Raw genomic sequence first — 57671 nt, forward strand, 5'->3', positions numbered from 1 at the left:
CTTCTGAACATGATGCACGGCAAAAGGAACTTCATCTTACTGAATCTGGGCACCAGAAGTTTAGCGAGCTTGTCGACCGGATGGCGCTTGAGGTCCACAAGCGATTGGATGGGGCAGATGCAGGGCGCGTCGCCCGGGCTTTGGAGCAGGCGGTGAGATCATTTGACCTGCCGGGTCCAGTCGAATTTCGCGATTTAACCCCAGGCGACGCCGGATGGGTCGTCAATCGGCACGCCGAGACCTATTACACAGATTATAAATTTGATTACCGCATGGAGATGCTCGTCATGCAAATCCTGGCGGCTTTTTTGCCGATCCAAGGCATTGATGGAAACCGCGCCTTTATTGCTCATAGCGGCGAGACGCGGCTTGGATCAATTTTTTGCATGAGTACAGAAGAACCCGGCGTCGCGAAACTGCGATTATTCTTTCTGGAACCCGAGGCCCGCGGAATGGGCTTGGGCAAGCGTTTAATGACGATCTGTCTGAATCACGCGCGTGCATCAGGGTTCAAACGCATGACGTTAATGACCCACGAGACACAGGTAGTCGCACGCGCGCTCTACGCTAGATTCGGATTTACTTTGACAGAGCGCATTTCCGGGTATCACTTTGGCAGTGAGAGCGTGCAAGAAACCTGGGACCTCACACTTTGATCTCACAACTGGGCTTTGCGCTAAGTGCGGCCGCGCATAGACAACCAGACATTCGCTGCACGGCGTCGCTTGAGCAAAATGGGCTCGTTCCAGACCTCGAATGCGGCGCAGCATCCTGTGATATGTTGCCTCGGTCAACGTCGGGTTGTCGTTGTGGGAGGGCATGGCGGATCGGAGGATCAGTCATGGAAACACCAAACTTACCTGCCATTCGTGCGCTTCGTCCCGCCTGGAACAAAGGACGTATTGTTGGTCAAAAGCGCCCCCTGAAGCCAAAACACGTCTGGGCGATCCGGGTTAGGCTCGAACTCGCTGAGAACCATCGCGATCTGGCACTGTTCAATATGGCGATCGACAGCAAGCTCCGCGGTTGCGACCTGGTGAAGATGAAAGTCGTTGATGTTATGGCGACAGGTCAGATCAAGGAACGGGCGTCGGTCTTACAGAGCAAAACACAGAAACCTGTGCGATTTGAGATATCCGAAGGGACTCGCGCCTCGGTCGAGAAGTGGATGGAAGACGAGGTGATGATCGGCTCCGAGTACCTTTGGCCGGGCCGCTTCCATGAGCGGCTGCACATCTCGACCCGTCAGTATGCTCGAATCGTCCGCGACTGGGTCACGTCGATTGGTCTGGAGGCAAGCGCCTATGGCACGCATTCGATGCGTAGAACCAAGGTCACTCAGATCTACAAGAAGACCGGAAACCTTCGCGCGGTTCAGCTCCTTCTGGGCCACACGAAGATGGACAGTACGGTCCGATACCTCGGTGTCGAACTCGAGGATGCCTTGGCCATCGCTGAAGCCATTGAAATCTAGTGCAGTTGGGTCGCCTACGCGGGCGGCCCAAACTGGTCATTCATCGCCTCTGGCCACGCTGCGGTGCAGCTTCAACGAACCGGCCATTCGCTTAATCTGCGAGATCGACGAGTTGTCCGACGTCTGCCTTGCGGGCAAAGTGAGCAGCGAAGTGACGCACATGATCCGCAAAGGTCAGCTTACGCCCGGAATCTGTCCGTTTCGCCAAGTTGCGGCATTGGCGGCACAAGCAGAGGGTTCGGTACCAACTCTTCGTTCAGTAAGAAACTTTGCAATAGATCCTAGGACACTGGGTAACGAAGATCGAAGAACACTGCGTGTAGTATCACGTCCCTTGGGAAATGAGCGCCTTTGAATGAAATTGTTACTGTCTGCCTCGATCAAAGTCCGAAACGCCATTAACACCAAGACTTCCTGGCCAAAAGTTCGCGACAAAGCCCTCATCATTTCCGCATTGACAAACCATTGTGAAACAGATGCACTTTGCTCGGGTCCGCATTCAATTTGACAGCTTTCCCACGTCGGTTTCGTTCAACGCCAGGAAACTTGGCGACAATATTCTCAGCCCCCGGCTTGCTGGCAAAATACAGCAAGGTCACTTCACCCAGGGCTTCGACAAAATCGACAATGCCGTCCAGAAACCCAGCGGCGTCGTCGGCAACAAAATCCTCGGGCCGTACCCCGATTTTGACCTTCAAACCCATTTGTTCGGGCGTGGTCGAAATGGATGAAACGGCTTTTCCGCCCGCATCGAGTGTGACTTCGGTCAGATCTCCGGTTTTGGAAATTTTGCCAGACAGCAGATTCATAGAGGGTGATCCGATGAACTGCGCCACAAACTCGTTATCCGGCGTTTCGTACAGCTCCAGTGGCGTACCAACCTGCGCGATGCCTTTGTTGGCGAGAACGACTATCCGGCTGGCCAGCGTCATCGCCTCAACCTGATCGTGGGTCACGTAGATCATTGTGCTTTCGGGCATCGCCTCTTTCAGGCGCGCAATCTCGATCCGGGTTGCAACGCGCAGCGCAGCATCGAGGTTCGAAAGCGGTTCGTCGAACAAATAGACCTTGGGGTCTCGCACGATGGCGCGCCCGATAGCGACGCGCTGGCGTTGCCCTCCGGACAGAGCCTTGGGCAGACGATCCAAGAGCGGATCCAGTTGAAGGGTCTGGGCCGCGCGTTCAACGGCGGCATCGATCTCGGCAGCAGGCATCTTGGCGATCTTCAGTGCAAATGCCATGTTCTCGCGCACGGTCAAATGTGGGTAGAGCGCATAGGACTGAAACACCATGGCAATGCCCCTTTGGGCGGGCGGCACATCATTCATGACCTGCCCTTCGATCTCCAAGGTGCCGCCGGTGATCTTTTCCAGCCCGGCAATCATTCGCAACAAGGTTGATTTTCCGCAACCCGATGGACCGACAAAGACGATCAACTCGCCCTTTTCGATGTCCAGATCGATATGCTTCAGAACTTCGATTGGGCCATAGGATTTCGCGACATCCGTAAGTTTGAGTTCTGACATGGTTTACCCCTTGACCTTAGCCATCAGACAAAACTGAGCGGGGTGCAGCGTAACGCTTCCTGCACCGTCGCTACCGCCGAGTTCCCGCCCGATGACCCGCCAATCACCCAAGGGCAAGTCGACCCGCTGAGCTTCCGTTCCAAGGTTGAAAGCACAAAACACCGCTTCAGACGCATCCTCACGCTGGAAAGTCAGCACAGGTCCAACCTGTTTCATGTTGGACTGTGCACCCGTAGTTAGTGCTGGGTGGACGCGGCGCAAGGCGATTGCGCGGCGATAATGGTGCAGCATCGATTGGTCGTTCGCCTCGAGCCGGTCAACGGCTCTTTCCGTTTGGGCCATACTAACAGGCAACCACGGCTCACCGGTGCTAAAGCCTGAATGTTCGTCCTGCGTCGCCCAAACCATTGGCGTGCGACATCCGTCGCGACCCTTGAACTCGGGCCAGAACTCGATGCCATAGGGGTCTTGCAGTTTCTCGAACGGAACATCTGCCTCGAGCAAGCCCAGTTCCTCTCCCTGATACAAACAGGCAGAGCCGCGCAGACACATCATCAGAACCGCGTGCTGGCGAATGGCCGCATCGTTTAGGTCCCAGCGCGAGGCATGACGTTCAACATCATGGTTCGAGAACGCCCAGCATGGCCATGCGTCGCCTGCCTTTTCCTCGAGCTGATCAAAGACCTGCTTTGCATAAGGCGCGGTCAACGCACGCTTTTCCAGAAACTCGAAGGCATAGCACATATGCATTCGTTGATCGCCCGAGGTGTACTGACCAATGATTTCCAGCCCGCGCTGTGCATCACCGACTTCACCCAAACAGGCACGGCCTTCATATTCGTCGGTCAGCGCGCGCAACCTTTCGAGGAAGGCGATATTCTCGGGCTGACTTTTGGAATAAAGGTGATCCTGGTGGTTATAGGGGTTCACCGCAGGCGCAATTGATGCATTACGTTCTTCGACCGGAAGGGCCGGATTGTCCCGCAAATGTTTGTCGTGGAAATAAAAGTTGATCGTGTCCAGGCGAAAACCATCCACGCCCATGTCCAGCCAGAACCGAGCCACATCCAGCAGTGCGTTTTGAACTTCGTTACAGTGAAAGTTCAGGTCTGGCTGCGAACTCAGAAAGTTATGCAGAAAATATTGCAGGCGACGAGGCTCCCACTGCCACGCTGAACCGCCAAAGATAGACAACCAGTTATTGGGCGGTGTGCCGTCCGGTTTAGGGTCGGCCCAAACATACCAGTCGGATTTCGGGTTGTCCCAATCGGCGCGGCTCTCACCGAACCAAGGGTGCTGATCAGATGTGTGTGACAGCACCAAATCGATCATCACTTTCAGACCCTTGTCATGGGCCTGATCGAGTAACTCGCGGAAATCTTCCAACGAGCCGAACATAGGATCCACATCGCGATAATCGCTGACGTCGTAGCCGAAATCCTTCATCGGAGATTTGAAGAAGGGCGAGATCCAGATCGCATCGACCCCCAGATCCGCAATGTAATCCAGACGTTGGGTGATCCCTTTCAAGTCACCGATCCCATCACCATTGCTGTCCTGAAAGCTGCGCGGATAGATCTGATAGATCACGCCACCGCGCCACCACTCTGACTTTGCTTTGGTTGATTTGGAAAGTTCTACAGTGTTCTGCACGTTCATCAGACGCCTCTATTTGACGGATCCGGCCAGCAGGCCACGGACCAGGTATTTTTGCATTGCGAAGAAAACAATCAGTGGAACAATGATCGAAACAAACGCAGCGGTGGCGAGGATTTCCCAGTTGCCCCCTCTTGTACCCAGCAGTTCGACAATTCGATTGGTCATGACGGTGGTTTGACCTGATGCATCAATCAGGAAGACTTTGGCCACCAGAAGGTCGTTCCAGGTCCACAGGAACTGCAGGATCGCGAAAGACGCCAGCGCCGGGAAGCTGAGTGGAAGGATCAGTTTCGTAAAGATCTGGAACTCAGACGCCCCGTCGACCCGCGCGTTCTCGATCAAATCACGTGGCAGACCGGCCATGTAGCTGCGAAGAAGGTAAATCGCCAGCGGCATTCCAAAGCCAGTGTGGGCCATCCAGACACCCAGATACCCTTTGCCGATCCCAATATTAAGATGGAATTTCAGCAAAGGGATCAGTGCGAGCTGAAGCGGAACAACCAAAAGCCCGACAATAGCTGCGATCAGCAACGCGCGGCCCGGGAACTCCATCCACGCCAACGCATAAGCGGCGAACGCCGCAACCAGGATAGGGATGATCGTGGCAGGAATGGTCACTGTGAGAGTATTAAAGAACGCCCGACCCATACTGTCGGTGCTGTTCTCGGCCAAGAGAACCTTGTGGTAATTGTCCAACGTGAACTCGGGTGGAAGTTCTGCACTTACGAAAACACGCGGGCCGCGGCTGCCAGTAAACTCCTCTTCATTTTCCGCTTTGTAGTTCCCGTTTGCATCGACCGTGATAGTCCCGCCACGACGCAATTCCGCTGTCTGACCGGGTTCATACGCATCCACCGCGCGGGAGCTGACACCCCACTTTGAGATCGTAGCTTTCTGCCCTTCGTCGAACAGGTTCCCTTCAATCACATACGTCCCGTTTTTCAGAATTTGCGTATTGGGCACGGCCGTGCGTAGCGTCAGGTTTTGTTCGGACGGGAACAGGGATTTCCACCAGCCACTGGTCGCGATCTGGTCAGCCGTGCGAAAGGATGAGATCAACAATCCCAGTGTCGGTATTACCCAAAGCACCACGAGAAAGAGGACCGAGGCCTGGACGATCCATCTAAGGGCGGGTTTGGTTCCTGCAATATCGCTCATCCCCTACTCCATTTCCCGGCGTGCGTTGCGGATGTTCCAGACCAAGATCGGCGTCACCAGCAACATGATCACCATGGCCGATGCCGAACCCACGCCCCAATCATTGGCGCGGAACATCTTGTCGTACATGTAGTTGGCCAGAACCTGTGTCTCCCACTGGCCATTGGTCATCGCGAAAACGATGTCGAAGACCTTCAGGACCAGAATGGTGATGGTTGTCCAAACAACCAGAATTGTGTTCCAGATTTGAGGCACCTTGATTTTAAAGAATATCTGGAAGGGATTGGCCCCATCCAAAACCGCCGCCTCGACGGTTTCTTCGGGGATGCCGCGCAAAGCGGCGGACAGTATCACCATGGCAAAGCCTGTCTGAATCCAGATCAGGATCCCCATGAGGAAGAAATTGTTCCAGAACGGAATGGTTAGCCAGGTTTGCGGCTCGGCCCCACCAAAGAACAGATAAAGCGCATTCAGAATCCCGATCTGGTCTTGCTCGGCCGGACGCGCATCGTAGATCAGTTTCCAAATGACCGAAGCCCCGACGAAAGAGATCGCCATCGGCATGAAAATCAGGGCTTTTGCGATGTTACCCCAGCGGATCCGATCAGTTAGCTGAGCTGCCAACAGACCAAATGCAGTCGACATTGCAGGGACCACGATCAGCCAGAACAAATTGTTGCGCATGGCTTCCCAGAATTTCGGTTCTGCCACCATCTGGACGTAGTTATCGAGACCAACCCACTTATACCCACCACCGGCGATGCGATCCGTGAGCGACAGGCGCAACGTCTCAACTACCGGATAGGCCAGATATAGGCCAATCGCTACAAGCGCCGGAAGCAAAAACAGCCAAGGCCGGATCATATTCGCGCGGTTGATGTTGCGGCCGGCATTCGGCCCGCGCGCAGGGAACAGAACCTTGTCCAGAAACTGGTTGGACAGAAAGAAATAGCCCACACAGCCCGATACGCCTATGGCGATGGTCAGCAGGCCCTGAATTGCCGGATGCATCATGCTCTCCGTTGCGAAGGGGAAAAGGGGTGGCCTGACGCGCAGACCGCCCGGGTTTTAACGCGCTTAGTCCAGCGAATCCCAGGAAGATTGGATCTCGTCAGCAACTTCCTGAGCGGGCTTTCCACCAGCATAGTCAACCATACCGGTCCAAAATGTGCCGGCCCCTACGCCGCCCGGCATCAGGTCCGAACCATCAAACCGGAAGGTGGTCGCGCCCAGAAGAATGTCGTTCATCTTCTTGAGCGTCGGATCCGAGAACACGGAGGTATCAACGCCTTTGTGCGGCGTCAGGAAGCCGGTCAGGGCCATCCATGTCTCATGTGCTTCGGGGGTCTGCAGATAGGCGATCAGATCATGTGCAGCCGGGCTGTCATTGGTGATTGCCCATAGCGTGCCGGCACCAAGAACCGGGCTACCCAGATCCTTGCTTTCATATGCGGGGAAGTAGAAGAAATCAACATCTTCACCGACAACCGTGCCTTCAGGAAAGAATGCCGGGATGAACGACGCCTGACGGTGCATGTAACATTGTGGTGGCGAACTGAACATGCCCTTTGGACTGTCACGGAAATCGGTCGTTGCGACCGTACCTGCCCCGCCCGCAACATAGTCATCATTGCGTGCAAACGCGCCGAACTCTTCGATGGCAGCGACCACTTTCGGGTCATTGAACTTCATTTCATTGGACACCCAGGCGTCATAGTCCTCGGGCGATTGAGTGCGCAGCATCATGTCTTCGACCCAATCGGTCGCTGGCCAACCGGTCGCACCACCTGAACCCAAACCGATGCACCACGGCGTCTCTCCGTCTGCGACGATCTGATCGGTCAAAGCCTTCAGTTCCTCCATCGTGGTCGGAACTTCGTAACCGGCATCCTCGAAATTCTCAGGCACGTACCAAACAAGGGATTTCACATCTACCTTGTAAAAAAGCCCATAAAGGTGATCCTGCCCTTCGGGCCCCGGAAAAGTGCCCAGATCTACCCAGGATTGTCCAGCTGCGTAATTGTCACGAACCCAATCAGCGGTGCCATCGCCCAACGGTGTCAGAAAACCCGACTTGGCCATATCCGCCGCCAGACCAGGCTGCGGGAAAACGGCTATATTCGGCGCCGAGCCTGCCTCTGCATCAATCCTGATCTGCTGCTCGAAACTATCTGAACCAACATACGCGTAGTCGTGGCCTGTCGCGGCTGCAAAGCCATCCAGAACCGCTTCGACGTTTTCCTGGTCCGGGCCCAACCATGGCCCGAACACGGTAACCTTATCAGCCTGAGCTGTTCCCGCCATCAGGGCGAATGTGGCCACACCTGCGTAAAGCGCGTGTTTCATGAAATCTCCTCCCAGTAATATCTGCGCATTGCAAGATTTTCAAAGCGCTTTGGATGTTGCACTTTATCTGCTGGCAATCAGATTCTGTCAACATATCGTTTTCTACCCCTCAATTATTGCCGCTATTGACCTCTTTGCCAAAACGGGTTGACGGAAGCAAAAAATCACAACAAAACAAGTGAGCATCCATTTGAAGGCGCTTTGAACATATGAACCTAAAGCAGCTCTCTGAGATTCTCGGTCTTTCGCAGACAACGGTCAGTCGCGCGCTGAACGGCTATCCAGAGGTGAACGAGGCGACTCGTGTGCGCGTGCAGGCCGCTGCAGACAAGCATGGCTATCGGCCAAACAGTCGCGCCAAAGGTCTGGCGACTGGCAAGTCCATGGTGATCGGGCACGTCATCCCCAGTTCGTCCCAGCACGAGATGGTGAACCCGATCTTCGGCGACTTTGTCGCCGGCGCTGCGCGGACATACTCTGCGAACGGCTACGACATGATGTTCACCACCGCGGATGACACTTCGATCGAAGGGGCCTATCGCAGCTTGTTTCAGCGCGGGGCCGTGGATGGCGTCGTTTTGCAAGGCCCCAAGGTCAACGAGCGTCGCATCGATCTGCTAAACCGGATGGCGGTACCATTTATCGTACACGGTCGTTCGACCGGGATAGATGCAGAGTATGACTGGATCGATGTGAACAACAAAAGCTCCTTTCGGCGCGCAACACAGTTCCTGATCGACTTGGGTCACCGCCGGATTGCCCTGATTAACGGGCTTGAGGATATGGACTTCGCACAGCGCCGTCGTGCCGGATACCTACAAGCGCTGGAACAGGCGGACTTGATCCCGGACCCACAATTAATGCGCAGCGCCGAAATGACCGAGGTCTACGGCCATCATGAAACCCGCGATATGCTGCAACTGGACGATCCACCAACCGCCATTCTGGCATCCTCGATGATTTCAGCGATTGGTGTGAGGCGGGCGCTGGACGAGGCAGGGCTGCGAATTGGCCGGGATGTCTCGGTCATCGCACATGATGATGACCTCTCTTATCTCAAAAACGGACAGGATGTGCCCATCTTTACAGCAACGCGGTCCTCAGTGCGGCATGCAGGAGAACTGGCCGCCGAGATGTTGATTGAGAGGATCAAATCGCCTGACGATCCGGTCAAGACCAGATTGCTTGAGGCGGAACTGGTTGTTGGCAAATCAACCGGCCCAGCACCCAACAGGATCTGACAATGAAACATACGCGCAGCGATTTCCCCAATGACTTCCATTTCGGAGTCGCCACCTCTGCTTACCAGATCGAAGGTCATGCCCAAGGCGGCGCCGGTTCGACACATTGGGATACGTTTGCAGCGACACCCGGAAATGTAGTGCGGGGAGAAAACGGCGATCTGGCCTGTGATCACCTGAACCGGTTTGAACAGGATCTTGATCTTGTGCGCGACGCGGGATTCGATTGCTATCGCTTCTCAACCAGCTGGGCGCGTGTGATGCCCGAGGGGCGCGGACCTGTTAATCAGGCGGGATTGGATTTTTATGATCGCCTGACCGACGCGCTTTTGGAGCGTGGCATCCGTCCGTGCGCGACACTGTATCACTGGGAACTGCCGTCGCCCCTGGCCGACTTGGGCGGTTGGCGCAACCGGGATATTGCCGGTTGGTTTTCCGATTTCACTGAGGTCATCATGGGACGGATTGGCGACCGCATGTACAGCGTCGCCCCCATCAATGAACCGTGGTGTGTCAGTTGGTTGAGCCATTTCGAAGGGCACCACGCTCCCGGGCTGCGCGATATTCGAGCCACGGCGCGCGCTATGCATCACGTTCTGCTGGCCCATGGTCAGGCCATTCAGACGATGCGTGGGTTGGGCATGTCTAACCTGGGCGGCGTATTCAATCTGGAATGGGCCGAACCCGCCGATGACAGCGCCGAGGCACAACAGGCCGCCGCTCTGTATGACGGAATATACAACCGGTTCTTTCTGGGCGGCGTGTTCAACAAGGCCTATCCCGAGAATGTTCTGGAGGGGCTGGAGCCCCACCTTCCGTCGGGCTGGCAAGATGATTTCGATAACATCGGAGCACCCGTAGACTGGTGCGGACTGAACTACTACACCCGTAAACTTATCGCGCCCGCAGAAACAGCGTGGCCAAGTCTCGCTGAGGTTCCCGGCCCTCTGCCGAAGACCCAAATGGGTTGGGAAATCGACCCCACCGCGCTGAGCAGGTTCCTGATCCGAGCAGCACGTGAATACACCGGCGACCTGCCGATCTTCGTGACTGAAAACGGTATGGCCAGCCCCGAGCGTCAACAAGACGATGACCGTATCGACTATCTGGATCAACACTTGTCGGCAGTCCAGGTCGCCTTGGGCGAAGGGGTTCCGGTTAAGGGGTACTTTGTCTGGTCCCTATTGGACAATTACGAATGGGCCTTGGGGTATGAAAAACGCTTTGGCCTGGTTGATGTAGATTTCAGTTCAATGAAGCGAACTCCGAAAGCGTCTTACTTCGCATGGAAGGACATGCTTGCTGCACGGATCTGTTGCAGAGTTTCTTACTGAACGAAGAGTTGGTACCGAACCCTCTGCTTATGCCGCCAATTCCGCAAATTGACGAAACGGACAGATTCCCGGCCCATTCCTGCCGTTCACCAACCGGTCAAGATGCTGCGATCGCAACCCGCATAGCAGACATTGATAAACCAGTGTCGGGTCAAACGCGATCCTCTCCTGCCCCTGGACGTGCTGGCCATAGATCTCCTGTCAATTGACAATTCTAGAAAGGAGGTTCGGGCAGTCGCCGCATCTATTGAAACGTAATAAACCACTTGTTTAATTAACTAACTAGTATAATAATACCCTATGACCAAAGATGACCGACTAGACGCCGCGTTTTCCGCCCTTGCGCATCCGGCCCGCCGGGCAATTCTGGCACAGCTTGCGCAAGGATCAGCCAGCGTGAACGCCTTGGCAGAGCCGTTTGATATGACCTTGCCTGCCGTGTCGAAACACATTCGGGTGCTGGAACGCGCCGGCCTGATTTCGCGACAGAAGGACGCCCAGTTTCGGCTATGCAAACTCGAAACGGCGCCAATTCAGGAAATCGCAAGTTGGACCGAGAGGTATCGGTCGATTTGGGAGGCACGCTTTGACACGTTGGACACTCTTTTGGCGGACATGAAGGAAAACGAAACATGAGCGAAGAGAACACCTGGGTTCGGATCGAGAGGGTATTTGATGCGCCAATCGATCTTGTGTGGAAACTGTGGACCGATCCGGTCTTGTTCAAACAATGGTACGGCCCAAACGGCATGTCGGTCCCGACAGCCGAGATGGATGTCAGAGTAGGCGGAACCCGCAAAGTCGGCATGGCGATGCAAACACCAGAGCGATCAATGGAAATGTGGTTCACCGGCGTCTACAAAGAGGTCAGCGCGCCTGGTCGCCTCGTCTATACAGAAAGTATGTGCGACGCCGACGGCACCATTATTTCACCGCAGTCGATGGGGATGCCGGAGTCCTTCCCGGACATCACTGAGGTTATCGTCGAGCTCAGTGAGGTGGACGGCAAAACGCGCATGGTCATGGTCCATGTGGGTGTTGGCGAAGGCACCGCTGGCGCTGGAGGTTGGAACCAGGCCTTCGACAAGCTGGCAGCCTTTGCGCAGTCGCTGGGCGATGAGCGGTCATAACATGCGCGAACTTGCGGTTATCACCTTTGTGACTCTGGACGGGGTGATGCAGTCGCCCAGCATGCCCGAGGAAGACCCCTCTGGCGGCTTTACGCAAGGCGGATGGGCAGCCCCCTATTGGGAAGGTGTGATGCCGCATGTTGAACGCGTCGCCATGTCGGAACCTTACGACATCCTTTTTGGGCGCAAGACCTATGACATCTTTGCCGGACACTGGCCAAATGCGCCGCGTTCTGATCTTGGCGATCGGTTAAATGCGGCGCGAAAGTATGTGGCCACCTCGCAGACGCTACCATTGAGTTGGGAAAACTCACACTCGTTGAGCGGCGACGTGGCTGAAGCTGTGCAAGAGTTGAAGGACCAAGACGGGCCGCTGCTTCAAGTCCATGGCAGTTCTGCGTTAATCCAAACACTGCAAGCCCATGATCTGATCGACGAGTTTCGGATCTGGACGTTTCCCGTTGTCGTCGGCACGGGAAAGCGGCTGTTCGAAGGCACCGCTTTGCCACGCGCCTACGCTATGATACGGACTGAATCTCTTGGAGACGGGGTAACTCATCAGTGTCTCAGGCGGACGTGACTGTTGTTCGCCCTGCCCCGCGAAAAATCAAGCCCAGGGCCAGTGCGAACAGGCCGAACTGCAAACACAGATAGAGTGTCTCCATCAAGATGAACGTACCTGCTTGCGGCACGTTTTGCTTGGCCACCAGCGCCAGCACATGGCTTGTCCAGAAAAATAGCCCCAGCAAGGCTGCGAATGTGACTGCCCGCCTTAGACCGCTGCGACCGAACCGAAACATAGGGTAAATGGCTGCCAACACGGCACCCTGGATACCCATCGACGCCAGACCGACAGCGATGTTCGGCTCGCCTTCGAAATATCCGAAGCTCATGTACCTGTCTTTGAACAGGACCAAATGCCAAATGATGGCCAGGGGAAAAACGATCAGAGGATAGGCAGCGGCAGCCAGGATCTGTTGCTTCAACATGTCGGGTCTCATGCCCCCTCGCCCCGCTTCCAAAGAGCCATTGGGCTGCCGCCGGGATCGCGGATGAAACTTGCATCCCCTGCTGGGCCTTTGACGTTTTCGGCAATGATACTGGCACCGCTTTCGCGCGCGCGACCTGTCGCGGCCTCCAGATCATCAACCTCAAAGTAAGGCACCCAGCCGGTGATCCCGTCCATCTCATTGCAAGTGGCGGCGAAGGGCATGTCGCCCCCTTGCTCGGTCAGAAATGTCATCGAGCCGATATCTTTGGGCTGCCATCCAAACATCGATTGCAGGAACACGGTCGTTTCTAGCGGCTTGTTCGTCATGTTGTCGTACCAAACGAAGGGTGCAGGCATTTTTCTCTCCACTTGCATTTTGCAAGTAATTTAATACTTCGGCCACTTGCATATTGCAAGTACATTTCGGTCGCCTATATCTGCATCATGAACTCGAACGAAAAACCTCAATGGAACGGATGCCCCACCCGCTATGCCGCTGGCATCGTCGGCGACAAGTGGTGCTTTCTTTTGCTGAGGGATGTCCTGCTGCACGGCAAGCGCACTTACCGCGAGTTCCTTGCCTCGCCCGAAGGCATCTCGACCAACATCCTTGCGAACCGACTATCCAAGCTTGAAACGCTGGGCATGCTGACCCGCGAAGCCGACCCTCGCAAAGCCAGCAGCGTTTGCTATTTTCCGACACAAAAATCCAAGGATTTTCTACCCGCCTTGGTGTCGATGATGGTTTGGGCGACGCAGTATGACGAGGTCACCGAAGCGCCCGCCTCATTCGCGGAAAGCTTTTCCAACGATCCTGCCGGAACGATCGCTTGGTACGAAGCAGAAATTGACCGCGTCGATCAGGCGTTACGATCCAGCTGACCGATTGACCCACCAGTCGTGCATCGATGTGAACACCGGGGCCAGCGCCAGTCCATCTGCGCTGGCAGAGTATTCAACCCGGGGCGGCACCTCGGCATAGACTTTTCTGGTGACCAGCCCGTCAGCTTCCAACGCGCGAAGCTGGTTGGTCAGCATCGTCTGAGTGATGCCGTCGATGGATTTGCGCAATTCGCCAAAACGCTTGGTGCCCTGAAAGATCAGAATCTGCAGAATAAGCAGCTTCCATTTGCCGCCGATCATCCCGATCACCCGTGGCGCGGGGCATGTGCTTTGGTCGGGAACAGCCGGTTGAACGGCATCAGCAAGGGCCTCGGACATCTTGTTTTCCTCAATAGTATCATTTTCGATAGTATAGCAAAAAATTCTGCCTACTTTTCAGATCATACCGTGGTGGCTATGTCTCTGCAAACACCCACCCACGGAGGAATGTGAGTATGTCCTTGGAAATCTGGACCGTAAGCGGTGCCCCCAGCCCCTGGCGTGCGACCCTTGGAATGGCCTTCAAGGGCCTCGATTATGACGTCCACCTGCTGTCCGCCGCACAAAAAGAGCACAAGTCAGACGCCTACCTTGCCATCAATCCACGCGGCACCGTACCGACCGTGAAAAACGGCGACACGACCCTAAGCCAATCCGTTGCGATCCTGGCTTGGCTGGATCGGGAATACCCGGCCAAACCCTTGTTTGGGGAAACACCGCTGGACGCAGCGATGATCTGGCAGCGCACCATGGAGATTTTCGACTATCTGCCAGATGCCACAAGCGGTGTGCTGTCGCCCATCTTTTTCCAAGGCGCGGATCAAGCGACCGACGACCTGAAAATCGCCAGCGAAAGGCTTCGGTCCGAACTTGCGAACCTAGCCGACATCTTGGCCGAAACCCCATTTCTGTCCGGTGAACGCCCGGGGGCGGCTGACGCTGTGGCCTTTCCCCATGTGCGACTGATCCAACGGGCCATGGAGACGAAGCCAATGATCATGCAAGCGCTTGACTTGCCGGACCTGGCGACCGTGTCGCCTGATATCGCGGATTGGGTTGGGCGGATCGAAACCCTTCCAAATGTCGCCGCAACCTTTCCGCCCCATTGGGCCGAAGCTGCTTAAGGACAACCAAGATGACCGCACCAAGCTATACAAAGTCCATAGACGTCAAGGCATCCGCCTCCACTGCATTCGACGCGGTAACCAGGGGTGTCGCACATTGGTGGACCCGACCCGATCAGCCGCTGAACAACATCGGGGACCGCGCTAAATTCACCTTCCCACCCGGCGTGTCCTATTGGACGTTCGAGTTGACCAGCACTGACCAACCAACACATGTCGAATGGACCTGCGTCGATGCCCTGCACATCCACGAGGGCCAACCCAAAGAGATTGAAACCGAGTGGCTCAACACCAAGGTGCTGTGGCAAATCACCGAACAAGAAGGTGGCTCTAGAATTGAGATGCGGCACCAAGGGCTCACCCCCGACTTGCTATGCTATGATGTTTGTGAGGCGGGCTGGGATATGTTTTTTCTGGGCAGCCTCAAACAATACCTCGACACAGGGCAAGGCAAGCCTCACCAAGGATAATCCGGGCGTGAATTGGAAAGGACTAAGTTTGGCCGCCTCAGATCGCCGCAGAAGCATGAAAGTCCAATTGAAGGCCGCTATTTTTCTGGGCCTTTATGCCGCCGGATGGCTTGCCATTGCGCTGTCGTCGCCGCTCGCAGCCGATGCAGTATATGTCGAGCTCAATGTAACTGCCGGAGGCGGCGAGATTGAAAGCACGACGATTGTGATCAAACGCCTGTCTGATGGCCAGCTTTGGGTCGCAAATCCTGTCCGCGCCCAACAGCAATTTTCGCCAGCCTCCACGTCCAAGATCCCACACAGCTTGATTGCGCTGGAAAATGGATTGGCGACGCCCGAAACTGTGTTTCAGTGGGACAGTGTTCCACGAAGTAACCGCGCATGGAACCACGACCATTCACTCGAATCCGCGTTCCAATACTCGGTGGTTTGGGTCTATCAGGAGATTGCCCGAGCCGGGGGACAGGCTGTGATGGCGCACGGGTTGAAGAGCTTCCAGTACGGAAATGCAGATGTCGGCACCATCGACCAGCTCACCACCTATTGGCTGGACGGAACACTTTCAATCTCGGCGCAGGAACAAGTTGCGTTCCTGTCGAAACTTGCCCTGGAACGGTTGCCACTGTCTAAAACCACCTATGCGGCGGCCAGGAGCATCATGGTAAGCGATTTCCATCCAGATTGGACCATGCGTTCCAAGACCGGTTGGTGGTACAGCAAAACGGATATGGACATCGGATGGTTCGTCGGCTGGCTGGAATGCGCGAGCGATAATTATGTCTTTGCTCTGAACATGGATATGCCAGACACAACATATCTCTCAAAGCGAAAGGCAGTCACGTACCGTGTTCTCCAAGACATCGGGGCCTTTGACTGCGAATAAAGCGGCCCAGAGCGGATGAGGTGGGTGGCTCCTGCTCCACCGGCATCGAATGTGCCAAAGTGCAGTTGTGATTGACTGCTAGGAAAGGAGCCACCCAATGACAGTAAAGACCGTAGGTCTCGATCTGGCCAAGGATGTTTTTCAAGTTCACGGCATTTCGGAGAACGGCCGTGTGATCTTCAATAAAGCCATCAAACGCGCGAAGCTGCTGGCCTTCTTTGAGACACTTCCGCCCTGTGTCGTGGGCATGGAGGCCTGTGGATCGTCCCATCACTGGGACCGCCAGCTGCGCAAACTCGGGCACGATGTAAAGCTGATGCCTGCTGGCTACGTCAAACCCTACGTGAAGCGCGGCAAGAATGACGCCGTCGATGCGGAAGCGATCTGCGAAGCCGTTCGTCGCCCGACCATGCGGTTTGTCGAGATCAAGACGGAGGAGCAGCAAGCCATTCTGTCGATCCACCGCACGCGGGATCTGGCAGTCCGGCAACGTACACAGATGGCCAACATGATCCGCAGCCTGCTGCGCGAGTTTGGGCACATTTTGCCGATTGGGATCGAAGCAGTGACCGCTTTTGCAAAGCGTCACCTGAATGGCGACCACCCGGACATGCCTGAGATTGCGAACGGCATGCTCGGTATCCAGTGCTATCAGTTCATCGGCCTGAACGAGCGCATCGAAGGTTATTCCAAGATGATCGAGCAACACGCAATGCTGAGCGCAGATGCGCGCAGGCTGATGCGCATGCCGGGGATCGGGCCAATCACAGCCTCTGCGATTGTTGCGACAATCGGTGACGCCCATCAGTTCCGAACAGGAAGAGATCTCGCCGCTTGGCTGGGGCTCACCCCGCTCAACAAATCCAGCGGCGGCAAAGAGAAGCTGGGCAAGATCACCGAGAAAGGCGACCGCTACATTCGCAAGCTGTTGGTCGTCAGCATGACATCACGTGCAGTCATGGCGAAGCGCGCGCCGGAGAAGGTCGATCTTTGGACGGCGAAGATCATCGCGGACAAGCCGTTCCGGCTGGCAACCACCGCCATGGCCAACAAGGCCGCCAGGATCATTTGGGCCATGCTCACGAAGAAACAGGAATATCGGCAGCCCGCGTTTTGAACCGCTAACTGCCCACGAGATGCAAGACGTTGAAGTGATGATGCGGAAGTAAGTCAACCAAGAGCAAGGACACTCCGGGAAGGTCAGCGGCCTCTTCAAAGGTCGATAAGCCGATTGGAACCTCGCTCGCGGAATTCATCAAGGCCAGCGGAACACCTCCGCAAAAACAGGCCGGACAGACGACGGTACTGACGAAAACAACCGCAGAAATCGACAGAAAACTCTTGCAATGCAGGAGCCACCCACAGATGCCCTTGGCCATCAGATCAAAATGCTGCACTCGCGCCCGCATAGCGGACATTGCCCCAAAAGCGCAGCATTTCGGCATGCTGGATGACTGCAACGCGGGACAGAGCCGCCTTTTGCTGGCGCTGCCAATGCTGGCGCAGAATACCCTCGCACTTGCTGCATGATATGTTCTGCGATACAGCTTATGTCGCCGAACCGGCCATTGATCGTCGTCGTCAAGGCCCAAATTCAGACCGTCTTTTCACGGCGGTCTGTCTTAACAATCGAGACGCGGGACTTTGGCGCCGTTCTCCTTGCAGTTATTGCTGATGCAGAAAACCCTAACTTCCGCAGCGCGAATTTTTCGACAGCTCGGTGGTATTCGCCAAACCGGCCGTTCACAGGCGACAAACTCGCCGAAATTCGAGCTACTCTTTCGCTGCAGTCATCGACAAGTATCAAGGAACAGGACAAAGCCGTCACCCCCCGTCGCCGGGGGCAATGACGGCAAGCAACCCAATCGCGACATTGTTATCAGGGGCAGTGACGCTCAATTGGGAGTGCAAAGCAATTGGGCCGTTCCACCGAATGCAGCCATCCAGCAGGTGGTGACGGCTCCGGCCAAAGTTGCGTTCCTCGAATAGGGTGGATCAGCGCATGCAACGACAAGCACAAATGTCGCCTTCGAGTTGAAGACGAGTTCGCACCGCAGACAATGCGATCGGCAGTTCCAAGTCGTTCCGCCAGGATAGGCCGTTGACGCCGGAGAGTAATTGGGGGCTGCGAAATAGCGGGTGGCCACTTCGAGGTCGTGCCAGGCAACTGATATGCAGCCGAATATAGTAAGGCAGCCATATCCGGCCGCGTGTTTGCCTTCATTTCAGCTGGCGGCGCAGGAGCAAGACAACGCCGGAGGCTACCTTTCTAATGTCATCAGGCCAGCTGGTTTACCCAGGAGACAATCTTGTCAATTTCAGCAATCAGGGAAGCTTGGAAATCCCTGTCGATCATCGAGGCCCTGGAGCCAAGCGGCTCGAACACTGCGAACCTGTAGAATGGCAACTCTCTAACAACACGCGGCTGCCCGCTGTTGTGCTGCTGCCAGTAGTGGGCTGTGAACGCATCCACGATGGGAAGGCCGCCGCAGTGCTGCGACAGGGTGAGCGCGGCCAGCGAGGTTTCTGCGGTCAACGGTGATTGCACATTTGCTCCGATGTTGCGCAGCGCCAGCTCGTCTGCAACTTGTCCCAGCAATCCGATGATCGGATAAGGGCGCAGGCTGCGCAGCGGCAGCGATCCTTTCTCTTCTGACAGAGAATGCCCTTCGGGAACAAAGCACATATGCGGAACGGTGCTTTCGTACAGAACCTGCATCCCGGATGGCATGTGCAGGACATTGGCGAATCCGGTTCTGAGCGTGCCGGAGCGGGCAAAATCCAGCACCCATTTGGAGGATTTCACCTGCCAGGAGACTTTGATCTGCTTCTCCCTGACTTGCATCCGTTCCAGTGCCCGAGGCACAATTTCCAGCGAGGCGGCAGTGATGGTGGCTATTGAGAGCGTACCGCGCTCTTTGCGCGCGATCTGGGCTGCTGCCTCCTCAAGGTTTGTCAGCACCAGGTAGTTCCGCTCCACTTCCTCGAGAAAGGCCTCCGCCTCTGGTGTGGGCCTCACGCCTTTGCTCTGGCGCTGAAATAGCGGCACCCCGAATTGCCGCTCAAGATCACCAAGAATCCGGCTGACGCTGGGCTGGGACAGGTTCATCCGCCGTCCCGCCGCCGAGACGGAGCCGGTCTGCATGACTGCCCGGAAGATCTCCAATTGCTTCTGCGTGAACATGATATGCATTTTGCAAATATCATTGGCAAAAGATAGTATTTTTCCGGATTTCGGGGAAGCAATAGGCTTTTGGCAGCGCCAAGCCGGAGATCTGCAATGCCACCCAATGTCATCCTGATCATGACTGACCAGCAGCGGGCGGACAGCCTTGGCTGCACCGGCAACCCGGTTGCGCGGACACCGCATATCGACGCGCTGGCGGCGCGCGGCGCGCTGTTCCGCAATCATTTCACCCCCCATCAGATTTGCTCGCCAAGCCGCTCCACCCTGTTTTCCGGCCTGTTCGCCCGGCACCACGGGCTGACCCGCAACGGTGTGGCCCTGCCCGAGGACCTGCCGCTGATCACGCACGATCTGAAGGATGCAGGTTATCGAACCCACGGAGCTGGGAAATTCCACTTCCAGCCGATCCTGGCCGGGCCGGAACATGAAATGCCAGATTCCAATGCGTTCTGGGAGTTGCCGCAAAGCGAAGGCTGGGCCGGCCCGTTCTACGGATTTGACAAAGTAGACATTCTGATCGGCGAGTCGGTAAGCGCGACCGAAGGCGGTCATTATGCCAATTGGCTCCGGGAAACTGCGCCGGACGCAGCGTCGCTTTACCTGCCGGAAAATGCGTTAGAGCCCGGGCCGGAAGATCTGGACGAAGTCTGGAAGTCCGCAATCCCGCCAGAGCTTCACTACAACACTTGGATCACCGACCGGGCCTGCGGCTTTCTTGAGGAGCAGGATGGGGAGCAGCCCTTCTTCCTGTTCGTGTCCTATCCCGACCCGCACCATCCGTTTTCGCCACCCGCCCCTTGGTGCGATATGTACGACCCGCAGGAGGTTCCGGCCCCGGCTCTGACAGCGGATGAACTGGCAGCGATGCCGTCCTACATCCTGGACGGCGATCGAGAGGAAGCCGGCAAGAGCTATGTCGATTTCCTGCGCAATCCCGGGCCGCCGCGCGAGCAGGGTTTCATGCAGACCACACAGCGGTTTTCGGAGGCCTCGCTGCGACAGGCCATTGCCCACACATATGGCATGGTTTCGATGATTGACAACTGCATCGGCCGCTTGCTGGCGAAGCTGGAGGCGCAGGGCCTGGCTGAAGACACCCTGATTATCTTCACGTCGGACCACGGCGAGCTGCTGGGTGACCACGGGCTGATCCGCAAGGGGCCGAGTCCCTACCGTCCGCTGCTGCATGTGCCGCTGGTCATCGCCGGCCCCGGTGTGGCGCCCGGCACGCGTGCGGGTATCACCAGTCACTTGGATCTGCGCGCAACGCTTCAGGATCACTTGGGGTTGGAACGCCGCGAAAACGACGGGCAGTCCTTTCAGCCTATGCTGGACGCTACTGCCGCTGAAGGTCGCAGTTGCCTTTATGCAGAATATCATCCTCGGACCCGCAAAGAGACCTACAACCAAACACTTATTACCGGGGAGTGGCGGATCACAATCTATCCGGAAAACCCGGAATGGGGCGAGATGTTCCACCTCGCTGAAGACCCGGGAGAACATATGAATCTGTTCTTCCACCCTGACTTTACTGCCCAAAAACAAGCCTTCATCGAGCAGATGAGACGCGAGTTTCCGCCAGCCCCGCAAGCAGGCGGAGTGTCGCTTGCAACCTATTGAAAACGCACTGCCAAAACTACCACAGGGAGATCAAAATGACCCACGATGAGACGAACAGCCTAATTCATCCCGCGGCCCGGATGCACGCAGAGGAAGTGCAGCAAGGAAAGCTCAGCCGCCGCGAATTCCTGGCCCGCGCCACAGCCCTAGGCGTCAGCACAGCCGCCGCCTACGGCTTGCTTGGCAAGGCTGGTCCGGCCCAGGCCCAATCTGCCGCTACGCCTAAACAAGGCGGCACACTGCGCGTCCAGATGAATGTGCAGGGCCTCAAGGAACCGCGCACCTATGACTGGTCTGAGATGGGAAACCTCACGCGCAGCACGCTGGAATACCTGGTCGAGTACAACAACGACGGCAGCTTCCGGGGCATGCTGCTTGAGAGCTGGGAGGTGAACGACACCGCAACCGAATACACGCTCAATGTCCGCAAAGGCGTGAAATGGCACAACGGGGATGATTTCACCGCCGAAGATGTCGCGCGCAATTTGGTGGGCTGGTGTGATAAATCGGTTGACGGCAACTCGATGGCAGGCCGAATGGGCACGCTTGTAGATCCGGAAACTGGCAAGGCGATCGAGGGCGCGATCGAGGTTGTGGACGCACATACCGTTCGGCTGAAACTGCCGCGTCCGGACATCTCGATTGTTCCGGCAATGGCAGACTATCCCGCTGCGATTATTCACGAATCCTACAATGCAGCGGAAGGACACAAGAACATCGGAACCGGCCCGTATCTGATCGAAGAGCTGGAAGTTGGGAACAAAGCTGCACTCGTGCGCAATACCGGGCAAGAATGGTGGGGGTCCGAGGTCTACGGCGGCCCATACCTGGACCGGATTGAATTCATTGACTACGGAACCGATCCGTCCTCCTGGCTGGCGGCGGCCGAGTCGGAAGAGATTGATGTGGTATATGAATCGCTGGGCGATTACATCTCGCTGTTAGACAGCATCGGACTTGAAAGGTCCGAGGTGGTCACCGCATCGACCATTGTCATCCGTCCCAACCAGCAGGCCGAGGTCAACGGCATACGTCCCTACGAGGACGTGCGGGTCCGCCGCGCCCTTGCGATGGCCGTGGACAATAAGGTGTGCTTGGAACTGGGCTACAATAACCAGGGCATTCCTGCGGAAAACCACCATGTTGCCCCGGTGCATCCGGAATACGCTGAGCTTCCTCCGCCGGTCCATGACCCGGAAGCCGCACTTGCACTGATGAAAGAAGCTGGCATGGAAGATTACGAGCACGAGCTTCTGTCCATCGACGATGACTGGCGCCGAAACACCACGGATGCCGTCGCGGCCCAACTGCGTGATGCCGGGATCAAGGTGAAACGCACTGTCCTGCCAGGATCGACGTTCTGGAACGACTGGGCCAAATACCCGTTCTCCTCAACGAACTGGAATCACAGGGCGCTGGCTGTTCAAATTCTGGCGGTCGCCTACCGCTCGGGCGAACCTTGGAACGAATTCGGCTGGGCAAATGCCGAGTTCGACGCCTTACTCGATGAAGCGCTTGCAATTGCCGATGCGGAAAAGCGCCGCGCGGTCATGGCAAAGATCCAGAAACTCATTCAGGATGAGGGCGTGACGATCCAGCCCTACTGGCGCTCGCTCTACCGTCATGTACGCCCTGGTGTTCTTGGAGCTGAAATGCACCTCACCTACGACTTGCATCATTATAAGATGGGGTTTGCAGGCTGACACCGTATGCTTCCGCTGCGTGAATTTGGTCATGCAGCTGAAGGTTCACATGAGAAGGGAGCACTTGGGTGGTGCTCCCTTCCGGCAATGAGGAAAAGCTCCAGATGCAGGAATGGCTATTCGCTTCCGCAGTCCAGATGGCCGCGGCATTGCAGCGCAAGACGATCTCAGCGCGCGAACTGGTGACCTTGCATCTGGAGCACATTTCAGCAGTAAATCCGGCCATCAATGCTGTCGTCACTCTGGCCGCGGAACGCGCGCTCGACGAAGCGCAAAAGACCGATGCGCAAATTGCCCAAGGCCGGTTCTCGGGACCGCTCATGGGGGTTCCGGTCACAATCAAGGACTCGTTTGATACCGAAGGCATTGTCTCCACCTACGGAATGGCCGCTCGGGCTGGTTTTGTGCCCGACCGGGATGCGACCGTTGTGGCGCGCCTACGCAAGGCCGGCGCCATCGTTCTGGGCAAAACCAACACTTCAGAGCTGACTGTTTACCGGGCCGAGCATACCAATCCCCCCCTGCATGGCCGTACCAACAACCCGCATGATCTGGCACGCTCACCCAGTGGCAGCAGCGGCGGTGCGGCGGCAGCGGTGGCAGCTGGATGTGCCGCTTTGGACATCGGCAGTGACACCGGCGGCAGTATCCGTGATCCGGCCCATGTTTGTGGGATAGTTGGTATTAAGCCAACTGCCGGTCTCGTCCCGCGCACCGGCCATTGTGTTTCCTATGGGCTGGGCATGCTTGACCTGCTCACACAGGTCGGACCGATGGCGCGCGACGTCGAAGACGTCGCTCTGGCACTGGCTGTTATCAGCGGTCCTGATGGAAATGATCCGGATGCCAAGTCGGTTTACTCATGCAGTATCGAGGACGTGGATCTGGCGGGCCTGCGGGTGGCTTACTACACCGGCAGCGGAGCCCATCAGGTTTCCGATGATACCACCAAGGCCGTGAGAGGTGCCGCGGCTGCTTTGCAGGATGCAAAAGCTATCCTTTGCCAGGATTTTCCTGCCTGCCTGTCCAACGCGTCCAAATTGTTTGAGGCCTTGGTGTCGGTGGACGGAGGATTGTGGAAGCATGAGCTTGCCAGGTCCGCCATCCGCAGTGGCACTGCCGGGTCAAGGAAACTTATGCCGCAACTATCAGTGTCAGCGCCATACGGCACAGACACCGCATTCGAAAAGCGGATAAAAGCCTTCAATGCCGGTCTGGCGGATTTCATGGAAGAGTATGATGTCTTGCTTGGGCCGGTGGCACCAAGGCCCGCTCGGTTGCACGAAGGCACGCCGCAAAGTTTCAGTTTCTGGAACGAGTTGAGTGCCCATAACCTTAGCGGCTGCCCCGCCGTGACAGTGCCCGCAGCGCGCACTTCAACAGGGTTGCCCATTGGCGTTCAGATCGTATCGGCAGCTGGGCGCGACCATGTTGCGCTGGCAGTGGCTAAAGCCATCCAAACCCGGCTGAATTGCAGCTCCAATCCAAAAGTCTAGACAGCAACAGACTGAACATTTTTTCATTCTAGTAATTACTGCACTCTGAGTAGAGAAGCTTGGTCAAACCGCCAGATGCTGTGCATAGACTAAACTGGTGCGATGTGCGTAAAATGACATTTACCCGACGCTGGTGCATCGCATTGACGTCAACCATAGGGACTTTTGATTTAGAAAGTTTCAGCAGTTGATTTTCCAAGCTTGGCAGTTTCTTGCAATGAGACGGGCTTTAGCGGGGTGCGAATTCGAAAAGATCCAACTTCATCTTTGTGGTGTCCGCTTTCCTGGGCCAACAGCTCAGTTACAGTGAGCCCGCAATTTCGCCCCTGGCAGTTGCCCATACCTACCCGGCTGTAGGCTTTTGCCTGATTGGGACCAGCGCATCCCGCACGCGCGAGATTTCGGATTGTTCCTGCCGTAACATTTTCGCACCGGCAAATGATAACATCATCTCCAGGGCACAAAATGGCCTTTGGCGGAGCGTAAAGGATATCAAGAAAGGATCGAGGCGGTAATTCGCGGGTCAACTCAAGTGTCGGCGCCTTGGCTAGGGCATTAAGCAGTTGATGATCAATTCGGTTGAGTAAATGCAAAATCCGAACTGATGCCAGGCGTCCAAAACATTCCGCCGCTTTGGCACCTGCGATTCCGGCTCCGTCACCTGCAACGAACACCTTTGGATTGCTCGTTTGCCCCCATCTGTCCGTGTTTGGACGAAAACAATGTAGCCTGTCACACCAGCTATGCTCCAATTGCAGGGAGCGGGTGATTTGGGTATTCGGGACTACGCCCTGATGCAGCAGTACGTTTTCACACCCAATCGAACACTGCCGGCTTCCGACACGAAACGCCAAACCGTCAGCCCTGTCGTGTCCTTGCACGCTTAAATCAAACGCGCCAGTGTAGCGCTTCACTCCTGCTTCCTGGATCAACTGCAGGAATTTCAATCCCTTCGACAGAGTTCGCCAGCCAGCAAACACTCCTTTGATATGCCGCAATGCTCGCAAGTACGACGACATGGTTTGCGTTTCAACCAAAGCAATCGGAGGCGTGCCTGCCTTAATTAATTGCGCCGCCAACAGATAGAGCAAAGGACCCGAGCCCGCCAACACGGCGTTCGATGGCAAGAGGCTCGAAGTTTTCATCAAGATTTGCGCGGCACCAGCCGTCATAACACCCGGCAATGTCCACCCTGGAATGGGAACGGGACGTTCCAGCGCACCCGTTGCCACCAAGACGTACCGGCCTCTGACCTGATGCGGTTCCGCGGCCTTGGAGAATGTGACAACCCCGGTATTGTCGATGCCCCAGACCGTTGAAGAAGGATGATAAGTGACAGGAGCCGACAGCAGTTCGGTAACGAGAGCCAAACCCTCCGAATAATCGCTCCCCAAGATTTGCCTTTGACGGGGGCTGGAGCCGGAGAGGTTTCGAAACACCTGCCCGCCGGGGGAAGATTGCTCATCGATCAAAGTGACAGACGCCCCATGTTCCGCAGCGGTCACTGCGGCCGCCATTCCAGCGGGGCCGGCCCCGATTACAACAAGGTCCTGATCTGTCATGTGCCTTCTCCCAGGGCTTCCAGGGAACGCACAGCCATCCCGTCGGTCACCAGAATCTGGCAAGCCTGAATAGTTTCACCGTCGAGTACAACCAGGCACTCGTAACAACTTCCCATCATGCAGTAGGGCCCGCGAGCGCGGTCGGCATACTGTGCATTGCGGAAAACCCGCTCGTTGCAGGATAATAAAGCAGCAGCCAAAGTATCGCCTTCTTGGGCCTGCAGCGTCTTGCCATTGAATGAGAAGAGGATCGTCTCGCCATCCTGGTTAATTCGCTGAAACATCGAACCGGTCCATGTTGAAGGCTGTCAAATCGGGCGCGTCGCTTTCACCGGCTATCCAGCGTGTCAAATGTTCCGAGTGAGCGGCAGCAAGTGTAATTCCGCTATGGCAAGTGATTAAAAATGCACCGGGATGATCCGTTGACTGCGCATAGATTGGAAATCCATCAGGTGATACAATCCGGAGTGCCGCCCAACTGCGCAGCAATTTGGCTCGTGCAAGTATCGGGAACATTTCAACTGCGTGACGGGCCAAGGCGGCAATCGTGGGGATGTCTTCACGATCTTCCATCCCAACCTCGGCCTTGGTCGCCCCAATTTGCACGCCGCCTTCGTTCACCTGCCGGATTTCAACGTTTGGGCGGTTCATGAGCTTTGGTAGTTTCTCTGTGATCAAAAGTTGCCCCTGCTGCGGGCGGATCGGCACTTCAAATCCAAGTTGACGGCCCAATTCCCTGGCTCCAAGCCCGGCTGCAAGCACGATTTTTTGCGCACGGCAAGTTATCCGGTTTTCCGCCTCAACGAAAAAATCATTCGCGCCCGGCGTAATGCTTCTGACCCTGGCCTGCTTTTTGATCGTTCCCTTCAGAGAACGTATTCCAAATGACAAAGCCATGATCAGACCAAATGGGTTCAGATGCCCATCTTCAGGCGAATAAATGGCACCCGCAACGGTCGTGCCGATGTTGGGCTCTTCCCGTTTTAATGCTGTGTGACCCATGACTTCGAAAGGATATACCCCCTCCAGTTGTCTTTTGAGGGTTTCATACTTTTTTGTATCCCGTTCCATGTCCTGCTCGTTCAAGTAAATGGAATATCCGCCATCCTGCACCAATGAAACACACTGGCCCGAGCGTTCCTCCAGTTCATTGACAAAGGCAGGAAAGTGTGCAGCCGAGCGCTGGCTCCATTTGGCATATTCAGGGTATGATAGCCCTTTTCCCTGAACCCAGACCAAGCCGAAATTTCCGTGAGATGCGCGGTAGGCAACATCCCCTTCATCGAAAACACAAATCGTCTTGCCGTGCTTCAAAAGGCCATAGGCAATCGACAGCCCGACAATGCCTCCGCCGACAATTACGTATTCCGCATCCAATGATGCACTCCCCCGCGTTTGGTCTGTTTCGAACCCTTAACTGATACACTTCCTTGAGAAACGACCGGTCCACGCCGTCCTTGATTTTTGATATTCGCAGGCTTGCGTCTGATTGTCTCGTCAACATCGCCGCAGCTCGCGTGATAGCCGTCATCCGATAATCAAACCCATCGGAACGGGAGTTCAACTCCAATGGAACCTGAGCGCCTGAAACCAGAAAAGCTGGTCGCGCGTTGCCGTGTAATTTCCGAGCCTTACACGCCTATTTGAGTGGCGAGATATGTGTCAAAAGGTCTGGCGAACAGTCTAGACCGGTGGCATTTTTTAGCTGCTTCTGCGTGGCCAAGGTGTTTGGTGTTGCAATAGATGTTGGTTGAAGCCAGCAAATTCAGCCTTTCCAAACAGAAGTGCTGCCCATGGACGGAACCGTATCGGAATTCGCTCTGACAACCGATGTGCAAGGCATTTTTTAAGCACTGATGAGCCTCCTCCTATTTCAAGACGATTTGTGTGGCGCTGCATGTCGTATCTGCCGAAGGTATTCTTTATAAAGCAAACGCGTAAATCGACCGGGTTCGCCTGTCCCGATTTTTTGTCCATCGATCTGAACTACTGCCTGGATGTAGCTTGATGATCCGGTCAATATCGCTTCATCCGCGGCGAGGGCTTCCTCTAACTGAAATTTGCGCACCACATATTCGAGCCCCATTTCATCTGCTACACGAAGCATCGCCCGACGTGTTATGCCATGCAAAATGTTGTTGTCCGCAGGCCGCGCAAAGAGCTGGTCACCTTTGACAATAAAGAAACTGGACGCTCCGCCTTCAGTTACGAACCCCTCGTCGTCAATCAGAAGGGCTTCATAATCACCTGCAGCATGAGCGTTCGCTTTTGCAATCACCTGGCCCAACAAATTCGTGGTTTTGATATCGCGGCGCTTCCATCGTAGATCGATATGGCTCCGCATCGTGACTGACAGAGGATCCTTATCAGGTCCATCCGACCCGTGTGGCTGAATGAACGCCAGAACATTCGGGTTGACATCAAGCCCATAGACAAAATTGCGATCCGCTTCTCCCCGTGTAATCTGCAGGTAGATGAAACCACGCTGCACTTGATTTCTGGAAATAAGCTGCTCAAAAATCTCGGCGTATTCCGCATCCGAATGCGGATTATTGAAATTCAGCTTTTGAAAAGAGCTTTTCAACCGATCAAGATGCATTTCTTGGTCGAACGCACGGCCGTCCAAGACACCAAGACCTTCATAAACTGAATCTGCAAACAGAAACCCGCGATCGAATACAGAAATCCGTGCGTCCTTCCCTTTCAAGTAAGTGCCATTGAGATAAACAATCCTCTCTAAGTAGTTCGCCACAGCTTCCCTCCGGAGATCGATGTACTAGGTTTGGCGCGCCGGCAGTTCACGGTCGGGCGGCACCGATTTTGTTTCTTCATACCCGCAAATCTGCGTTTGATTGGCGCTTCCACGTCGCCGCAGCCAACGTGATAGCCAGTATCCGTTTATCAGGCCCGTCGGAGCGGGAGTTCAGCACCACCGGAACCTGAGCGCCTAGGAGCAGAGAGGCGGTTTGCGCGTTGCCGTGCAGCTTCCAAGCCTTAACTATTGAATTTGCCGAGGTGATATTTGGAAACAAAAGGACGTCGGCATTTCCGGCAACTTCAGAGGCGCCCAGGTTTTTGATTAGTGCTGCCTTTTTGCTGACGGCAACGTCATATCCAAACGGGCCGTCAAAAGACAAACCGGCCGAACAGTTCGCACGGTAGCTTTCTGCCATCTGAGCAAAATCAATCGATCCGGCGACAGATGAGCTTGGCTTTTCACTTGCAGAGACCGCGGCAACGCGAACGGTATGGTAGCCAAGATGTTCAAATAGACCAACGGCATTAGCGACGATGGCCCTTTTTTGATCCAGGTCAGGTTCGGGAATGATCCCGTTATCTGTCGCGGCAAGCAATTTAGGGTACGAAGACATTTCTGCAACCGTCACATTTGAAAGGGTGCCAGTGCCGCGAATGCCATCCTGCTTGTCTACGATGGCTTTCAGGTAGGTACGGCTGTCGACATGCCCTTTTACCAAAATCTGGGCCTCGCCGGTTCTGACCGAGCGGACTGCAAGCTGAGCGCACATCTGATCGTCATCCGCTGAAACAAGCGTCATTTTCCCTCTGCACGCATTGTTCGCGGCATGCACATAGGCACTGGCGTGTTTGACGGTGACAATCGCATAACAAACCAGTCCGCTCTCGATCGCCTTAACGATGGTGGTACAGACAGTTTCACTATCGCCACCAGCCACGGCGATCCGTACAGGACCATGTTTTTCTGCGATCTCTCGGATCTGAGTGAATGAGGTTAGCGCCATATCAGGCCCTTTCCACCGGCCAAGACATTGCTGTTTCGCTGCCGGAAAGAATACGTACCGCCCCCTGTGCCAAGGCCAAGCATTCGTCGCTGCCGGGGTAAATGTAACAGGGCGCGAGCTTGGCGGTCTTCTTCCTTAAGTAACCTGTGACAGTCCGGCTATTTGCCATTCCGCCCGTGATAACGATCCCATCCAGATCAAAATCTGCAACCGCCGCCATGACACCGATTGCCTTGCTGATCTGATAAAGCATTGCATCGTAGATCAATCTTGCGCGCTCGTCGCCTTGCGCCACCATTTCCTCGACCTTGCGCACATCTTTGGTTCCCAGGTATCCGTAAAGCCCACCTTGACCGTAGAGCTTGCCCAAAAGTTCCGCCTTCTCGTATTTTCCCGAGTAGCAAAGCTCGATCAGCGGAAGAGGGGGCAACCCGCCCGAACGCTCTGGAGAGAAGGGCGAACACTCCATCCGGTTGGAGGAGTCGACGATCCTGCCATCCATTAGCATGGCCACAGAAATTCCGGCTCCGAGATGCGCGACTACTGCACGAAGCTCCTCAAAAGGTTTTCCTATTTCACTCGCCAGACGCCTGCCGCAGGCTCTAACATTTAACGCATGCACAAAACTAAACCGCGATATGTCTGCAAAACCTGAAATACGAGCAACGGGGGGCAGTTCATCGACGCTGACCGGGTCTACAACAAACGCTTTTACCCTGTGTTTTTGGGCGATTTCCCGAGCCAAAGGAGCACCCAGATTGCTGGCGTGTTGATAAACAGGATGATTGAAGCAGAAATCGACCAGTTCCTCATTTACTTCGATCACGCCTGACGGGACCGGCGTCAGCATTCCGCCACGGCCCACGCAAGCCAGGATTGGGTCATCCTGCAAGTGGTCGTTCAGGAATGTCAGGACCGATTTCATTCTGAATGAAAACTGATCGGGAATGCAACGGAAGGCACCCATGACTGTTTCGTCATGATCCATAGTCTTCGCCGCTTTGAGAAGCACTCCCCGCGAATCAAGGGTGTAAAGCGCACACCGGGTGGTCGTTGATCCCGGGTTGATGGCGAGTATGCAGCCATTTGACATGAGCTTTCCCTTTTGCGGCAGGCTGGAAAATTAGCAGGCTTGGGCCGTGTTTGACGCTGGAGTTAGGCCCGCGAGGAACTTGCAAATACGGCCGAGACCTTGCCTTAGTTCGTTTTCTTCCAAGGCGAAGGTGACCCGAACCATATCCTTGAGCTCTGGGCCGAACAGTTCAGCATTCAGCACCGATACGCCAGTTTCCGCATATAGTTTGCGGACAAATTGGTCTCCGCTCAGACCGGTCTGCGCAACGGGCAGCAATATGAACATACCGGATTCCGGCGCCAGCACACTGGCATTTCCCTGACCGGAGAGGATTTCAACAGCAATGTCGCGCAGATGCCGGTAGTGATCCTTCAAAACGCTGGGATTCATCCCAATAGCCTTGACGCCTGCCAGCTGGATGAAGCCGGGAAGGCCGTAGGTCATGGCCAGCGACAGAGCTGACGCGCTGTTGCTGAAGGTCTCCGGCCCGCACGCCCAACCGATGCGCCAGCCTGACATCGAATGCGACTTGGAAAGGCTACCGATTGTAATGCAACGTTCGACCATTCCAGGCAGCGACATCATCGGCACAGGATCCTCGTCATAGGCAAGCAGGCGGTACACCTCGTCGGCGACAACCCACAGATCGTGCCTAATGGCGACGTCGGCTATCGCTTCTAGAACTTCACAGGAAAACACGGTGCCGGTTGGATTAACCGGGGAAGCAAAGAAGATTGCCTTGGTTTTTTTTGTAACAAGCGCATCTAGTTGCCCCACATCGGGTTGAAATCCCAGCTCTGCCGGGCAGGGCAGACGAACGATCCGGGCGCCAAAGGCGCCTAGCGTCGCCCCATAGGTGACATACATCGGATCGGCCACGATTACTTCGTCACCGACCTCAAGCAAAAGAGCGCTGGCCATGAACAATGCATTCTGCGTGCCGGCGGTGATCGTGACGCTATTGGCTGTGCATGCAACACCTGACGCGTTTGAAAGATGCTCCGCCACGGCCTTCCTAAGAGGAAAAATTCCCCGTGGTTCGACGTAATGCGTGGCCCCGCTTTGCATTGCCGAGCAGGCTGTTTCTACAACTGCCGGATCGGTGTCGATGTCATTGTCGCCAACGCTCATGACAATCACGTCTTCGCCGCTTGCCTTCGCGTGTTTGGCCTGCATGTGGATATCCCAAGCCGCTGCCCCCTGATCCGCGATACGGTCCGCAAGTTTTGTCAATTTCATGCTCCGGTTCTCCCGGTGTCTGACAGGGCTTCGAAATAAACCGTTTCGGGGATTTCGATCAGAGCAGGGCCATCTGCGTTCAGTGCATCTCGAAGGGCATCCGGCACTTCCGAAGCATGTTTAACGCGCTCAGAGGTCCACCCGAAGGATTTGGCAAGCGTCACGAAATCAGGCGGCGTGGCCTCTACGCCGACTGGACGCACATTAGCGCCGGTCATGTCATCGCGGATTTGCCCCAGTGCCGCGTTGTTCCAGATAATGTATACGATAGGCAGATTTTCCTGAACCGCCGTCGCCATTTCCTGAATTGTGAACATCGCCCCGTAGTCGCCGGCAATGGCGACAATGGGGCGATCCGGGTCAGCGACGCGAGCGCCAAGGGCCGCGGGTAACGCATACCCAAGCGTGCCGTAGCCCGTTGGCTGCAAAAAGCACCCAGGACGGTCGAACGGCAAGTAACGGTTGGCGGTATAAACAACCTGCGCCATGTCTCCGGCAACGATGGTGTCTGCGGGCAGGGTATCGCGCAGGTGTTTCAGAAACGCCATATGTGCGCTTTGTTTGACCGTCAGGCTGTCCATCTGTTCTTGCAGACAGGAGGCGACTCGCGACGTCACTTCAAACTTCAATGCTCCGGAAGAGTGGTCGCTTAGGGCGCCCGCCAGATGGGCTGCCACCTGCCCGGCATCACCATGGAGTGCAATGTCCGCGCCATAGTTGTCCTCTAGTTCCTGTCGATCAATATCCGCCCGGATCAATAGACCTTTGAACGCGAAATCATCACTCCAAATATCCGTTTGTGCCAGGTCACTGCCAAGAACCAGGATCACGTCGCACTCATTCAGCAATTCCTGCGTATGGGGGACCGATAATGTCGCGCCGAGATTGAGCGGGTAGGCGTGAGGGACCGCCCCTTTGGCAGCGATGGTTGTGACGACAGGCGCAGACAAAGTTTCTGACAGCCGTAGTACGTCGCTACCGGCGGCTTTCGCACCGCCCCCAACGATGATGGCAGGGCGCTTGGCTTCCTTGAGGCATACGGCCGCCTTGTCCATATCTGCGCGGTTTGCCGTGGCGGGTGCAACCGGCGCACGGGCACACCAGCGCTCGCTTACAGTCTGAGCAAAGACGTCCAGCGGGATTTCGACATGGGCCGGCCGCGGACGCCCCCCCTGAATCATCCCGATTGCATCTGCAATCAGATTTGGAATATCTGAGGGCTTCAACGCCGTTCCGCCTGCCGCAGTAATGGGTCGCGACAACGCTCGCTGATCTGTGGTTTCGTGCAGACGCCCCCATTTTTTACCCAGGGACCAGCTTTCATTCACGGAGCTGACCACCAGCATCGGAACCGAATCCGAATAGGCCTGGGCAATCGCGGTCGAGGCATTTGTCAGGCCGGGTCCCGTGATCAGAAAACATAGGCCCGGCTTGCCGCTGATCCGCGCATACCCATCGGCCATGAAACCCGCCCCCTGTTCGTGGCGGGCAAGGATATGGCGCATCTTGCCGTCCTGCAGGCCGCGATAGAGTTCCACCGCATGGGTGCCGGGAATACCGAACACTGTATCAAAAGCATAATCCGCAAGCAGATCAACCAGCGCTTCACCGCAAGAAAGAGTAGTCGTCATAGGTTGGGCTTTCTGCGTCAGAGAGCGAGGCTGATGCGCATGGCATCCAGCATGGCCGTGTGGATGTCGCGACACGAAACCGCATCGCCGATAGCAAACAGCTGAAACCCTCTTTCGTTGTCTGCGCCTGGCTGCGGGGCTGCCGCAATGGCGCTTTCGATGTGAGTCACACCCCGATTGACCGACTGATCTCTCAATTCTGCAAACAGTTCGTCATTCGGGAATGTACCGTTTTCGATGATCAGATGGTCTGCGCTAAATTCGCAGGTGTCTCCAGCAAGGATATTCTCAAACTGGGCGGTGACGCGATTGCCATCTCGCCTAGCACTGACCAGGCGATGATCTACCGTAATCCGCACATTGTGCTGATAGAGGCGCTCCATGAAATGCGGGCGTTCGACCTTGCCGGTTTCATACGCGGCAGCCGAGTCGGGCGTAACCAAATGGACAGTGACACCACGCGATCCCAGATGATCGGCACAAGATGGTGCATGCTGCCGTCCCAGATTATCAACGATCAACACGGTGCCGGATACTACATCAGGGTTGGCGAGCACATCCCAGGTCGACAGAACCGGCGCTGAGATGTCGGCGTCGCTACCCTGGGGGATACCGCCGGTTGCGACAAAAACGACATCCGGTTCTTCGGCAAGAATGTCATCCGCTTCTGCGAAACTATTCAGACGCTGGTCAACGCCCAGTCTGTCAATCTCGGCAGCCAGCCAGTCTGTGATGCCAATCAGATCCCGCCGCCAGGATGCTTTGGCAGCAAGCTGAACCTGACCGCCCAACCGATCTGCCGCTTCGAACAAGATCACATCATGTCCGCGCTCGGCCGAAACGCGCGCTGCCTCCATCCCACCGGGACCGCCGCCCACAACAACAACCTTTTTCTTGCGCCCGGTGCTTCGCGGAACATCATGCGGCATGAATTTTTCCCGCCCAGTGGAGACGTTGTGGATGCATTGACGATAGGTCGAACAATAGGTGGCCCCGACACAGGGGCGAATGCGGTCTTCTTGACCGGACGCAATCTTTTTGACGATGTTTGGGTCGGCAATATGGCCACGGGTTATCCCAACAAGATCGATCAGGCCATCGCGGATGGCATAGCGAGCGGTGGCAATATCGGTGATCCGGGTCGCATGAAACACCGGCATGTCGACTTCGCGCCGAAACGTTCCTGCCATTTCAAGGAACGGAGCAATGGGACGTGCCATACCGGGCATGTAGTCCGCCAGACCCTTATAGGTGTCCAGGTGCCCGTGAACGACACCGAGGATATCGACCAGCCCGGCATCGCGGTAGAGGCGCGCAATTTCAAGGCATTCATCCTGGGTCAAGCCACCTTCAAAACCCTCTTCCATCGGCATGCGCAGACTGATGACAAAATCGTTCCCTGTGCGCCGGCGCATCTCTTCCAGAACAAGACGGCCGAACCGCGCCCGGTTTATGACCGAGCCACCAAAATCGTCTTCGCGCAAGTTTGTGTGGCGCGACCAGAACTGATCTACAAGATGCCCGGTCGCCAGCAACTCGCACCCATCAAGGCCACCTTCTTTGCAGCGCCATGCCGCGTCGCCAAAAGCATTGACCACACGGTCGATGTCTTCCGTCGTCATTTCCCTGGCGAATGTCCGGCTCATCTCTTCGCGGCTTCGCGACGGCGCAATTGTCGGCAGCCAGTTGCCGCCGAACGACGAAGTGCGCCGACCCATATGGGTGATCTGGCACATGAGCGCCGTCTCATGTGCGTGCAACCGTTCCGCAAAGCGTTGGAAATCCGGAATAATGGCGTCATTCGACAGGTCGAGCTGACCGAACATAGGAGGTGAATCCGGCGCAATGTTCGAAGCACCTCCAAACATCGTCAGCGCCAACCCACCTTTGGCCTTCGCCTCGTGGTACAGTTGATAGCGTTCACCTGGCCGCCCGTTCTCGGCGTACGAAATCGCATGGCTTGTCGAAATGATCCGGTTTTTCAGCGTCAAGTGCCCTAGCTGCATCGGCTTGAGCAAAGGATCGCGAACCATAACATTATCCTGTGTCACGGCATCTATTCCATCGCTTCGGGAATTTGGGTTTTACGGCGGGCGATGAATTCGCAAAGCGCCTCATCCACTTCTAGATCCAAGTGAGGTGCCTCATAGTCATTCAACATGGATTTCCACAATCCATTGGCACGGGTAGCGGCATCTTTTCCGCCTTCATCCGTCCATTGCTCGAACGATTGTGAGTTTGAAATCGACGACTCCAGAAACACATCCTTGTACCGCGCCATCGTGTGGGCCGATCCTAGGAAGTGGTTGCCAATTCCCACTTCGCGAAAGGCGTCCAGACCCAGCTCTTCATCGTCGATCCTGATACCTTCCAACATTCGTTGAAGAATGGCGGCGTTGTCCGCATCCATCACGAATTTCTCATAAGACGTGCATAATCCTCCTTCATAGGAGCCCGCCGCGTGGATGACGAAATTCGAACCGGCCTGCGCTGAGGCCATCAGGAAACTCATGGCCTCCTGCCCGGATTGGGCATCCGGCAGCTTGGAAGTTGAATAAGACCCGCCACCCCGCATAGGAATGCCCAACCTGCGAAACAGCTGTGCTATGCCGACTATGGCCAGCATAGGTTCCGGTCCGCGAGACGGGGCGCCCGAACGCATGTTCATGGCCGATGACAGAAACCCGGCTAGAACTGGTGTGCCGGGGTTGATGAGCTGAGTAAGCGCGGCTCCGGCCATCGATTCTGCCAGCCCCTGCACAAGATTGGCCGCAATCGTGGATGGTCCCGTCGCCCCCGCAATCAGAAAGGGCGTGATTGCAACTGCCTGCCCGGCCCGCGCATAGATCTTCAGCGCCGCCAGCATCGTATCGTCCATGATCAGGGGTGAGTTCACGTTGATGATGCTGGTCAGGTAACATTTGCTTGCGTCAAAATTGTCGCCGTGAAGGATCCTGATCATCTCAAGACTGTCTTCAGCGCGGCTTCCGGCGGTCACTGCCCCCATGAAAGCTTTGTCGGAATACTTTATGTGCGCATAGAGGGTATCAAGATGACGATGAGACACCGGAATGTCGGTCGGTTCACAAATCACGCCCCCCGAATGGTGCAATGACGGGGACATGTAAGCGAGCTTGACGAAATTCTGCAAATCCTTGATCTGTGCGTAGCGCCGCGGTTCGTCCTGGGACATGACGAACGGAGGTCCGTAACAGGGGACAAGGACAGTGTTCTTACCCCCGACCCAGACGGACTTCTCAGGATTTCGGGCATGTTGAACAAATTCTGACGGTGCCGTGGCCTGAACAAGACCACGCAGCATTCCCTTTGGAAATCTAACCCTTTCACCATCAACTTCGGCCCCGGCATTCTTCCAGATCCCCAGGACTTCGGTGTCGTCCCTGAACTCCATGCCAATTTCCCATAAGAGGGTGTCAGCAGCCTCCTCAATCTGGGTGAGCGCTTCGTTGTCCAAAACCTCCCAATAAGGTGTTTTGCGCGCAATATATGCCGCAGCTTTCTGTACCTGAGTTTTCAGGTTGCCGTCTCCGCGTCCTCGACGCGTGTTTCTTTTTCGCCGGGATTGACCGTTCATTTCTCTACTCAGTTTGATAGTTAGTCTGCGATCTCAAGATCTTTGGCGGTTTCCAGGATAGCGCTCCGCTCATCGATCGCGTCTTCCAGCCAACCGGGCCGGAGACGCGGAACAGACGCCATGAGAACCTTGGTGTAGGGGTGCTGCGGATCGTGAAGAATTTCAGCCGTCTTGCCTGCTTCGACGATCTCGCCATGATACATCACGACCACTTCTTCGCAGAGAGCGGCGACTGTCGAAATGTCGTGGGTAACAAACATGAAGGACAAGCCCAAGCGTTCACTCAGTTCACGGATCAGATCAATCACGGCTTCCCGGACGACCGCATCTAGGGCCGAGGTGACCTCGTCGCACAATACAATCTCGGGTTTGGCTGCAAGCGCACGCGCCAGATTTATCCGTTGTTTTTGCCCGCCGGACAGCTCCCCCGGTTTTCTGTTGGCAAACCCAGGCGGCAGTTGGACAAGATCCAGCAGTTCTTCGACGGCCTTACGGTTGGCACTGCCTTTAAGCCCCTGAAAATACGAAATCGGGCGGCCAAGGATCTTGCCGATTGTATGGTTAGGGTTCAGCGAAACATCCGCTGACTGGAACACCATTTGAACCTTGCGCAACTCGTCCAGGCTTCGTTCCCGGACAGTTTTTTTCAAAGACACGCCGTTCAGTTTCATATCGCCCTGTGCCCAGGGAAGCAGGCCAGCCAACGACCGGGCCAACGTGGTTTTTCCCGATCCGCTTTCGCCAATGACGCCGACGACCGAACCTTTGCGGATGTTCAAGTTGATGTTCTTCAGAACCGGAATGGCGGGCAGCCCTTCAGAGTTAATCGGGCCATATCCAGCAAGGACATCCGTGATTTCAACCAGGACTTTGTCTTCTGTTGTGGTGTCTTTAATCTCGGCTTTGTCTCTTCGCTTGTTCAGGGACAGTTCCGGGTCGGCAGCGCTCATCAGCACTTTGGTGTAATCATCTTGCGGGTTCAGCAAAACCTCTGCGACAGGTCCTTGTTCCTGGATTTCTCCGTTCAAAAGAACAACCACGCGGTCGGCGATCTGGGCCACAACGGCAAGATCATGACTGACATAAATCGCTGCAGATCCGCTTTTTCGAATGAGGTTTTTGAAGGACTTCAGAACCTCGATCTGCGTCGTGACGTCAAGCGCCGTGGTTGGCTCATCCAGCAGGATCAGCTCGGGCCCACTGCACATCGCCATCGCCGCCATCAATCGCTGCAATTGCCCTCCGGAAACTTGGTGGGGATATCGTTGGCCTATTGTGTTCGCGTGCGGCAGATTCAACTGCTGATACAGATCAAGCGCGCGCGCTCCGGCCGTGGAAGCGGGCATCTTGTTGTGTTCCAGGACCGGTTCGATAACCTGATCAGTAATTGTCATCGCTGGATTGAAACCGGCAGCTGCACTTTGGGCCACGTAGCACACCCGATCGCCACGCAGTTCCCGAAGGGCCTGGCCTTCGAGGGCTCGAATGTCCGTATCACCCAGAGTCACCGTCCCTTGCGAGATTTTCAGGCCCGGTTTGGTGTATCCCATCGCTGACAAGGAGATTGTCGTCTTGCCCGATCCGGATTCACCGACCAGCGCCACCACCTCGCCCGGCATGATGTCCAGATCAATGTTTTGAACGATCGGTTCCATATTGGGCCGGGCAGGTTTTTCGACTTCGATCTGAAGCCCGCGGATCTTTAGCAATGCGTTCATCAGATCATCCTCTTGGCAAAACCACGTCCGCCACCGGCGGCGTAGTCATCGACGATCAGGTTGAGACCAATGGTCAGCGACGCGATGGCAAGCGCAGGAAACACCGGGGTCCAGCCGCCCGCGTTCAAGGCGCCCATGTTTTCCCGAACCATTCCTCCCCAGTCCGCTAGCGGGGGCTGCACGCCCAGGCCGAGAAAGCTGAGGCCGCTCATGAACAGGATGGCAAATGACAACCGAATGCCGAAATCCACGACCATGGGCACGACGATGCTAGGAAGGATTTCGTGGAACAACAGCCAAGATGTACTTTCACCTCTGGCACGTGCAACTTCTATATAGTCCAGTTGATTGACATCCATCGCCAGCGCCCGAGCGATCCGGTACACGCTGGAGGCATAAATCACACCCGTTGCCCCGATCAGGATTGTGACGGAAGAGCCAAGCGCGGCAATCAGAACCAGACCCATCATAATGGTCGGAAAAGACAGAAGCGCGTCGTTGATCCGGCTGATTATCGCTTCTGTCCAGCCACCTTTGACCACCGCAAACACGCCCAGAGACGTCCCGATAAAGGAGGCCAAAAGCGTTGCGGCAAAGGCCATTCCCAGGGTCAGACGTGTACCATGGATCACCCTTGAAAGCACATCGCGTCCCAGATAGTCGGTACCGAACCAGTATTCAGATGTTGGGTTCAGATAGCTTTCATATGATGGAAAGTCGTTTGGATCATATGGGGCGATAAAGTCGGCGAAAATTGCAACGAATACCCAGAAAACCACGACCGAAGCACCTGCCCAGCCCATGAATGTCAGTTCCAGTCTACGTTTGGGGAGAGCATCTCCACGTGCGGCATTGGCCATGAAACCAACCTCTCAAGTCTTTGGGTTGCGAAGCCGAGGATTCGAAACAATTGCAATAATGTCCGCCAGCAGCATGAAAATGATGTAGGCGGCGCAAAACACCATGGCGCAGGCTTGAACCACCGGGAAATCCCGGGTTGCGACCGCATCGACGATCAGCTTGGCCAACCCCGGATAAGCAAATATTGTCTCGGTTATGACCACACCGCTTATCAAATACGCGAGGTTCAGCGCGACGACGTTGGCAATGGGGCCGATCGCGTTGCGTAGCGAGTGAACAAAAATCATCCGCCAGCGACGCACGCCTTTGAGAAGTGCCATTTCAATGTAGCTGGAGCCAAGGATATTGACGATTGTGGCCCGCGTCATCCGCGTCATCTGAGCGGTAAGAGCTGCGGCCAAGGTCAGAATTGGCAGTGCCATTGTGCTAAAGAAATGGCCAAGTGAATTGAATTCCGTGACATAGGCAACGGCGGGAAACCACTGTAATCTGACCGCGAAGAATATCACCAGAAGCGTACCCAAGAGGAATTCCGGTGTTGCGACAAGAAACAGCGTGCCAACTGAAATGAACCTGTCAAACAGGCTTTCAGGATACATGGCCGCCAACAGCCCGAGGCAAACAGAAATAGGTACAACGATGATCGCCGCCACACCTGCCAGAAGCAAAGTGTTCGACAGTCTTTCGGCAATCAGAAAAGAGATATCTGCGCTGCTGGCGAGCGACGTTCCCATATCACCTGTGACGAAACCGCCAAGCCATTCAAAGTAACGAACATAAGCTGGCCGGTCTAGACCCAGCGCTTCCCGTAGCCCCGCCACTGTTTCCGGCGTGGCGGATTGCCCCAGAATGGCTTGAGCAACGTCACCAGGAAGGATTTCCGTTCCAAGAAAAACAAGAATTGTGACCAGCCAAAGGGTCAGAATTCCCACGCCTACACGCTTTGCAATCATGTCTAGCATTCAGGTTCCCCGATCAAGGAAAAAAAGGGGCCTTCATCTTCCGCGAAGGCCCCAAGTTTCAGGGAGAATTCAGCTTTCCAGCCAGACTGAGTCGGCAAAGTTGAAACCGCCCATGCCGCCGGTTGGCACTGGTGTCAGGCCCTTCAACTTGCTGGAACGCGCATCCAGATAGTCGATGAACATCGGAATTGCGTTGCCACCATCTTCCGAGATGATCTTCTGGACATCGCCGTAGATCTGCTTGCGCTTTGCAGCATCCACCGTCACACGGCCCTCTGCGATCAGACCATCCAATTGCGGATGCTGAACCTTGGTTTCATTCCATTTGGCCGTAGACGTCCAGGCCAGTGACAGGATCATGTCATAGGTCGGACGCGCATTCCATTCTCCGCCATAGAAACCGCGGTTGAGCCAGATATTGCTCCAATAGCCATCGCGCGGTTCACGCTTGAGGTCAATGTTCAGGCCAATCTGCGCCGCTTCACGTTGCAGGAACTGGCCAGTCTCGATCGAGTTAGCCGCCGCGTCGCTGACATGCAGTTCCAGTGTGGCACCATCCATTCCGGCCTCTCTGAGGTGGAATTTCGCCTTATCGTGATCCAGCATGTGCTGTTCGATTTCACCGTTGTACAGCGGGCTGGAGGGCGCGATCGGGTGATCGTTCCCCAATTGGCCATACCCCTGCGCCACCGTTTTCAGCAACCGCTCGCGATCAATCAGATACTTGATCGCCAACCGCAGGTGCTTGTTGTCCATTGGCGAGATGGAGTTGTCCATCACCAGCTGCGAAAAGCGCGGCGCGCCGGTTCGGATGACCTCGACACCCTCTCTGGCATCAATTTCCTTGGCGGCGGTCGCCTTGATCTGGCTGATCATGTGGACATCACCAGTGTAAAGCGCGTTGATCCGCGCGCTGTCGTCCGCGATGCCGAAAAACTCGATCTCGTCAACGTAGGGGCGATTGTCTTTGAAGTAGTTTTCATTGCGCAAGGCAATCGAGCGTACGCCGGGCGTGAACTCTCCCACTGTAAAGGGGCCTGTGCCGATAGCGGTTGCAAATTCTGTGGTGCCATCTGGGATGATCATAAAGTGGAATGTTCCAAGCATGACCGGAAGATCGCTATTCGGGGCATGCAAGCGGACAATCACTTTGTTGGGGCCATCGGCAGCGACTTCGGATATCTGATCCGCCAGCGCTTTGGCGCCTGAACCGACGGCTTCGTCCTTGTGGCGCATGATCGAGAAAATCACGTCATCAGTTGTGACGGTTTTTCCGTTATGGAATGTCAGGCCATCACGAAGCGTAAATATCCATTCGCTGGCATCTTTGCCTGGCTCGAAAGACTCAGCCAGCTCAGGCTGGGCTTCGGCATTTTCATCAATCCGGGTCAACCCGTTGTAAAACATGTGCGCGCGGGCATAGTCTGTGCTCAGATTGACGTGCGCGGGGTTCAATGTGTCCGCGGCGCTGGTCGAATGGCCGGCGACCCGTAGACGCCCACCTTTTTGGGGTGTCATTGCGAGAGCCCGCCCCGCGGTGCTGATCAAAGTGCCCGCAGTTGCCGCAGTGATGCCCATTGCACCGAGCCAGCTCATCGCTGTGCGGCGCGACATCTGGCCCTCCTCAGCCAGAATTTTCTTAACGACAGCTTCTTCCGCTGAGTTGAGCGTTACTTTTTTGGAACCCATTCCATCCTCCCGTTGAATGCAAAGAATCCTGCTAGAAGGCAGAATTTTTAAGTAGAAGAGGCTCAGGCCGCATAAAAAGCAACTCCACAAATGATCGGAATGATGTTACAATAAGTCATGACTGGCTCGTTTAAAAAAATCCCATCAGGAAGCCAGCTGCGCACATTTGCAGCAGCCGCTACTTACGAGAACTTCTCAGAAGCGGCGGAAAGCCTTGGCGTTACACAGGCGGCTGTCAGCCGGCTGGTCAAGAAAACCGAACAACAACTGGCATTTAAGCTGTTCAAACGCTCACCCAAAGGGGTAACGCTCACACAACACGGGCAACACCTGTTCGACGTGGTAAACAAGAGCTTTGACGAAATCACCAAAGCCATTGAAGAAATCCAAAAGGACATGCAGGGCCAACAGGTCGTCCTTTTGTCGGCTTCTTCGGCCTTCGTCACACATTGGCTGATTCCCAGGATCGGTGGCCTGGCGGCAAAGCACCCTGAAATCGAACTCCGATTTCAAATACTGAGCGGAGAACCGGTTGGTGAACTGGGGTCAGCCGATTTAGGCGTGCGCCTTGAGGGGACGTGTAGCGCGGTCCCGGTGATTAACGAGTTTGCAAAGGAAGCAATTTTGCCCGTGTGTTCACCCAAGTACTATGCCAATTTCAATCAACCTGAAGAAAATCTCTTCCAGGGCGGTCATACGCTGATTCATTTTGCAAACCCACGCGTATCCTGGAACGACTTTCTGCAGATGGCGGAGATGAAATTACCGTCGGTCAGCCGGGAAATAACTTTCAGCGACTACTCCGTTGTTTTACAAGCGGCACTTGCCGGTGAAGGTGTGGCATTGGGCTGGGAACACATCGTGCGGCAGCTCGTGGATCATGAACTGCTAGTACCAGCTTTCCCGGCAAAAATTGAAACGGGGAATTTTTATCAGCTCTTTAGAAACAGAAACGCGAACAACAGCGATGCATTGGACAAGGTCATCGGTTGGTTCTCAAACGAGATGCAATGCTAATCTGGGTTTCTGACTGTGATGTTCAAGCGCTACTTCGCTCAGTAGCTTGCTCGATGGTGCTCAGAAAATGGTAATGTCCAAAATTCACGTACCTTCGAACTTCACAAGTGTCGGGCTAAGGAAGGCTAGATCGTCACATCAGCATCACGCGCCCATGCCGCGGGAGCGGCTTAGTCCCAGAGCCCTCATTACCGATGCTGCACATCCTATCGAATGACATGGTGTGTTTGCGGCGGCCGCTCTCCCAGGGCGAACGAGGTCCGATAAGATCGGCCTCAGCAAAAGCCAGCCGTGAAGGAGAACGACCATGTTGCATTATGTTGGTCTGGACGTGTCCGTCAAATCCGTGTCGATCTGCGTTGTCGATGAAGATGTCGAGGTGCTGGCGCGCGGCGAAACCAGTTCGGATCTGGACGAGATTGCATCGTTTATTTCCGAACATTCCGCCAAGCCCGAGCGAGTGGTGCATGAGAGTGGCATCCTGGCCATCTGGCTCACCCGCGAGCTGGAGAAACGCGGCCTTCCGATCATCTGCATTGATGCCCGCCTGACGGACAAGGCGCTGTATGGGCGGTATCAACAAGTCCGATACCGATGATGCCGAAGGGCTGGCGCATCTGGCCCGCACCGGCTGGTTCAGCCGGGTTTACATCAGAAGCGAGGCGTCGGAGCGGGTTCGCGTGCTCATTGGCGCACGGGAGCGTCTGATCAGGATGCGCAAGGACCTTGAAGCGCATGTTCGAGGCGTGCTGAAGGTTTTCGGGGTCTGCATGGGTTCAGTAGGCCGTGCAAACCTGCGGCAGGGCTTCCGCGACCAACTCGCCGGGGCAGGCCAGACCAACCCGGCGCTCGGCGTGATGGCTGACATATTCATTCCGATCCACAGAACCCTGTGTGCGGCCGCGGAAGCGATGGACACCGATCTCAGGCTCTTCGCAAGCTAAAGCGGCCTTGCCCGCCGCCTCATGACCGTCCCGGGGGTTGGGCCTGTCGTCGCGCTCTCCTTTATCGCTACCCTCGACGATGCGGAGCGTTTCCGGAGATCGAGGGACGTCGGCGCCTTTCTCGGCCTCACGCCGCGGCGGCACCAATCCGGAGACATGGACTGGTCCGGCCGGATATCAAGATGCGGAGATCGTGATCTGCGAAGACTGCCCTACTTCGCAGCTACCAGCCTAATCACCCAGGTCAGAAAGCCATCACAGCTGCGCGCTTGGGCCTAGAGGCTGCAAAATCGGAAGGGCTTCAAGAAAGCCGCAGTGGCGGCATCCCGAAAGCTCGCCGTCGTCATGATGTGCATCTGGCGCGACCAGACAGCCTTTGAACCTTAAAAGGAACTTATCACCTGACAACCAACTGAGATCCGGCCCACAAGAGACAGGGCGGGTTCAGCGTCCTTCTGGACGGCGGCGGATCAAGCCAGTCAAAAGCGGCTGAAGGAGCGTGACGCTCACTTCGCGAATGACATTCTGGCTGGTCAGCTCCCGGACGCCATCAGGAAGCGGAAACACCGACTTCGTAGAGAACCAGGACCCCGAACGGCAATAGAACCCGCACTTGACGATCCCCCAACAGAGAACCGCTCCGTCCGGCAACATGTGAATCTGCTGCTTCAAAATTGCCGCGCTGTGGACGAATGGCCGGAAACGACGCTGCGCCGCATCGAGGAAATTTACGCTTGCGCAGAATACTCGATATTGCGAGCGCACGCAGCGAGAATATCCAATTCACAGGTTGGGCTCATAGCTGGCCTCGGGCGCAACGCAGCATCAGGGCAATAGAAACAACTTCCACCGGCGAGAACGGCCCTGAGCCGACCTCGAACCAGGGATCGCGATGCTGCACTGCGGCCCGCCAGAGCCGCCGTTCGCTGCGAGCGCAGAATCTGAAAATGTGCGAACTCACACGTCGCGGGACGAAGCTGCCGTTTGCGAGTTCCCAAGCTATGGCGGTTATCAGCCCGTTCCGGAATTGGGGCTGCTGGCTTTTCCGCATAAGGCGACCTCCGGCGCACGGTCTGCGAACAGGAAAATAGCGTAAGAAGACAAAGTCTGCGACCCGCGCCTTACGTCAAACTCGCAACGTTTCCTTGTCGGAAACTTTGTGCTGATAGGCGACTTTAGAGAGTGTGGAGTTCAAAATCCCTACCTGTTATCATCTTCGTAGGAGGGATCGGCATGGAGCGACGTTTGAGCGCTATTTTTGCCGCCGACATGGTTGGATACAGTCGGCTGATGGAGGCTGATGAAGTCGGGACACTTCGACGCCAAAAGATTCATCGTGCTGAACTCATTGATCCTGGCTTCGACGAGTTTCATGGGCGCATCGTCAAGGAGATGGGCGACGGGGTTCTTGTCGAGTTCCCAAGTGTTGTTCAAGCCGTGCAATGCGCAGTCAATATCCAAAGGGAAATGTCCGACAGGGAAGCCGGTATTTCTCACGACAGACGCATCCAGTACCGGATAGGAATTAATCTTGGCGACATCATCATAGAAGGTGACGATATCTTCGGCGACGGGGTGAACATCGCCGCGCGCCTGGAACAAATGGCTGAACCGGGAGGCATCTGCATCTCGGGCAGCGCCTATGACCAGCTTAAATCCAACCTGGATGTCGGATATGAATCGCTGGGCGACGTTCAGGTCAAGAACATCCACCGTTCAGTACGGACATATCGAGTTCTGACCGATCCTGAACGTGCAGGCCAGGTTCTCGAGAGAAAGCTGTTTGGCAAGACCAACCTTAGAAAGCACGTTGTCATTGCTGCCGGGTTCATCTGTGCGCTGCTGGTCGGCGCGGGATTGTGGTGGTCGCAGAGGTCTGGCGTCGAACCTGTCGATCCGAGCCGAATGGCGTACACGCTTCCGGACAAACCATCAATCGCGATATTGCCGTTCAAGAATCTTTCCAACGACCCTGAGCAGGAGTATTTTGCGGACGGTTTCGTCGAAGATCTGATTACCAATCTCGCACAGTCCAAGGACCTCTTTGTCATCGACGGAAATTCTTCGTTCAGTTACAAGGAGCGCGTGGTCCCCATTGGGCAGGTCGCAGAAGAACTCGGCGTTCGCTATGTTCTCGAAGGATCCGTGCGGCGTATCAATGAGAAAATCCGGATCTCTGCACAGTTGATCGACGCTTCAGCCGGCGCTCACGCCTGGGCCAAACGTTACGACAGGGCAGCCGCCAACCTGTTCGATGTTCAGGACGAGCTGAGCCGGGAAATAGCCGGCACCCTGTTGGTGAACATAAAGATTTCGGATCTTGCGAAAGCGGTGCAGAAACGCCCCGCAGACCTGTCGGCGTATGATTATGTGTTGCGCGCACGCGCCGCGTATGATGCCGGAGGCAGAGAGATGTGGCTGAAAGCTCGTGAACTGGCCGAAAAGGCCATCGCCATCGATGCCAACTACGCGCCCGCTTATTCGATCCTCGGAAACACCTACAATGACGCCTACATTACGCAGAACGAAGGGCCGGCGGCACTCGACCGTGCCGAAGCTGCGGCCACCAAGGCGATAGAATTGGATCCATTGTTGTCGACAGGCCACGAGTTGCTTGGACGCGTCTTGTTGCGCAGAGGTCGGCACAGCGATGCAATTGCCGCTATCCAGAGGTCAATTGAACTCAACCCGAACCATTCACAGCTTTATGCAAGTCTTGCGGATGCGCTGACATTTGCCAATCGCCCGAAAGATGCTGTCCAATTGATGAAAAAGGCCATGCGCCTGAATCCACTCTACCCATCCCGATACAACATGTACCTTGGCAGGGCATATTACTTTGACAGGAACTTTGCTGAAGCCTTGCCCGAGCTTGAAGCCTGTGCTGTCCGGGCACCAAAACGTCGATCCTGCCGCATATATCTGGCTCCAACATACGCGGAGCTCGGGAGACTATCCGACGCAACACAAGCAGTAGCTGATCTGCTCGAGATTGCACCAAATTTTTCCATCAGCAGCTCGGTGGAAAACCAGTTGCCATTCGTGCCGACAGCAATGGATTTTTTGGTTAGAGGCCTTCGCAAGGCAGGTGTTCCTGAATGACCGATCTGGTCCGAAGTTGCTTGCTCCGATGTCTATTTACCCCTTTGCGCTGACATCTTACTTGTCAAGTATCTATGTCACGCCAAGAGCTCTACTCGTTCACTTTATGTTCGGACAGCAATTCATCTTATTGCAGAGCGGTCGGGTAGGTCGAAGTTAGCCGGGTCGCACCGGTCAAGTATAGGCCGAGACCTGCCGCTAGCCGCACTCCGCTTGAAAGACCGCTGTCGCGAAACGCTCCATGCTTTGCAGAGGCCTTTCTGAATGTCTCTGCCATTCGTGGCCGACGCCGCGTTGGTCAAGAAGGGCTCAATGTCGTCGTTCTCGGCTTCGCAGCATTAAATTGGCCATAGTCAAATCCGGCCTTCGCTCCGGCCTATTTTGTTGAAAAACTCTTCCTTGATCGATGGCTGAACTGCTGATTCAATTCTTCCAATGGGCGGGAGGATTGGCGATGATGGGACCGAGGCAGGAAGCGCAATCGTCGCTGTTCTATGAGTTCTCAATGGAGAACCACGTTCCCCAAGATCACTTGCTTCGGTCGATTGATCGCTTTGTTGATCTGAGCAGCATTCGAACGCATCTCGCGGATTTCTACAGCCACACCGGTCGGCCATCCGTCGATCCGGAACTGCTGATCCGGATGCTGCTGGTCGGCTATTGCTTTGGCATCCGCTCCGAGCGACGGCTGTGCGAAGAGGTGCATCTGAACCTGACATATCGATGGTTCTGCCGCCTCGATCTGAATGAGCGTATCCCGGATCACTCGACGTTCTCCAAGAACCGGCATGGATGCTTCCGCGAGAGCGAACTGCTGCGTCATCTGTTTGAAACGACTGTGGCGCGCTGCATCGCGGAAGGACTGGTCAGCGGCCAGCGCATGGCAATCGATGCCAGCTTGATCGAAGCCGATGCAAACAAACAGAACTCAACGCCAAAAGAAGAATGGGACGCATCAACCATCGATCCAGAAGATGCGCCTCGCGCGGTCCGCGAGTATCTCAACACTCTGGATGAGGCGGCTTTTGGAGCTGCTGGCGAGGTGCAGCCCAAGTTCACCTCGCATTCTGACCCTGCGAGCGAATGGACGGCAGCGCGCAAGGGGCCTGCTTTCTTCAGCTATTCTGACAATTACCTGATCGACACCGACCATGGCGTCATCGTTGATGTCGAGGCCACGAGGTCTATCCGACAAGCTGAGGTCGGATCAACGAAGGCGATGTTGAACCGCGTGAAGGCAAATTTCGATCTTAATCCTGAACGGCTGATCGCCGACACGGCTTATGGCACCGGGCCGCTCTTGGGTTGGCTTGTCGGCCGCAAGATCGCACCACATATCCCAGTCTTCAATAAGTCCGGCCGCAACGATGGCACCTGGACCCGCGCCGACTTTGAGTGGGACGCAGAAAACGATCAATATGTCTGTCCCGAAGGTCACGCCCTGAAGCAGTTCCGCCGTAACTACTCAGACCCGAACAGGGGGCCGACTGGCAAGGGCACTGCACGTTATCGCGCCTTGAAAGAGGTCTGTCAGATCTGTCCATCCAAAGCCAAATGCTGTCCAAACACCGAAGCTCGCAAGATCACCCGTGAGGAGAACGAAGACGCCCGTCAGGTCGCACGCGACATCGCCAAGACCAAGCAATACGACATCTCGATGAAACTCAGAAAGAAGGTCGAGATGCTTTTCGCCCACCTCAAACGCATCCTCGGGATGGGACGGCTCCGATTACGTGGCCCATGCGGTGCAAATGACGAATTTCTCCTCGCCGCCACCGCCCAAAACCTCCGCAAACTGGCCTAGATATTCCCTGCACCGCAGCAAATGCGCAAAGCCTGAATGGAAAGGCACTCGCGCTCTGTTCAAAGCACCACTTTCTGCGTCAGCAACACGTTGTTTTTCAACAGAATCAGCCCGTTCCTGCCGTTCGCTGCAAACGCAAAAACGAAGGCCCGTCGTACGCATGGTCGCGGGCGAAACAGACCTTCACCCGGCTCGCCCGCCACTGGTCACCTACAACTGGAACAGACCCAGGGCACTCACAACATCGCGCCTTGTCGCCTCGGTGCGCTCTCGCGCCCGTTCCGTGCCCTCTTTGATTACCTCAAGGACGTATCCCCGGTCCTGGGAGAGCTGTGCCCTACGCTCGCGAATTGGGGCGATGAGCTCCTGAAGGATAGCTTCCAGACGCGCCTTGATCTTGCTATCGCCAAGCCCGCCTCTCTGATACTTGGCCTTGAGCTCGGCAAGCCCGTCCTGGTCCGGATCGAAGGCGTCGAGATAGGTAAAGACGACATTGCCCTCGATGCAGCCGGGGTCTTCGACCCGCAAATGGTTCGGATCGGTAAACATCGCCCTGACAGCATTTCGGATCTCCTCGGACGACGCGGACAGCGCAATGGCGTTGCCACCGGATTTCGACATCTTGGTCTTGCCGTCGATACCGGGCAACCGGCCCGCCCTGGGGATGATCGCCCGCGCCTCGGGCAACACGGCGTGGCCTGAGGTTGCGTTGATGCGCCGCACGATCTCGTTCGTTTGCTCGATCAACGGGGCCTGATCCTCGCCGACCGGCACGACCGTCGCCTTGAAGGCTGTGATGTCCGCCGCCTGTGCCGCCGGATAACACAGAAATCCGGCGGGAATATCCCGTCCGAACCCGCGCACGCGAATTTCGTCCTTGATCGTCGGGTTCCGTTCGAGCCGCGCGACCGTGACGAAGTTCAGGTAGAGCATCGACAGCTCCGCCAACGCCGGAAGATGCGATTGCAGGCAGATGGTGGTGCGACAGGGATCAATGCCCACGGCCAAATAGTCCAGCGCGACCTCCATCACGCTGCGCCGCACCTTCTCCGGGTCATGGGCGTTGTCGGTCAGGGCTTGGGTATCCGCCAGCAGCAGGAATTGTTCATGGCTGTCCTGATAGCGCAGTCGGTTTGCAAGCGAGCCTGCATAGTGTCCGATATGAAGCGGCCCCGTGGTGCGGTCGCCTGTCAGAATGGTTGGTCTGTTCATTTGCATCTTCCCAAGAAACGAGAGGCAGCGCATCGGGAAGCTCGGAAAACAAAAGGCCGCCCATGCGGCGGCCTCGGAATACGATTGGTCATCCAAGCCACCCTGTCAGGAGGCCAGCCACCAAGTCGTTGCGATCATCAAAGTGTTTTCCATGGAACACTGACTATCGGCTGCAAGATTACTGGTCAATCAAATGGTAGAATGAGCTCGAGACTGAAGTCGGATGCGGTGCAGAACGTTCGTGATAGGGGTCGCTATGCGACGCAAGGACGACCCATTGCTGACCTTGGCCGGTTTCACTGACGCTGCAGTGTGGATTCCCTAAAGCCGACACTTGCAAAATTCAATGTCACGCGACATTTGTTCATATCTGATTTTTTGAGGCAGACAGCGTTGTCGAGTGAACCAAAGATAACTGAGACAGCAGACATTGTGCTGAAGATCGCTGCACTGGTTGGCCTTTCCGCAGCTGTGCTGTCTTTTGGATATAATCACTACATTTGCACTAAAGAGTCTTGGCAGGTTGTCTTTTCGGTTCCAGTGTTCCTGCTCGCCTTGCTCATATTCGGTTTGGCGTTGGGACTGTCCGACAAAGCTTTTGGAAGCTTCCGAGAGTTGGAAATCTGGTCAGGACCAATTTCCACACGACTGCTTCGATTTTTCCTCTATTTGATTGGATACTTTTCTGAGGTGTCTTTTGGTGCTGTCGCAATATACACATTCTTAGCCGCTGGAAACGTACCAAATTGCGTTGGTCAGTAACCAGCTTCTCACCGTGCAACTGGTTCGGCCCGATCCGGACCTTCACCGACCAAGCAAGATGCTGCACTCGAAGCCCACCTAGCGGATTTTGGCCGCTCCTGCGCGGTTTTCACGCTGTCAGATGACAGAAGGGCGGGAAAAGCCAGCAGTTCGGCCTTCGCTTACCCATGACTTGTGTTTGCAGCTCGCGACCGGGATGTTTGCGAATATTCGAAAGGGATTGAACGACGCGAACAGCTAGGGCAACCTGAAAGGCATAGCTTGTATCACAGCGGAATTCTGGATGGAGCGGCGCCTAGCAGCCATTCTTGTTGCCGACCTGGTCGATTTTTCGCGCCTCATGCACGAGGACGAGGCTGGCATTCTTGCCCGGCTCGAGGCACTCGACACAGGCATCATCACGCCATTGGTCGAACGCCACGGGGGACGGATCGTTAAGCGGATGGGCGACGGCTATCTGATTGAGTTTGCCAGCGTCGTAGATACGGTGAACTGCGCTTTGGACTGGCAGGACCGGATCAGGCCTCGCGCGGACGAGCCGGACGCCCTGCAATTTCGGATCGGGATAAACCTGGGTGATATCGTTGTCAGGGACAATGATATTTTCGGAGACGGCATCAACGTAGCCGCACGGCTGGAATCCATCGCTGAGCCGGGTTCGGTGCTGGTATCGCGCACGGTCGTCGATCATGCCAGCGGCAAGCTTGAGGCGGCGTTCGGCGATCTGGGCGACAAGACGCTGAAAAACATCCCCGAGCCTGTCCGTGTTTATCGTGCCACAAGACGCACCGAACCAACCGTCGTTCGGCCATCCCGCGGGCGCTACGGTAAAGCAAGCGCGGTCATAGCCGCGCTTTTTGGCCTTCTGGCCATCAGTGCTGGAGCGGCGTACTGGCTTCAATCCCGTCCGGTGAAGGTCGAAGCGGCCTCGATCGAAGCGATGGCATTGCCGTTACCCGACAAGGCCTCGGTTGCGGTTCTGCCGTTTGACAATCTCAGCGGCGAGTCCCAACAGGAACCTCTGGCCGACGGGATAACCGAGGATCTGATCACCGACCTGTCGAAAGTTTCGGGCTTGTTCGTCATCGCGCGCAATTCGACCTTCATTTACAAGCGCAAGTCGGTGAGCATCAAAGACGTCGCCGAAACCCTGGGCGTGCAATACGTGCTCGAAGGCAGCGTGCGGCGCTCGGGCACCACATTGCGCGTCAACGCTCAGTTGATTGACGCCACCACCGGCAACCACGTCTGGGCTGACCGCTTCGACGGCGACGCCTCGGATGTTTTTGCGGCACAGGACGCGTTTGTACTGAAGATCATCAACGCGCTGAAGGTTGAACTGACCGACGACGAACTCGAGGAGGTGAACCGGGCCGATACTAAAGTCGTCGCCGCCCGCGAGGCATTTCAACGTGGCTGGGAGTTGATGTCGAACTTCAACGAACGCGACAATGCCCGAGCTGTGGATCATTTCGAAAGGGCGATTGAAATTGATCCCGACTATGGCCGTGCCCATGCCGCACTGGCGCTGGCCTTTCAACGAGATGGCGTGTTCCGGTGGAACCAGAAAATTCGCGGTAACTCCCGCGCCCACCTCTATACCGTTCTGATCCCCGATCATCTTGAAAAAGCCGGCGACAGAGGCGGGTCGATGGTGCACATTATTCGCGCCATGCGGCAGCTTAACTTCCGTGACCAGAACACTGGCGAAACTGGCGCCGCGCGCTCGGCAAAGGCCATCGAAGAAGCGGCCAGGGCGATCGAGCTTGGCCCAAATGACCCCGAGGCGCATGTCACTATGGCCTGGGCGCTAATCGCTTCGGGCAATCCCGAGCAGGGTCTAGACGAGATTGCGATTGCCAAGCGGCTTGACCCCAGTGTGCCCGCCAATGTCGTTATTGTCGAGGCAGCTGCGTATTATGCGTTAGGGCAGTTGCACAGGGCAGCCGAAATTCTGGACGAGGCGACTGCCAGAACGAAAAAGTCGCTGAACCTGATCATCACCGCGGCGTCGATTCACGCGCAGTTGGGCGACCGCCGGAAAGCCGACGACCTGATGTATGCCTGGGCGCGCGACAAGGATCGGCTGGCGCTTGCCGAAAACTATCTGCTGCCGATGCAGTGGGACGGTGATCACGAGGAACTAAACCGCAAGATGGCCGACGGGTTGAAACTCGCAGCGCTCAGGCCAACCACTACCGTGACATCCCTACTGGAAGACCTCAAGACGCAGGAAGGACCAGCGCAAATCGAAACGCTGCGGATGTTGGGCTGGTTCGGTCCCCAGGCGGCCAGCGCGGTCTCTGATCTGCTCGGTGTTCTTGAAACTGGCGGTAAGCGCGCGCGCCGCGAGGTCGTAATCACGCTCGGAAAGATCGGCGCGCCAGCCAGTGCAGCTTTGCCAGCGCTGGAGGCCGTCACTGAGGAGCCCATAATAGGGCTTCGTGCCAAGAGGGCGATCACGCGCATCTCAGGCGAGTAGAAAGCTGACTCCTAGCCCTGCTGGGAAAGGCATGAACGGTCTGGCTCAGGCCGTCTATCCGCCCGCGATTGTCCGCTTGCCGCACTATTGATCAGTTCGAGCATGCCCCAGAAAATGTCAATGGGGCTCGGAGCCGACTTGCGTTGATGCAGAACTATGCCTGCATGCAGTCCAAATTGAGTGTCAGCTTTTGCTAATGCAGTCCGGTTGGTTCGCGCGTGCGGAGAATGACCGGAATCCGCCCAACTTACAAAATCACCCAGATACTCTGCTAACTTGTAAGTCAGAAAAAAGTATTATATTTTCTGACAAGGAGAAAACTATGATCACTTCATCGATTAGACAACGCATCATCGGAAAAGGCCGGGGCTCAATCTTTGCGCCAACCGACTTTCTGGATATTGGCTCCCGCGCAAGTGTGGATCAGGCATTGTCGCGTTTGGCGGATCAAGGGATGATCCGACGGTTAACGCGTGGGCTTTATGACTATCCGAGAAAGAGCGCCCGATTAGGGCTGTTGTCTCCGTCAGCCGATGACATTGCCAAAGCGATTGCACGCAAAGACAATCAGGTTCTACAGCCCTCCCCTGCCATGGCAGCCAACCAGTTGGGGCTGTCGACCCAAGTGCCGTCCAAGCCGACTTACATGACCGACGGCCCGACCCGCACCAAGACAGTTGGTCGACAAGTCATCCAGTTCCGGAATGCATCATCCAAAACGCTAGTTGGTGCAGGCCAGAAAACCGGCGCCGTATTTCAGGCGTTACGCTATGTTGGCAAAAACCGGGTGGATAGCCGTGTTGTCGACACGCTGGCCCGCAATCTGGATGTTAAGGACCGCGCATTGCTCGCAAGACAAAGTAGATATGTTCCGGCCTGGATGCATCCGGTAGTGCAGCAAATCGTGGCATGGGTCTGATCTTGGACCAGTTTGCCAACGATACTCCAAAGAACCGTGAAGAAGCGTTTCAGGAAACGGCCGCAAAGCTTGGCATTTCCAAGGCAATCGTTGAGAAGGATTTCTGGGTCTGCTGGTCGCTGAAACATCTATTCGCCCTGCCCTCTTTTGGCACTCACATGATCTTCAAGGGTGGGACATCGCTATCCAAGGTCTATGACATCATCCATCGGTTCTCAGAAGACGTGGATCTGTCTCTCGACCGGGCACAGCTCGGTTTCGACGGCACACGTGACCCCGAGCACCCTGCCCTTTCAGGCAAAAAACAAAAGCAACTGCTGCAGGAGCTTCAGGATACGGCCACCAAAGTAGTCTCAGGACCGCTTCTGAAAGAAACCAAGATCAAGTTTGGCGCCGTGCTTGATCAGCACTTTTCCCTCTCGGTCGATCCTAATGATGCACAAACCTTGCTTTTCGCCTATCCATCCGAGACAAGTGCGGCCAGCGGCTACATCCAGCCGGTAGTGCGGTTCGAATTTGGCGCCCGTGGGGTTCACCTTCCAGCCGAGTCCCGCAGGATATCACCTTATGTGCATCAGGCATTTCCAGACCTGTTGGAGGCGAGCGACGTCGATGTGAAGGTCTTGGGTGTTGAACGCACATTCTGGGAGAAAGCCACGATCCTGCATATGCTCTATCATCAGGACATCACCAAACCTCTGGCTGACCGTATGTCGCGCCATTATTACGACATGGCTCAGTTGATCAAACACGAGACCCATTCTCGCGCTATCGAACAGATCGATTTGCTGGATCAGGTTGCACACCATAAGTCCGTCTTCTTCAAAGCGGCTTGGGCTAACTACGAAAATGCCAGGCCCGGATCACTAAGATTGCTACCGAACCCTGAGCTGAAAGCAGCGCTGCGCCGGGACTATGTGGGGATGCAAGAAATGATCATCGGGGATCCCCCCTTGTTCGATGACATTCTGAAAACTATCGGGGTGTTCGAGGCCAAACTCAACGGTTGAAATCAGCAATTTCTGTGGTCTCAAGGCACAGCGTGCGACCATTAATTCTAGATTGTTAGCCGAGCAAACACACTTTCTGAATTCGCCCGAACTCGAGCTGAACCGCTCCAAGTAAAGGTTCCATATGGTGAGATTGAATGTACTGCGCGATGAATTTGCTGGGTGCGCGCAAGGTGATTGTCTGATCTTGCATTTCAACAAATTTGAGATCGCAATACCAACTTTTAAACAATAGTGCTTCAGACTCTGATAGGCGCCGAAGCGCCCTGCCCCACGGATCCTGAAGGTCTTGTCCCTCATGTTCAACAGCTACTGGTTTTTCTTGGCCAAACTGAACATGAACAACCTTTTCGGTCGGTTTTGGGGTTTGTGTCTCCATGCGCGATACAAAATCAGAACCAACATTTTGCCAAACCGGTTCGCTCAGACGGCAAATTTCCGCGTAGTTGAGTCGGTACGCCGCAACGCGGCCTCTAACCCCGGGCCTAAGCTGGAGAAGTATATTAGAATCCGTCAAACGCTTAATTTCTCGCTTGACGGTTCGTTCGTCCACTGACCAGAGGCGGGCCATTTCTTTTTGTCCGACCGTCAGCTCATCAGTGCGCCAGTTGTATCGGGCCGTTATCAACGCGATGAGTCGCATCATCGAACATTGAAAACCGGGTGTGCCATTCAAACCCGCAACAGAGATTGCAGTCAAAAGATCGTACTTCTGAGAACCGGCCTGATATCCTGTAAATCGTTTTATTTCCATTTTGATACTGCCACTGTGCCTCGAGCGGATCGGTTTCGCTGACCGATTCCATCAATTGGGTTCAGTGTGATGAAATCCCGTAGTTTGTCAACGGGCATTGAAAAACAGGATGGTCGACTTTTTCTTCAAAATCAAAAGAAAATTCGGTTAATAGGTTATGGGTGACACTATGCTGTCACCTTATTACGGGTCGAGTGTCACCATATATCTGGTAATCGATCGTCGCCTGTCACCAAAACATAGCTTCGCTGTCGAAATACCTCCCGTTTTTACCGAGTCGGGGGCGAAAAAGCGGAAATTCCATTCTTTACGTTTTGCAGTTTTCCAAAATCGCGTTATTAGAAGACATTCGTGATATAACAAGAGCAGCACTATGCGTGACCACACCGACCTTCAAGCTATGAACGAACGAAGCCTGGCTCAACAGGCTGCCGTCCGCCGCGCTACTTTCTCGCCCGCTGACGAGAAAGTACTTCGACCATTCTCGATCTGGGAAATTAGCCAGTTCATGTTTGATATCCCGGCGGACACCTTGAGAAAAAAGTTGGCTGAAGACCCGTCTCTTCCGCAGGGCTCGACAGAAGATGATGGACGGCAAAGATGGTTTTCTCTGGCTGAGATAAATGAGTTGAGACGGCGCTTGAGATTTAGAGGTAAAAGCCTTCTACCCCAAAGGCCAGCGGGCCGGGCTATGAGAGTGGCGGTTTCGAACTTTAAGGGTGGTGTCGGCAAAACAGTAGTTGCCCAGCACTTGGCTAATGCGGCCGCGCTTGATGGATACCGTGTTCTGGTGGTGGATTTCGATCCCCAGGCCACACTCACGCATTCAATGGGTCTGTCTGAAGTTAGAGAGTGGAATACTGTCTGGGGCATTATGTGTCGTGACCTCTGCCGTGAGGCGAACCGGATCGCAGACGAATATGATGATCCCACAGACTGCCCCTACCCTACTGCTGACGAGTTACCAGAAGACGTTCAGTCGATTGGTGCGCAACGTGTGCAGGACTTCATTCAAAGAACTTCATGGTCGACGATCGACATCATCCCGAGCTGTGCGAACGCCGCCTTCGTGGAATTTGCTTCCGCTCAGTACAGGTCCATTCATAAGGCATGGAGTTTTTTTGGATGCGTCGCAAGGTATCTCGATGAGTTGCCGGACGACCAATATGATTTGATTGTATTCGATTGCCCGCCTGCAATTGGATACCAGTCTTTGAATGCGGCCTTTGCTGCTGACATCCTCTACATTCCGTCTGGTCCTGGTTATTGGGAGTATGACAGCACGACGAGTTATCTTGGTCAGCTTGGCGATGCCTTGGAAGACATAACCAGCGGGTTCGAACGTATT

The 57671-nt window shown here is 55.5% G+C and carries 51 protein-coding genes (1 of these 51 running past the window's edge); 26 read left to right on the forward strand and 25 right to left on the reverse strand.

The annotated features are described in order from the left end of the window. Positions 1–656, forward strand: a 656-nt coding sequence (locus tag ACR0JI_RS17740) for a GNAT family N-acetyltransferase (RefSeq protein ID WP_480495826.1), incomplete at its 5' end; no start/stop codon positions are given. A 185-nt stretch (positions 657–841) separates the two neighbouring features. Further along, positions 842–1474 (forward strand): tyrosine-type recombinase/integrase, encoded by a 633-nt coding sequence (locus tag ACR0JI_RS17745; RefSeq protein WP_480495824.1) that lies wholly within the window; start codon positions 842–844, stop codon positions 1472–1474. A 443-nt stretch (positions 1475–1917) separates the two neighbouring features. Here the strand turns inward: ACR0JI_RS17745 and ACR0JI_RS17750 are convergent, their stop codons facing one another. The 5 genes from ACR0JI_RS17750 to ACR0JI_RS17770 all read right to left on the reverse strand — a co-directional run bounded on the left by ACR0JI_RS17750 (position 1918) and on the right by ACR0JI_RS17770 (position 8163). Beyond that, positions 1918–3000, reverse strand: coding sequence for an ABC transporter ATP-binding protein (locus tag ACR0JI_RS17750; protein ID WP_480495822.1), 1083 nt, complete (start codon positions 2998–3000; stop codon positions 1918–1920). 3 nt (positions 3001–3003) lie between these two features. Beyond that, positions 3004–4659 carry an alpha-amylase family glycosyl hydrolase gene (locus tag ACR0JI_RS17755; protein ID WP_480495820.1) on the reverse strand — a complete coding sequence of 552 codons (1656 nt, stop codon included), beginning with the start codon at positions 4657–4659 and terminating at the stop codon, positions 3004–3006. Between the two features lie 9 nt (positions 4660–4668). Further along, positions 4669–5817, reverse strand: coding sequence for a carbohydrate ABC transporter permease (locus ACR0JI_RS17760; RefSeq protein WP_480489052.1), 1149 nt, complete (start codon positions 5815–5817; stop codon positions 4669–4671). Between the two features lie 3 nt (positions 5818–5820). Beyond that, positions 5821–6828, reverse strand: a complete 1008-nt coding sequence (locus ACR0JI_RS17765; RefSeq protein ID WP_480495818.1) for a carbohydrate ABC transporter permease — start codon at positions 6826–6828, stop codon at positions 5821–5823. 66 nt (positions 6829–6894) lie between these two features. Next, on the reverse strand, positions 6895–8163 hold the full coding sequence (locus ACR0JI_RS17770) for an ABC transporter substrate-binding protein (protein WP_480495816.1): 1269 nt from the start codon (positions 8161–8163) through the stop codon (positions 6895–6897). Between the two features lie 209 nt (positions 8164–8372). Here ACR0JI_RS17770 and ACR0JI_RS17775 point away from each other — a divergent pair, with 209 nt between their 5' ends. The 5 genes from ACR0JI_RS17775 (at position 8373) to ACR0JI_RS17795 (ending at position 12448) form a co-directional block, all read left to right on the forward strand. Further along, entirely contained in the window at positions 8373–9404 is a 1032-nt protein-coding gene (locus tag ACR0JI_RS17775; protein ID WP_480495814.1) for a LacI family DNA-binding transcriptional regulator, read from the forward strand. A 2-nt stretch (positions 9405–9406) separates the two neighbouring features. Next, entirely contained in the window at positions 9407–10738 is a 1332-nt protein-coding gene (locus ACR0JI_RS17780; RefSeq protein ID WP_480495812.1) for a GH1 family beta-glucosidase, read from the forward strand. Between the two features lie 300 nt (positions 10739–11038). Continuing rightward, a complete protein-coding gene (locus tag ACR0JI_RS17785; RefSeq protein ID WP_170797342.1) occupies positions 11039–11374 on the forward strand; it encodes a metalloregulator ArsR/SmtB family transcription factor in 336 nt (111 codons plus the stop codon). Next, entirely contained in the window at positions 11371–11868 is a 498-nt protein-coding gene (locus ACR0JI_RS17790; protein ID WP_480495810.1) for an SRPBCC family protein, read from the forward strand. The genes ACR0JI_RS17785 and ACR0JI_RS17790 overlap by 4 nt, the downstream gene beginning before the upstream one ends. 1 nt (position 11869) lies before the next feature. Beyond that, positions 11870–12448 carry a dihydrofolate reductase family protein gene (locus ACR0JI_RS17795; protein WP_480495808.1) on the forward strand — a complete coding sequence of 193 codons (579 nt, stop codon included), beginning with the start codon at positions 11870–11872 and terminating at the stop codon, positions 12446–12448. Here the strand turns inward: ACR0JI_RS17795 and ACR0JI_RS17800 are convergent. After that, positions 12435–12857 (reverse strand): hypothetical protein, encoded by a 423-nt coding sequence (locus ACR0JI_RS17800; protein ID WP_480495806.1) that lies wholly within the window; start codon positions 12855–12857, stop codon positions 12435–12437. The two genes, ACR0JI_RS17795 and ACR0JI_RS17800, sit on opposite strands and share 14 nt — an antisense overlap. Before the next feature lie 8 nt (positions 12858–12865). Then, positions 12866–13216: a VOC family protein gene (locus tag ACR0JI_RS17805; RefSeq protein ID WP_480495805.1), complete on the reverse strand. Its 351-nt coding sequence runs from the start codon at positions 13214–13216 to the stop codon at positions 12866–12868. Between the two features lie 87 nt (positions 13217–13303). Here ACR0JI_RS17805 and ACR0JI_RS17810 point away from each other — a divergent pair, with 87 nt between their 5' ends. Next, entirely contained in the window at positions 13304–13741 is a 438-nt protein-coding gene (locus ACR0JI_RS17810) for a winged helix-turn-helix transcriptional regulator (protein ID WP_170797352.1), read from the forward strand. Here ACR0JI_RS17810 and ACR0JI_RS17815 read toward each other — a convergent pair. Then, complete coding sequence (locus tag ACR0JI_RS17815; RefSeq protein ID WP_170797354.1) at positions 13727–14080, reverse strand: winged helix-turn-helix transcriptional regulator; 354 nt, start codon at positions 14078–14080, stop codon at positions 13727–13729. The genes ACR0JI_RS17810 and ACR0JI_RS17815 overlap by 15 nt on opposite strands. A 116-nt stretch (positions 14081–14196) precedes the next feature. On the opposite strand from ACR0JI_RS17815, the gene ACR0JI_RS17820 reads away from it, so the two are divergent. From ACR0JI_RS17820 to ACR0JI_RS17840, 5 genes are all read left to right on the forward strand, one after another. After that, on the forward strand, positions 14197–14865 hold the full coding sequence (locus tag ACR0JI_RS17820) for a glutathione S-transferase family protein (RefSeq protein ID WP_480495802.1): 669 nt from the start codon (positions 14197–14199) through the stop codon (positions 14863–14865). Between the two features lie 11 nt (positions 14866–14876). Beyond that, a complete protein-coding gene (locus tag ACR0JI_RS17825) occupies positions 14877–15335 on the forward strand; it encodes an SRPBCC family protein (protein ID WP_170797358.1) in 459 nt (152 codons plus the stop codon). A 28-nt stretch (positions 15336–15363) separates the two neighbouring features. Next, positions 15364–16218, forward strand: coding sequence for a penicillin-binding transpeptidase domain-containing protein (locus tag ACR0JI_RS17830; protein WP_480495800.1), 855 nt, complete (start codon positions 15364–15366; stop codon positions 16216–16218). 97 nt (positions 16219–16315) lie between these two features. Continuing rightward, complete coding sequence (locus ACR0JI_RS17835; protein ID WP_480495798.1) at positions 16316–17335, forward strand: IS110 family RNA-guided transposase; 1020 nt, start codon at positions 16316–16318, stop codon at positions 17333–17335. 248 nt (positions 17336–17583) lie between these two features. Then, complete coding sequence (locus ACR0JI_RS17840; RefSeq protein ID WP_480495796.1) at positions 17584–17748, forward strand: hypothetical protein; 165 nt, start codon at positions 17584–17586, stop codon at positions 17746–17748. Between the two features lie 748 nt (positions 17749–18496). Here the strand turns inward: ACR0JI_RS17840 and ACR0JI_RS17845 are convergent. After that, positions 18497–19402, reverse strand: coding sequence for a LysR family transcriptional regulator (locus tag ACR0JI_RS17845; protein ID WP_480495795.1), 906 nt, complete (start codon positions 19400–19402; stop codon positions 18497–18499). Between the two features lie 96 nt (positions 19403–19498). On the opposite strand from ACR0JI_RS17845, the gene ACR0JI_RS17850 reads away from it, so the two are divergent. The 3 genes from ACR0JI_RS17850 (at position 19499) to ACR0JI_RS17860 (ending at position 24224) form a co-directional block, all read left to right on the forward strand. Further along, complete coding sequence (locus ACR0JI_RS17850; RefSeq protein ID WP_480495793.1) at positions 19499–21025, forward strand: sulfatase family protein; 1527 nt, start codon at positions 19499–19501, stop codon at positions 21023–21025. A 35-nt stretch (positions 21026–21060) separates the two neighbouring features. Further along, positions 21061–22728, forward strand: a complete 1668-nt coding sequence (locus ACR0JI_RS17855) for an ABC transporter substrate-binding protein (protein WP_480495791.1) — start codon at positions 21061–21063, stop codon at positions 22726–22728. Positions 22729–22832: 104 nt separating this feature from the next. Beyond that, positions 22833–24224: an amidase gene (locus ACR0JI_RS17860; protein ID WP_480880155.1), complete on the forward strand. Its 1392-nt coding sequence runs from the start codon at positions 22833–22835 to the stop codon at positions 24222–24224. Positions 24225–24394: 170 nt separating this feature from the next. Here the strand turns inward: ACR0JI_RS17860 and ACR0JI_RS17865 are convergent, their stop codons facing one another. From ACR0JI_RS17865 to ACR0JI_RS17930, 14 genes are all read right to left on the reverse strand, one after another. Next, positions 24395–25786, reverse strand: a complete 1392-nt coding sequence (locus ACR0JI_RS17865; RefSeq protein ID WP_480495787.1) for an FAD/NAD(P)-dependent oxidoreductase — start codon at positions 25784–25786, stop codon at positions 24395–24397. Next, positions 25783–26070 carry a (2Fe-2S)-binding protein gene (locus ACR0JI_RS17870; RefSeq protein WP_480495786.1) on the reverse strand — a complete coding sequence of 96 codons (288 nt, stop codon included), beginning with the start codon at positions 26068–26070 and terminating at the stop codon, positions 25783–25785. The genes ACR0JI_RS17865 and ACR0JI_RS17870 overlap by 4 nt, the downstream gene beginning before the upstream one ends. Further along, positions 26054–27163 carry an NAD(P)/FAD-dependent oxidoreductase gene (locus ACR0JI_RS17875; RefSeq protein ID WP_480495784.1) on the reverse strand — a complete coding sequence of 370 codons (1110 nt, stop codon included), beginning with the start codon at positions 27161–27163 and terminating at the stop codon, positions 26054–26056. The genes ACR0JI_RS17870 and ACR0JI_RS17875 overlap by 17 nt, the downstream gene beginning before the upstream one ends. Before the next feature lie 496 nt (positions 27164–27659). Next, a complete protein-coding gene (locus ACR0JI_RS17880; protein ID WP_480495782.1) occupies positions 27660–28538 on the reverse strand; it encodes an aminotransferase class IV in 879 nt (292 codons plus the stop codon). Positions 28539–28614: 76 nt separating this feature from the next. Next, positions 28615–29547, reverse strand: a complete 933-nt coding sequence (locus ACR0JI_RS17885; protein WP_480495780.1) for a phosphate acyltransferase — start codon at positions 29545–29547, stop codon at positions 28615–28617. A 1-nt stretch (position 29548) separates the two neighbouring features. Continuing rightward, the gene (buk, locus tag ACR0JI_RS17890) at positions 29549–30640 is read right to left on the reverse strand and encodes a butyrate kinase (protein WP_480495778.1); all 1092 of its coding nucleotides are present in this window, start codon (positions 30638–30640) and stop codon (positions 29549–29551) included. Between the two features lie 30 nt (positions 30641–30670). Beyond that, a complete protein-coding gene (locus ACR0JI_RS17895; RefSeq protein WP_480495776.1) occupies positions 30671–31798 on the reverse strand; it encodes a pyridoxal phosphate-dependent aminotransferase in 1128 nt (375 codons plus the stop codon). Between the two features lie 59 nt (positions 31799–31857). Continuing rightward, on the reverse strand, positions 31858–33492 hold the full coding sequence (locus tag ACR0JI_RS17900; protein WP_480495774.1) for a 5-guanidino-2-oxopentanoate decarboxylase: 1635 nt from the start codon (positions 33490–33492) through the stop codon (positions 31858–31860). A 17-nt stretch (positions 33493–33509) separates the two neighbouring features. Continuing rightward, on the reverse strand, positions 33510–35525 hold the full coding sequence (locus ACR0JI_RS17905; protein ID WP_480495772.1) for an oxidoreductase: 2016 nt from the start codon (positions 35523–35525) through the stop codon (positions 33510–33512). 23 nt (positions 35526–35548) lie between these two features. After that, positions 35549–37087, reverse strand: a complete 1539-nt coding sequence (locus tag ACR0JI_RS17910) for a trimethylamine methyltransferase family protein (protein ID WP_480495770.1) — start codon at positions 37085–37087, stop codon at positions 35549–35551. Positions 37088–37107: 20 nt separating this feature from the next. Next, positions 37108–38805: an ABC transporter ATP-binding protein gene (locus ACR0JI_RS17915; RefSeq protein ID WP_480495769.1), complete on the reverse strand. Its 1698-nt coding sequence runs from the start codon at positions 38803–38805 to the stop codon at positions 37108–37110. Continuing rightward, the gene (locus tag ACR0JI_RS17920) at positions 38805–39665 is read right to left on the reverse strand and encodes an ABC transporter permease (protein WP_480495767.1); all 861 of its coding nucleotides are present in this window, start codon (positions 39663–39665) and stop codon (positions 38805–38807) included. The genes ACR0JI_RS17915 and ACR0JI_RS17920 overlap by 1 nt, the downstream gene beginning before the upstream one ends. A 12-nt stretch (positions 39666–39677) precedes the next feature. Beyond that, positions 39678–40628 carry an ABC transporter permease gene (locus ACR0JI_RS17925; protein WP_480495765.1) on the reverse strand — a complete coding sequence of 317 codons (951 nt, stop codon included), beginning with the start codon at positions 40626–40628 and terminating at the stop codon, positions 39678–39680. A 69-nt stretch (positions 40629–40697) separates the two neighbouring features. Next, entirely contained in the window at positions 40698–42317 is a 1620-nt protein-coding gene (locus ACR0JI_RS17930; protein WP_480495763.1) for an ABC transporter substrate-binding protein, read from the reverse strand. 117 nt (positions 42318–42434) lie between these two features. On the opposite strand from ACR0JI_RS17930, the gene ACR0JI_RS17935 reads away from it, so the two are divergent. From ACR0JI_RS17935 to ACR0JI_RS17960, 6 genes are all read left to right on the forward strand, one after another. Beyond that, on the forward strand, positions 42435–43334 hold the full coding sequence (locus tag ACR0JI_RS17935) for a LysR family transcriptional regulator (protein WP_480495761.1): 900 nt from the start codon (positions 42435–42437) through the stop codon (positions 43332–43334). Between the two features lie 307 nt (positions 43335–43641). Continuing rightward, positions 43642–43932 (forward strand): hypothetical protein, encoded by a 291-nt coding sequence (locus ACR0JI_RS17940; protein WP_480495759.1) that lies wholly within the window; start codon positions 43642–43644, stop codon positions 43930–43932. Beyond that, positions 43901–44278: a hypothetical protein gene (locus tag ACR0JI_RS17945; RefSeq protein ID WP_480495757.1), complete on the forward strand. Its 378-nt coding sequence runs from the start codon at positions 43901–43903 to the stop codon at positions 44276–44278. Before ACR0JI_RS17940 ends, ACR0JI_RS17945 begins: the two co-directional genes overlap by 32 nt. A gap of 21 nt (positions 44279–44299) precedes the next feature. Beyond that, complete coding sequence (locus ACR0JI_RS17950) at positions 44300–44557, forward strand: transposase (RefSeq protein WP_480495755.1); 258 nt, start codon at positions 44300–44302, stop codon at positions 44555–44557. A 954-nt stretch (positions 44558–45511) separates the two neighbouring features. Further along, positions 45512–47380, forward strand: coding sequence for an adenylate/guanylate cyclase domain-containing protein (locus ACR0JI_RS17955; protein ID WP_480495753.1), 1869 nt, complete (start codon positions 45512–45514; stop codon positions 47378–47380). Between the two features lie 454 nt (positions 47381–47834). Beyond that, a complete protein-coding gene (locus tag ACR0JI_RS17960) occupies positions 47835–49184 on the forward strand; it encodes an IS1182 family transposase (RefSeq protein ID WP_480478661.1) in 1350 nt (449 codons plus the stop codon). Between the two features lie 210 nt (positions 49185–49394). On the opposite strand, the gene trpS is transcribed toward ACR0JI_RS17960, so the two are convergent. Beyond that, positions 49395–50396 (reverse strand): tryptophan--tRNA ligase, encoded by a 1002-nt coding sequence (gene trpS / locus ACR0JI_RS17965; RefSeq protein ID WP_480495751.1) that lies wholly within the window; start codon positions 50394–50396, stop codon positions 49395–49397. Positions 50397–51441: 1045 nt separating this feature from the next. On the opposite strand from trpS, the gene ACR0JI_RS17970 reads away from it, so the two are divergent. From ACR0JI_RS17970 to ACR0JI_RS17980, 3 genes are all read left to right on the forward strand, one after another. Continuing rightward, a complete protein-coding gene (locus ACR0JI_RS17970; protein WP_480495747.1) occupies positions 51442–53640 on the forward strand; it encodes an adenylate/guanylate cyclase domain-containing protein in 2199 nt (732 codons plus the stop codon). Between the two features lie 322 nt (positions 53641–53962). Then, positions 53963–54559, forward strand: coding sequence for a DUF6088 family protein (locus ACR0JI_RS17975; RefSeq protein ID WP_171127191.1), 597 nt, complete (start codon positions 53963–53965; stop codon positions 54557–54559). Continuing rightward, on the forward strand, positions 54550–55569 hold the full coding sequence (locus ACR0JI_RS17980; RefSeq protein ID WP_480495746.1) for a nucleotidyl transferase AbiEii/AbiGii toxin family protein: 1020 nt from the start codon (positions 54550–54552) through the stop codon (positions 55567–55569). Before ACR0JI_RS17975 ends, ACR0JI_RS17980 begins: the two co-directional genes overlap by 10 nt. Before the next feature lie 55 nt (positions 55570–55624). Here ACR0JI_RS17980 and ACR0JI_RS17985 read toward each other — a convergent pair whose 3' ends face one another. After that, positions 55625–56323 carry a DnaA N-terminal domain-containing protein gene (locus tag ACR0JI_RS17985; protein WP_480495744.1) on the reverse strand — a complete coding sequence of 233 codons (699 nt, stop codon included), beginning with the start codon at positions 56321–56323 and terminating at the stop codon, positions 55625–55627. A 373-nt stretch (positions 56324–56696) separates the two neighbouring features. Here ACR0JI_RS17985 and ACR0JI_RS17990 point away from each other — a divergent pair, with 373 nt between their 5' ends. Continuing rightward, positions 56697–57671, forward strand: partial view of an AAA family ATPase gene (locus tag ACR0JI_RS17990; RefSeq protein ID WP_480495742.1) — the 5' portion only. 336 nt of this gene lie beyond the right edge of the window; 975 of the gene's 1311 nt are visible here — the first part of the coding sequence; the start codon lies at positions 56697–56699; its stop codon lies beyond the right edge, outside the window.

The sequence above is a fragment of the Ruegeria sp. N10 genome, from assembly GCF_056531545.1.

Bases quoted from the DNA above. Each gene is read 5' to 3' on its own strand.
- ACR0JI_RS17745 (WP_480495824.1), top strand. From the start codon at position 842: ATGGAAACACCAAACTTACCTGCCATTCGTGCGCTTCGTCCCGCCTGG.
- ACR0JI_RS17750 (WP_480495822.1), bottom strand. From the start codon at position 3,000: ATGTCAGAACTCAAACTTACGGATGTCGCGAAATCCTATGGCCCAATC.
- ACR0JI_RS17755 (WP_480495820.1), bottom strand. From the start codon at position 4,659: ATGAACGTGCAGAACACTGTAGAACTTTCCAAATCAACCAAAGCAAAG.
- ACR0JI_RS17760 (WP_480489052.1), bottom strand. From the start codon at position 5,817: ATGAGCGATATTGCAGGAACCAAACCCGCCCTTAGATGGATCGTCCAG.
- ACR0JI_RS17765 (WP_480495818.1), bottom strand. From the start codon at position 6,828: ATGCATCCGGCAATTCAGGGCCTGCTGACCATCGCCATAGGCGTATCG.
- ACR0JI_RS17770 (WP_480495816.1), bottom strand. From the start codon at position 8,163: ATGAAACACGCGCTTTACGCAGGTGTGGCCACATTCGCCCTGATGGCG.
- ACR0JI_RS17775 (WP_480495814.1), top strand. From the start codon at position 8,373: ATGAACCTAAAGCAGCTCTCTGAGATTCTCGGTCTTTCGCAGACAACG.
- ACR0JI_RS17780 (WP_480495812.1), top strand. From the start codon at position 9,407: ATGAAACATACGCGCAGCGATTTCCCCAATGACTTCCATTTCGGAGTC.
- ACR0JI_RS17785 (WP_170797342.1), top strand. From the start codon at position 11,039: ATGACCAAAGATGACCGACTAGACGCCGCGTTTTCCGCCCTTGCGCAT.
- ACR0JI_RS17790 (WP_480495810.1), top strand. From the start codon at position 11,371: ATGAGCGAAGAGAACACCTGGGTTCGGATCGAGAGGGTATTTGATGCG.
- ACR0JI_RS17795 (WP_480495808.1), top strand. From the start codon at position 11,870: ATGCGCGAACTTGCGGTTATCACCTTTGTGACTCTGGACGGGGTGATG.
- ACR0JI_RS17800 (WP_480495806.1), bottom strand. From the start codon at position 12,857: ATGTTGAAGCAACAGATCCTGGCTGCCGCTGCCTATCCTCTGATCGTT.
- ACR0JI_RS17805 (WP_480495805.1), bottom strand. From the start codon at position 13,216: ATGCCTGCACCCTTCGTTTGGTACGACAACATGACGAACAAGCCGCTA.
- ACR0JI_RS17810 (WP_170797352.1), top strand. From the start codon at position 13,304: ATGAACTCGAACGAAAAACCTCAATGGAACGGATGCCCCACCCGCTAT.
- ACR0JI_RS17815 (WP_170797354.1), bottom strand. From the start codon at position 14,080: ATGTCCGAGGCCCTTGCTGATGCCGTTCAACCGGCTGTTCCCGACCAA.
- ACR0JI_RS17820 (WP_480495802.1), top strand. From the start codon at position 14,197: ATGTCCTTGGAAATCTGGACCGTAAGCGGTGCCCCCAGCCCCTGGCGT.
- ACR0JI_RS17825 (WP_170797358.1), top strand. From the start codon at position 14,877: ATGACCGCACCAAGCTATACAAAGTCCATAGACGTCAAGGCATCCGCC.
- ACR0JI_RS17835 (WP_480495798.1), top strand. From the start codon at position 16,316: ATGACAGTAAAGACCGTAGGTCTCGATCTGGCCAAGGATGTTTTTCAA.
- ACR0JI_RS17840 (WP_480495796.1), top strand. From the start codon at position 17,584: ATGCCCTTGGCCATCAGATCAAAATGCTGCACTCGCGCCCGCATAGCG.
- ACR0JI_RS17845 (WP_480495795.1), bottom strand. From the start codon at position 19,402: ATGTTCACGCAGAAGCAATTGGAGATCTTCCGGGCAGTCATGCAGACC.
- ACR0JI_RS17850 (WP_480495793.1), top strand. From the start codon at position 19,499: ATGCCACCCAATGTCATCCTGATCATGACTGACCAGCAGCGGGCGGAC.
- ACR0JI_RS17855 (WP_480495791.1), top strand. From the start codon at position 21,061: ATGACCCACGATGAGACGAACAGCCTAATTCATCCCGCGGCCCGGATG.
- ACR0JI_RS17860 (WP_480880155.1), top strand. From the start codon at position 22,833: ATGCAGGAATGGCTATTCGCTTCCGCAGTCCAGATGGCCGCGGCATTG.
- ACR0JI_RS17865 (WP_480495787.1), bottom strand. From the start codon at position 25,786: ATGACAGATCAGGACCTTGTTGTAATCGGGGCCGGCCCCGCTGGAATG.
- ACR0JI_RS17870 (WP_480495786.1), bottom strand. From the start codon at position 26,070: ATGTTTCAGCGAATTAACCAGGATGGCGAGACGATCCTCTTCTCATTC.
- ACR0JI_RS17885 (WP_480495780.1), bottom strand. From the start codon at position 29,547: ATGGCGCTAACCTCATTCACTCAGATCCGAGAGATCGCAGAAAAACAT.
- buk (WP_480495778.1), bottom strand. From the start codon at position 30,640: ATGTCAAATGGCTGCATACTCGCCATCAACCCGGGATCAACGACCACC.
- ACR0JI_RS17895 (WP_480495776.1), bottom strand. From the start codon at position 31,798: ATGCAGGCCAAACACGCGAAGGCAAGCGGCGAAGACGTGATTGTCATG.
- ACR0JI_RS17900 (WP_480495774.1), bottom strand. From the start codon at position 33,492: ATGACGACTACTCTTTCTTGCGGTGAAGCGCTGGTTGATCTGCTTGCG.
- ACR0JI_RS17905 (WP_480495772.1), bottom strand. From the start codon at position 35,525: ATGGTTCGCGATCCTTTGCTCAAGCCGATGCAGCTAGGGCACTTGACG.
- ACR0JI_RS17910 (WP_480495770.1), bottom strand. From the start codon at position 37,087: ATGAACGGTCAATCCCGGCGAAAAAGAAACACGCGTCGAGGACGCGGA.
- ACR0JI_RS17915 (WP_480495769.1), bottom strand. From the start codon at position 38,805: ATGAACGCATTGCTAAAGATCCGCGGGCTTCAGATCGAAGTCGAAAAA.
- ACR0JI_RS17920 (WP_480495767.1), bottom strand. From the start codon at position 39,665: ATGGCCAATGCCGCACGTGGAGATGCTCTCCCCAAACGTAGACTGGAA.
- ACR0JI_RS17925 (WP_480495765.1), bottom strand. From the start codon at position 40,628: ATGCTAGACATGATTGCAAAGCGTGTAGGCGTGGGAATTCTGACCCTT.
- ACR0JI_RS17930 (WP_480495763.1), bottom strand. From the start codon at position 42,317: ATGGGTTCCAAAAAAGTAACGCTCAACTCAGCGGAAGAAGCTGTCGTT.
- ACR0JI_RS17935 (WP_480495761.1), top strand. From the start codon at position 42,435: ATGACTGGCTCGTTTAAAAAAATCCCATCAGGAAGCCAGCTGCGCACA.
- ACR0JI_RS17940 (WP_480495759.1), top strand. From the start codon at position 43,642: ATGTTGCATTATGTTGGTCTGGACGTGTCCGTCAAATCCGTGTCGATC.
- ACR0JI_RS17945 (WP_480495757.1), top strand. From the start codon at position 43,901: ATGGGCGGTATCAACAAGTCCGATACCGATGATGCCGAAGGGCTGGCG.
- ACR0JI_RS17950 (WP_480495755.1), top strand. From the start codon at position 44,300: ATGACCGTCCCGGGGGTTGGGCCTGTCGTCGCGCTCTCCTTTATCGCT.
- ACR0JI_RS17955 (WP_480495753.1), top strand. From the start codon at position 45,512: ATGGAGCGACGTTTGAGCGCTATTTTTGCCGCCGACATGGTTGGATAC.
- ACR0JI_RS17960 (WP_480478661.1), top strand. From the start codon at position 47,835: ATGATGGGACCGAGGCAGGAAGCGCAATCGTCGCTGTTCTATGAGTTC.
- trpS (WP_480495751.1), bottom strand. From the start codon at position 50,396: ATGAACAGACCAACCATTCTGACAGGCGACCGCACCACGGGGCCGCTT.
- ACR0JI_RS17970 (WP_480495747.1), top strand. From the start codon at position 51,442: ATGGAGCGGCGCCTAGCAGCCATTCTTGTTGCCGACCTGGTCGATTTT.
- ACR0JI_RS17975 (WP_171127191.1), top strand. From the start codon at position 53,963: ATGATCACTTCATCGATTAGACAACGCATCATCGGAAAAGGCCGGGGC.
- ACR0JI_RS17980 (WP_480495746.1), top strand. From the start codon at position 54,550: ATGGGTCTGATCTTGGACCAGTTTGCCAACGATACTCCAAAGAACCGT.
- ACR0JI_RS17985 (WP_480495744.1), bottom strand. From the start codon at position 56,323: ATGGAAATAAAACGATTTACAGGATATCAGGCCGGTTCTCAGAAGTAC.